Annotated in this window: 41 protein-coding genes; 31 read left to right on the top strand and 10 right to left on the bottom strand. The window is 70.3% G+C overall.

Annotated features, from left to right (window positions below; translation table 11 throughout):
• The first annotated feature begins 310 nt into the window (after positions 1 to 310).
• The 12 genes from ACGFYV_RS14155 (at position 311) to ACGFYV_RS14100 (ending at position 16,618) form a co-directional block, all read left to right on the top strand.
• Positions 311 to 1,768 carry a bifunctional folylpolyglutamate synthase/dihydrofolate synthase gene (locus tag ACGFYV_RS14155; RefSeq protein WP_393878644.1) on the top strand — a complete coding sequence of 486 codons (1,458 nt, stop codon included), beginning with the start codon at positions 311 to 313 and terminating at the stop codon, positions 1,766 to 1,768.
• Positions 1,769 to 1,777: 9 nt separating this feature from the next.
• Entirely contained in the window at positions 1,778 to 2,137 is a 360-nt protein-coding gene (locus tag ACGFYV_RS14150; RefSeq protein WP_393878629.1) for a DUF4233 domain-containing protein, read from the top strand.
• 62 nt (positions 2,138 to 2,199) lie between these two features.
• A complete protein-coding gene (ndk, locus tag ACGFYV_RS14145; RefSeq protein ID WP_393878628.1) occupies positions 2,200 to 2,613 on the top strand; it encodes a nucleoside-diphosphate kinase in 414 nt (137 codons plus the stop codon).
• 335 nt (positions 2,614 to 2,948) lie between these two features.
• Entirely contained in the window at positions 2,949 to 3,968 is a 1,020-nt protein-coding gene (locus ACGFYV_RS14140; protein WP_020940056.1) for a rod shape-determining protein, read from the top strand.
• Between the two features lie 170 nt (positions 3,969 to 4,138).
• Positions 4,139 to 5,080: a rod shape-determining protein MreC gene (mreC, locus tag ACGFYV_RS14135; RefSeq protein WP_393878627.1), complete on the top strand. Its 942-nt coding sequence runs from the start codon at positions 4,139 to 4,141 to the stop codon at positions 5,078 to 5,080.
• A gap of 13 nt (positions 5,081 to 5,093) precedes the next feature.
• Positions 5,094 to 5,774 carry a rod shape-determining protein MreD gene (gene mreD, locus ACGFYV_RS14130; RefSeq protein ID WP_393878626.1) on the top strand — a complete coding sequence of 227 codons (681 nt, stop codon included), beginning with the start codon at positions 5,094 to 5,096 and terminating at the stop codon, positions 5,772 to 5,774.
• A gap of 236 nt (positions 5,775 to 6,010) precedes the next feature.
• Entirely contained in the window at positions 6,011 to 8,269 is a 2,259-nt protein-coding gene (gene mrdA / locus ACGFYV_RS14125; protein WP_393878625.1) for a penicillin-binding protein 2, read from the top strand.
• Positions 8,266 to 9,462: a rod shape-determining protein RodA gene (gene rodA, locus ACGFYV_RS14120; RefSeq protein ID WP_393878624.1), complete on the top strand. Its 1,197-nt coding sequence runs from the start codon at positions 8,266 to 8,268 to the stop codon at positions 9,460 to 9,462. The genes mrdA and rodA overlap by 4 nt, the downstream gene beginning before the upstream one ends.
• 136 nt (positions 9,463 to 9,598) lie before the next feature.
• Positions 9,599 to 11,128, top strand: a complete 1,530-nt coding sequence (locus ACGFYV_RS14115) for a CHAD domain-containing protein (RefSeq protein ID WP_393878623.1) — start codon at positions 9,599 to 9,601, stop codon at positions 11,126 to 11,128.
• A 39-nt stretch (positions 11,129 to 11,167) separates the two neighbouring features.
• On the top strand, positions 11,168 to 13,129 hold the full coding sequence (locus tag ACGFYV_RS14110; protein WP_393878622.1) for a TIGR03960 family B12-binding radical SAM protein: 1,962 nt from the start codon (positions 11,168 to 11,170) through the stop codon (positions 13,127 to 13,129).
• Between the two features lie 194 nt (positions 13,130 to 13,323).
• Positions 13,324 to 15,393, top strand: a complete 2,070-nt coding sequence (locus ACGFYV_RS14105) for a restriction endonuclease (protein WP_393878621.1) — start codon at positions 13,324 to 13,326, stop codon at positions 15,391 to 15,393.
• A 121-nt stretch (positions 15,394 to 15,514) separates the two neighbouring features.
• Complete coding sequence (locus tag ACGFYV_RS14100) at positions 15,515 to 16,618, top strand: hypothetical protein (protein WP_393878620.1); 1,104 nt, start codon at positions 15,515 to 15,517, stop codon at positions 16,616 to 16,618.
• Between the two features lie 160 nt (positions 16,619 to 16,778).
• Here ACGFYV_RS14100 and ACGFYV_RS14095 read toward each other — a convergent pair whose 3' ends face one another.
• The 4 genes from ACGFYV_RS14095 to ACGFYV_RS14080 form a co-directional block, all read right to left on the bottom strand.
• Positions 16,779 to 18,026 carry a cytochrome P450 gene (locus ACGFYV_RS14095; protein WP_393878619.1) on the bottom strand — a complete coding sequence of 416 codons (1,248 nt, stop codon included), beginning with the start codon at positions 18,024 to 18,026 and terminating at the stop codon, positions 16,779 to 16,781.
• A gap of 35 nt (positions 18,027 to 18,061) precedes the next feature.
• Positions 18,062 to 19,108, bottom strand: a complete 1,047-nt coding sequence (locus ACGFYV_RS14090) for a methyltransferase (protein ID WP_393878618.1) — start codon at positions 19,106 to 19,108, stop codon at positions 18,062 to 18,064.
• Between the two features lie 45 nt (positions 19,109 to 19,153).
• The gene (locus ACGFYV_RS14085) at positions 19,154 to 20,602 is read right to left on the bottom strand and encodes an FAD-dependent oxidoreductase (protein WP_393878617.1); all 1,449 of its coding nucleotides are present in this window, start codon (positions 20,600 to 20,602) and stop codon (positions 19,154 to 19,156) included.
• 95 nt (positions 20,603 to 20,697) lie between these two features.
• Positions 20,698 to 22,194 (bottom strand): aromatic amino acid ammonia-lyase, encoded by a 1,497-nt coding sequence (locus ACGFYV_RS14080; RefSeq protein WP_393878643.1) that lies wholly within the window; start codon positions 22,192 to 22,194, stop codon positions 20,698 to 20,700.
• A 362-nt stretch (positions 22,195 to 22,556) separates the two neighbouring features.
• On the opposite strand from ACGFYV_RS14080, the gene ACGFYV_RS14075 reads away from it, so the two are divergent.
• The 4 genes from ACGFYV_RS14075 (at position 22,557) to ACGFYV_RS14060 (ending at position 26,391) form a co-directional block, all read left to right on the top strand.
• Positions 22,557 to 22,832 carry a hypothetical protein gene (locus ACGFYV_RS14075; protein ID WP_393878616.1) on the top strand — a complete coding sequence of 92 codons (276 nt, stop codon included), beginning with the start codon at positions 22,557 to 22,559 and terminating at the stop codon, positions 22,830 to 22,832.
• Positions 22,833 to 22,857: 25 nt separating this feature from the next.
• Positions 22,858 to 23,916 carry a hypothetical protein gene (locus ACGFYV_RS14070; RefSeq protein WP_393878615.1) on the top strand — a complete coding sequence of 353 codons (1,059 nt, stop codon included), beginning with the start codon at positions 22,858 to 22,860 and terminating at the stop codon, positions 23,914 to 23,916.
• Positions 23,913 to 25,493, top strand: coding sequence for a beta-ketoacyl synthase N-terminal-like domain-containing protein (locus ACGFYV_RS14065; protein ID WP_393878614.1), 1,581 nt, complete (start codon positions 23,913 to 23,915; stop codon positions 25,491 to 25,493). The genes ACGFYV_RS14070 and ACGFYV_RS14065 overlap by 4 nt, the downstream gene beginning before the upstream one ends.
• A 265-nt stretch (positions 25,494 to 25,758) precedes the next feature.
• A complete protein-coding gene (locus tag ACGFYV_RS14060; RefSeq protein ID WP_393878642.1) occupies positions 25,759 to 26,391 on the top strand; it encodes a hypothetical protein in 633 nt (210 codons plus the stop codon).
• Positions 26,392 to 26,427: 36 nt separating this feature from the next.
• Here the strand turns inward: ACGFYV_RS14060 and ACGFYV_RS14055 are convergent, their stop codons facing one another.
• On the bottom strand, positions 26,428 to 27,027 hold the full coding sequence (locus ACGFYV_RS14055) for a TetR/AcrR family transcriptional regulator (protein ID WP_393878613.1): 600 nt from the start codon (positions 27,025 to 27,027) through the stop codon (positions 26,428 to 26,430).
• Between the two features lie 223 nt (positions 27,028 to 27,250).
• On the opposite strand from ACGFYV_RS14055, the gene ACGFYV_RS14050 reads away from it, so the two are divergent.
• Entirely contained in the window at positions 27,251 to 27,796 is a 546-nt protein-coding gene (locus ACGFYV_RS14050) for an ATP-binding protein (RefSeq protein ID WP_393878612.1), read from the top strand.
• A gap of 39 nt (positions 27,797 to 27,835) precedes the next feature.
• Here ACGFYV_RS14050 and ACGFYV_RS14045 read toward each other — a convergent pair whose 3' ends face one another.
• The gene (locus ACGFYV_RS14045) at positions 27,836 to 28,513 is read right to left on the bottom strand and encodes a GAP family protein (protein ID WP_393878611.1); all 678 of its coding nucleotides are present in this window, start codon (positions 28,511 to 28,513) and stop codon (positions 27,836 to 27,838) included.
• 567 nt (positions 28,514 to 29,080) lie between these two features.
• On the opposite strand from ACGFYV_RS14045, the gene ACGFYV_RS14040 reads away from it, so the two are divergent.
• The 3 genes from ACGFYV_RS14040 (at position 29,081) to ACGFYV_RS14030 (ending at position 32,407) form a co-directional block, all read left to right on the top strand.
• Positions 29,081 to 29,707 carry a hypothetical protein gene (locus ACGFYV_RS14040; protein ID WP_393878610.1) on the top strand — a complete coding sequence of 209 codons (627 nt, stop codon included), beginning with the start codon at positions 29,081 to 29,083 and terminating at the stop codon, positions 29,705 to 29,707.
• A gap of 208 nt (positions 29,708 to 29,915) precedes the next feature.
• Positions 29,916 to 31,268, top strand: coding sequence for a Dyp-type peroxidase (locus ACGFYV_RS14035; protein ID WP_393878609.1), 1,353 nt, complete (start codon positions 29,916 to 29,918; stop codon positions 31,266 to 31,268).
• A 5-nt stretch (positions 31,269 to 31,273) separates the two neighbouring features.
• Positions 31,274 to 32,407, top strand: coding sequence for a catalase family protein (locus ACGFYV_RS14030; protein WP_393878608.1), 1,134 nt, complete (start codon positions 31,274 to 31,276; stop codon positions 32,405 to 32,407).
• A 37-nt stretch (positions 32,408 to 32,444) separates the two neighbouring features.
• Here the strand turns inward: ACGFYV_RS14030 and ACGFYV_RS14025 are convergent, their stop codons facing one another.
• Positions 32,445 to 35,594, bottom strand: a complete 3,150-nt coding sequence (locus tag ACGFYV_RS14025; RefSeq protein ID WP_393878607.1) for a phosphocholine-specific phospholipase C — start codon at positions 35,592 to 35,594, stop codon at positions 32,445 to 32,447.
• Between the two features lie 321 nt (positions 35,595 to 35,915).
• On the opposite strand from ACGFYV_RS14025, the gene ACGFYV_RS14020 reads away from it, so the two are divergent.
• The 3 genes from ACGFYV_RS14020 to ACGFYV_RS14010 all read left to right on the top strand — a co-directional run bounded on the left by ACGFYV_RS14020 (position 35,916) and on the right by ACGFYV_RS14010 (position 39,214).
• Complete coding sequence (locus tag ACGFYV_RS14020; protein WP_393878606.1) at positions 35,916 to 36,530, top strand: DUF1326 domain-containing protein; 615 nt, start codon at positions 35,916 to 35,918, stop codon at positions 36,528 to 36,530.
• The gene (locus ACGFYV_RS14015) at positions 36,527 to 37,297 is read left to right on the top strand and encodes a DUF2182 domain-containing protein (RefSeq protein ID WP_393878605.1); all 771 of its coding nucleotides are present in this window, start codon (positions 36,527 to 36,529) and stop codon (positions 37,295 to 37,297) included. Before ACGFYV_RS14020 ends, ACGFYV_RS14015 begins: the two co-directional genes overlap by 4 nt.
• A gap of 99 nt (positions 37,298 to 37,396) precedes the next feature.
• The gene (locus ACGFYV_RS14010) at positions 37,397 to 39,214 is read left to right on the top strand and encodes a glycoside hydrolase family 15 protein (protein WP_393878641.1); all 1,818 of its coding nucleotides are present in this window, start codon (positions 37,397 to 37,399) and stop codon (positions 39,212 to 39,214) included.
• A 150-nt stretch (positions 39,215 to 39,364) separates the two neighbouring features.
• On the opposite strand, the gene ACGFYV_RS14005 is transcribed toward ACGFYV_RS14010, so the two are convergent.
• A complete protein-coding gene (locus tag ACGFYV_RS14005; RefSeq protein ID WP_393878604.1) occupies positions 39,365 to 40,204 on the bottom strand; it encodes an SDR family oxidoreductase in 840 nt (279 codons plus the stop codon).
• Positions 40,205 to 40,691: 487 nt separating this feature from the next.
• Here ACGFYV_RS14005 and ACGFYV_RS14000 point away from each other — a divergent pair, with 487 nt between their 5' ends.
• The 4 genes from ACGFYV_RS14000 (at position 40,692) to ACGFYV_RS13985 (ending at position 46,343) form a co-directional block, all read left to right on the top strand.
• Entirely contained in the window at positions 40,692 to 40,937 is a 246-nt protein-coding gene (locus tag ACGFYV_RS14000) for a ferredoxin (protein ID WP_393878603.1), read from the top strand.
• Positions 40,934 to 42,325 (top strand): NAD(P)/FAD-dependent oxidoreductase, encoded by a 1,392-nt coding sequence (locus ACGFYV_RS13995; protein ID WP_393878602.1) that lies wholly within the window; start codon positions 40,934 to 40,936, stop codon positions 42,323 to 42,325. Before ACGFYV_RS14000 ends, ACGFYV_RS13995 begins: the two co-directional genes overlap by 4 nt.
• A gap of 33 nt (positions 42,326 to 42,358) precedes the next feature.
• Positions 42,359 to 43,579, top strand: coding sequence for a cytochrome P450 (locus ACGFYV_RS13990; protein WP_393878601.1), 1,221 nt, complete (start codon positions 42,359 to 42,361; stop codon positions 43,577 to 43,579).
• A 97-nt stretch (positions 43,580 to 43,676) separates the two neighbouring features.
• A complete protein-coding gene (locus ACGFYV_RS13985) occupies positions 43,677 to 46,343 on the top strand; it encodes an amino acid permease (protein WP_393878600.1) in 2,667 nt (888 codons plus the stop codon).
• 33 nt (positions 46,344 to 46,376) lie between these two features.
• Here the strand turns inward: ACGFYV_RS13985 and ACGFYV_RS13980 are convergent, their stop codons facing one another.
• Entirely contained in the window at positions 46,377 to 47,483 is a 1,107-nt protein-coding gene (locus ACGFYV_RS13980; protein ID WP_393878599.1) for a glycosyltransferase, read from the bottom strand.
• Positions 47,484 to 47,805: 322 nt separating this feature from the next.
• Between ACGFYV_RS13980 and ACGFYV_RS13975 the strand changes: the two genes are divergently transcribed.
• Positions 47,806 to 49,194, top strand: a complete 1,389-nt coding sequence (locus ACGFYV_RS13975) for a glycosyltransferase family 39 protein (protein ID WP_393878598.1) — start codon at positions 47,806 to 47,808, stop codon at positions 49,192 to 49,194.
• A 95-nt stretch (positions 49,195 to 49,289) separates the two neighbouring features.
• Here the strand turns inward: ACGFYV_RS13975 and ACGFYV_RS13970 are convergent, their stop codons facing one another.
• Complete coding sequence (locus ACGFYV_RS13970; protein ID WP_393878597.1) at positions 49,290 to 50,276, bottom strand: hypothetical protein; 987 nt, start codon at positions 50,274 to 50,276, stop codon at positions 49,290 to 49,292.
• Between the two features lie 374 nt (positions 50,277 to 50,650).
• On the opposite strand from ACGFYV_RS13970, the gene ACGFYV_RS13965 reads away from it, so the two are divergent.
• The 3 genes from ACGFYV_RS13965 to ACGFYV_RS13955 form a co-directional block, all read left to right on the top strand.
• A complete protein-coding gene (locus ACGFYV_RS13965; protein ID WP_393878596.1) occupies positions 50,651 to 51,742 on the top strand; it encodes a hypothetical protein in 1,092 nt (363 codons plus the stop codon).
• A 46-nt stretch (positions 51,743 to 51,788) separates the two neighbouring features.
• Positions 51,789 to 52,565, top strand: a complete 777-nt coding sequence (locus tag ACGFYV_RS13960; RefSeq protein WP_393878595.1) for a TIGR03936 family radical SAM-associated protein — start codon at positions 51,789 to 51,791, stop codon at positions 52,563 to 52,565.
• Between the two features lie 262 nt (positions 52,566 to 52,827).
• Positions 52,828 to 53,128, top strand: a 301-nt coding sequence (locus tag ACGFYV_RS13955) for a hypothetical protein (RefSeq protein ID WP_393878594.1), incomplete at its 3' end; no start/stop codon positions are given.

The following is a 53,128-nucleotide window of genomic DNA, read 5'->3' as shown; positions in this document are numbered from 1 at the left end:
CGCTCGGCTGGGAAACCCCAGCCGAGCGTCTGCATAAACTGCTCGCCGTCTGACACAACCGATCACGTGTTGCGACGATCCCTAGAATCCGCCACGAGGTTCCGGGGGCCTTCGGCTCCCCAGGGGCGCGGGGCCGTATCGATGTGCGGCTCCGCCGCGCGGGCGCGCAGAGCCACGACGGACCCGCAGTCGGCAACAGTGAGCGACCACCCCTAACCGGCCGAATGTCACCACCGCTCCGTAGACTGGCCCTGTGAGCGAAGCGCCCGGCACCAGTGACACCCCCGACCCCCTCGACTCCTTCGACGAGATGATCGAGCAGGAGACCGACCGCGACCCCGATCTCGCGGTGATCGAGGCCGGCAGCCGTACCCTGCGAACCCAGGGCGGGCAGCCCCACGCCGACGTACCGGCGCGGCCGGAGGACCCCGAGGTCGACCGGGCGCTGCGCGAGGTCGAGACGGAGCTGGCGACCCGCTGGGGCGAGACCAAGCTGGAGCCCTCCGTCACCCGGATCGCCGCCCTGATGGACATCCTGGGCGAGCCGCAGCGGACGTACCCCTCGATCCACATCACGGGCACGAACGGCAAGACCTCCACCGCCCGCATGGTCGAGGCCCTCCTCGGCGCCTTCGACCTGCGCACCGGCCGCTACACCAGCCCCCACGTCCAGTCGATCACCGAGCGGATCAGCCTGGACGGCGCCCCGATCCCCGCCGAGCGGTTCATCGAGACGTACCAGGACATCAAGCCGTACGTCGAGATGGTGGACGCGCGGCAGGAGTACCGGCTGTCCTTCTTCGAGGTGCTGACCGGCATGGCGTACGCGGCGTTCGCGGACGCCCCCGTCGACGTCGCCGTCGTCGAGGTCGGCATGGGCGGCAGCTGGGACGCGACGAACGTGATCGACGCCGACGTCGCCGTGGTCACCCCCATCTCGCTCGACCACACCGACCGCCTCGGTGAGACGCCCGCGGAGATCGCCGGCGAGAAGGCCGGCATCATCAAGCCGGACGCGACCGTGATCATGGCGCAGCAGCCGGTGGACGCGGCGCAGGTGCTGCTGAAGAGGGCCGTCGAGCAGAACGCCACCGTGGCCCGCGAGGGCCTGGAGTTCGGCGTCGTGGACCGGCAGGTCGCCGTCGGCGGCCAGCTCGTCACGCTGCGCGGCCTGGGCGGTGAGTACCAGGAGGTGTACCTGCCGCTGCACGGCGCCCACCAGGCGCACAACGCCGCCGTGGCGCTCGCCGCCGTCGAGGCGTTCTTCGGGGTCGGCGCGCAGCGCGCGGAGCCGCTGGACATCGACACGGTGCGCAAGGCCTTCGCGGCCGTCTCCTCCCCGGGCCGCCTGGAGGTCGTACGGCGCTCTCCCACGGTCGTGCTGGACGCCGCGCACAACCCGGCGGGCGCCGAGGTCACCGCCGAGGCCGTGCGGGAGGCGTTCGACTTCAGCCGGCTGATCGGTGTCGTCGGGGCGAGCGCCGACAAGAACGTACGGGGGCTGCTGGAGGCCTTCGAGCCGATCTTCGCCGAGGTCGTCGTCACCCAGAACTCCAGCCACCGCGCCATGGACGCGGACGAGCTGGCCGCGATCGCCGTCGAGGTGTTCGGCGAGGAGCGGGTCCAGGTCGAGCCGCGGCTGCCCGAGGCCCTCGACGCGGCGATCACGCTGGCCGAGGAGGAGGGCGAGTTCACGGGCGGCGGGGTGCTGGTCACCGGCTCGGTCATCACGGTGGGCGAGGCCCGCCTGCTTCTGGGAAAGGGCTGAGGGTTCGTCGTGCGTACGCTCTGTTCGTCGACGCTGATCGGCGAGTTCTTCATCGTCGGGTTCGCGGGCCTCGTGGCCATGAAGGACCCGGATCTGTCCACCTCGACGGTGTGGCTGGTCTGCGGCATCGCCATGGCCCTGTGCGTGCTGCTGTGCGGGGTGGTGACCCGGCCGGGCGGCGTCGCCCTCGGCTGGGCCCTGCAGCTCGCCCTGGTCGCCTCCGGTGTCTTCGTCCCGATGATGTACATCCTGGGCGTGGTGTTCGCGGCCCTGTGGTGGGCGTCGGTGCACTTCGGCAGAAAGGTCGACGAGGCCAAGGCGCGTTTCGCGGCACAGGCGGACCCGCCCCCCGCAGCTGACGCTGCGTGACAGCGGCACGGACACGCCCTGTAGCCTCGTCCTACCGCACACGTCAGTCGTAAGGAGCCCCCGTGACTCAGCGCACCCTCGTCCTGCTCAAGCCCGACGCGATCCGTCGTGGTCTGACCGGCGAGATCATCAGCCGTATCGAGCGCAAGGCCGGCTGGCAGATCACCGCGCTGGAGCTGCGCACCCTGGACCGGGGCACGCTGGAGCAGCACTACGCCGAGCACGTGGGCAGGCCGTTCTACGAGCCGCTGGTGGAGTTCATGGCCTCCGGCCCGGTCGTGGCCCTGATCGTCGAGGGCGAGCGGGTCATCGAGGGTGTGCGCGCGCTGGCCGGTCCGACCGACCCGATCGCGGCGGCCCCCGGCTCCATCCGCGGCGACTTCGGTGTGATCGTCCGCGAGAACCTGATCCACGCGTCCGACTCGGAGGAGTCGGCCGAACGCGAGGTGAAGATCTTCTTCCCGGGCCGTGGCTGACCGTGCCGCGCGGCGTGGCAGGACCGCGCCGGGCAGGGTTTCCGATAAATTTTCTGAGGGACCGTCAGATCTTTCGCAACCCTGACCTGGGACGGCCGTACGATTTCGGCCGTCCCTTGGCATATGCGTTGCCGATCGGGGGAACGCGTGCCTCCGATGGACCGTCTCCACAAGCGAGGCGACGCGCCATCTGCTGACAATGGCGAAGACCCTCGCGCAGTGTTCGTGCAGGCGCGTCTACGATGGAAGCCTTCACGTCACAGCACCCACCTCGCCTACCTGAAAAGCCCTCAAAAGCCAGTGGGAAGGCCAGACGAATCCTGATGGGGAACTCAATGTCGTTCATCGGCCGTGACATGGCTGTCGACCTCGGGACCGCCAACACGCTGGTGTACGTCAGGGGTCGCGGGATCGTACTCAACGAGCCGTCCGTGGTCGCGATCAACACCAACACCGGTGGGATCCTCGCGGTCGGTGCCGAAGCGAAGAAGATGATCGGCCGGACGCCGGGCAACATCGTGGCCGTGCGTCCGCTGAAGGACGGCGTGATCGCCGACTTCGAGATCACCGAGCGTATGCTCCGCTACTTCATCCTGAAGATCCACAAGCGGCGCTATCTCGCCCGTCCGCGTGTCGTCGTCTGTGTTCCCTCGGGCATCACCGGAGTCGAGCGCCGCGCGGTCATCGAGGCGTCCTCTCAGGCGGGAGCCCGCCAGGTGCACATCATCGAGGAGCCCATGGCCGCCGCCATCGGCTCCGGGCTGCCGGTCCACGAGGCCACCGGCAACATGGTGGTGGACATCGGCGGCGGTACCACGGAGGTCGCGGTCATCTCGCTCGGCGGCATCGTCACCGCCCAGTCCATCCGCGTCGCCGGCGACGAACTGGACAACGCGATCATCCAGTACATCAAGAAGGAGTACAGCCTTCTGCTGGGTGAGCGGACGGCCGAACAGATCAAGATCACGATCGGTTCGGCGTACGACCTCGACTCCGACGAGCACACCGAAGTCCGCGGACGCGACCTCGTCTCCGGACTGCCCAAGACCGTCGTCATCTCCGCCGCCGAGGTGCGCAAGGCGATCGAGGAGCCGGTCAACGCGATCGTCGACGCCGTCAAGACGACCCTCGACAAGTGTCCGCCGGAGCTGTCCGGCGACATCATGGACAGAGGAATCGTTCTGACCGGTGGCGGAGCCCTGCTGCGCGGGCTCGACGAGCGGCTGCGGCGCGAGACCGGAATGCCGATCCACATCGCCGAGGACCCGCTGGACAGCGTGGCGCTCGGATCCGGCAAGTGCGTCGAGGAGTTCGAGGCGCTGCAGCAGGTCCTGGACGCCCAGCCGCGCAGATGAGGCAACTCTTCGATTCCGCTCGATTCCGCCGTACGGGACGATCTCCCCTCGTACGGCGGATCGTTGATGAAGAGGCATAAGCTCCCGCACATGGACTTCTCGGGCCGGCGTCTCGCCCGTGCGCCCGGGGGTCCCCGAATTCCTATCGAGGAAGGGCACGGCCGCCGCACGTGAGGGACACGAAAGAGAGCCGGTTGCTCCTGGTCCTGCTGGTCGCCATCGCGTTCGCGCTGATCACGGTGGACATCCGCGGAGGCCGGAACTCTCCGGTCGACGGCGCCCGGCAGGCCGCGGCCGCGGTGTTCGGGCCCGTCGAGGACGGGCTGTCCTCCGCGGTGAACCCGGTCGGTGACGCCGTCTCCGCCGTCCGGGACTCCGGCAGCCGGCACGACCGGCTCGCCGTGCTGGAGAAGGAGAACGCGGCCCTCAAGGCGAAGCTCGGCAGCGACGACCGCAACCGCAGCCGCCTGACGCAGCTCGACAAGATGCTGAAGATCGCCGGCGAGGGCCAGTACGGCATCAAGGGAGCCCAGGTCATCGCCATAGGGGCGGCGCAGGGCTTCTCCTGGACCATCACCGTCGACGTCGGCGCGAACGACGGCATCAAGCGGGACATGACCGTACTGAACGGCGACGGCCTGGTCGGCCGGGTCACCACGGTCGGCCCGGACACCTCCACCGTGCTGCTGGCCAACGACCCCGACTTCACCGTCGGCACCCGCATGGAGGGCAGCGACGAACTGGGCTTCGCCTCCGGGCAGGGCGACCGCCCGCTGCGCGTCGAACTCCTCAACGGCAAGGCCGAGGTCAAGAAGGGCGACCGCCTGGTCACCTTCGGCTCCGAGGCGGACAGGCCGTTCGTGCCGGGCGTCCCGGTCGGCGTGGTCTCCCGGATCGACCCCTCCGGCGGCGGCCTGACCCGCACGCTCTACGTCACCCCGTACGTCGGCTACACCAAGCTCGACATCGTCGGAGTGGTCGTCCAGGGCCCGAAGAAGGACCCCCGCGACGAGGTCCTGCCCACCAAGCCCAAGCCGGTCCCGACCCCGACGGTGACCGTCACGGTCACCCCGTCCGCCGACGCGACCGCCAACGACCAGCAGCAGCAGTAGGAGCTGAATCCCCATGCGTGTCAACCGGATCCTGCTCTCCAGCGCCCTGGTCGTCGTCGCCCTGGTGATCCAGGTGAGCGTGCTCGCCCGCCTGCACCTGCCGGGCGCCGTCCCCGACCTGCTGCTGCTCACCGTCCTCGGCCTCGCCATGGTGTACGGCCATGTGGGCGGCGCCCTCGTCGGCTTCGGCGCCGGACTGCTCGCCGACCTCGCCCCGCCCGCCGACCACGCGGCCGGCCGCTACGCCCTGGTGCTGTCCGTCATCGGCTACGGCGCGGGTCTCATCAAGCCGGAGAACGGCCGGCTGAAGTCCGCGATCGGCCCCATGGCCGTCGTGGTCGCCGCCGCCCTCGGCTCCACCCTGCTGTACGCGGGCGTCGGCGCCCTGGTCGGCGACACCGCCGCCCGTCACGTCGGCCTGACCGGGCTGCTGTTCTCGGCCGCCCTGTACGACCTGCTCCTCGCGCCGTTCGTGGTGCCCGGCGTCATGTGGCTGGCGCGCCGCGCCGACAACGACCCGCTGACCGAGGCCGGCTCCGCCGCCGGCGGTGGCGGGAACATCTCCTCCGGCTGGCTGTCCTCCGGCACCGGCCTGCGCATCGGCAGCCAGCGCGGCGGTCTCGGCGGCCTGAAGGCCAAGGCCCGCACCCGCTCGGCGCGGGTCGGCCGCATCAAGGGGGTCAAGCGGCTGTGAACAGCGGCGAGTTCACCCGGACGTTCCCCGGGGCGTTCACCTGGACATCCGCCGGGGCGTGCACCCGGATGTTCCCTGAGGCATCCGCCGGGGCGTTCCACGGGGCATTCGCACGGACATTCACCCGGACATTCACTCGAACGGGGAAGCTTTCGCGGAACGCGGGCTCACAGGCCGGTCGTTCATCATTCGTACGCGCTCAGACGTCAGCGCACTGAGAGGGGGAGACAGCCGCAATGACCAACATTCCCGAGACCGGGCGCACCCCACGGGTCCAGATCCGACTCGTCGTGATCCAGATCCTCGTCCTCTCCCTCCTCGGCACGCTCGGCGGCCGCCTGTGGTACCTGCAGATCCGGGAGGGCGCCGAGTACCAGAAGGAGGCGTCCGGCAACCACGTCCAGCAGGTCGTCGAACCCGCCGTGCGCGGCGACATCCTGGACGCCCGGGGCATCCCCCTCGCCGACAACGAGACCCGCCTGGTCGTCTCCGCCTCCCGCACCGACCTGCTCAAGCAGAAGGACGACGGCAAGGGCGTACTGACCAAGCTGGCCGCAGTCCTCGGCATGACGCCCGACGAGGTCCAGCAGAAGGTCAGACTCTGCGACTCCAAGACCCCCCAGCCGTGCTGGAACGGCTCGCCGTACCAGCCGATCCCCATCACCGACGAGGCGACGCCCAAGCAGGCGCTGCAGATCCGTGAACGCGCCGAGGACTTCCCCGGCATCACCGCCGAGCCCGAGGCCGTGCGCCGCTACGCGGGCCCCGCGAAGACCAACACCGCCCAGGTCCTCGGCTACCTCTCGCCCGTCACCGACGACGAGATCCAGAAGGCCAAGGACACCGACTCGCCCTACCTGCGCTCCGACATGGTCGGCCGCTCGGGCCTGGAGCGGCAGTACGACAAGGAACTGCGCGGCAAGGCCGGCGTGACCCGCTACGAGGTCGACAACCTCGGCCGCGTCATCGGCAAGGCCAAGGCGGACCCCGCCGAGACCGGCTCCAACCTGGTCACCAGCATCGACTCCCGTGTCCAGCGCGTCGCCGAGTACGAACTGGACAAGGCGATGAAGGTCGCCCGCCAGCAGTTCGACAAGATCACCGGCGAGAACTACAAGGCCGACTCCGGCGCCGTCGTCGTGATGGAGGCCAGGACCGGCCGCGTCGTCGCCATGGCCTCGGCACCCACCTACGACCCGAACGTGTGGGTGGGCGGCATCTCCGCCAAGGACTACAAGGCCCTCACCGGCAAGAACTCCGACTACCCGCTCCTCAACCGCGCCACACAGGGCCAGGCGGCGCCCGGCTCGACCTTCAAGGTGGTCTCCACGGCCGCCGCGGTCCAGGCCGGCTACGTGTGGGACGGCGGCTACCCCTGCACCAGCTCGTACTCGGTCGGCGGCCAGGTCTTCAAGAACTTCGAGGGCGAGAGCTTCGGCCCGATCTCCCTCGGCCGCGCCCTGGAGGTCTCCTGCGACACCGTCTTCTACGGCCTCGCGGACCGGGAGTGGAAGAAGGACGGCGGCATCAACCCCAAGAAGGGCGAGCCCAGGGACTGGTTCTTCAAGACCGCCCACGAGTTCGGCCTCGGCAAGGAGACCGGCGTCGACCTGCCCAACGAGGTCACCGGCCGCGTCCCCGACCGCCAGTGGAAGCTCGACTACTGGAAGGCCAACAAGGACGCCTGGTGCAAGTACGGCAAGAAGGACGGCACCTACGTCCAGAAGATCTATTACGAGAACTGCCTCGAAGGCAACAAGATGCGCGAGGGTGACGAGATCAACTACTCCATCGGCCAGGGCGACACCCTCGTCACGCCGATCCAGGAGGCCGTGATCTACGGCGCCGTCGCCAACGGCGGCACTATGTACCGGCCGACCATCGGCAAGGCGATCGTCAGCCCCGACGGCAGGACCGTCACGCCCATCCCGCCGAAGAAGTCCGGCCGGCTGCCGGTCAGCCAGGCCACCCTCAAGGGCATGGACGACGCCTTCGCGGGCGTGATCACCCGCGGTACCGCCGCCTGGAAGTTCGGCGGCTGGCCGCAGAACAAGATCCCGCTGCACGCCAAGACCGGTACCGCCGAGGTCTACGGCAAGCAGACCACCTCGTGGCTCGCCACGTACTCCAAGGACTACACGGTGATCATGACGATCGCCCAGGCCGGTACGGGTTCCGGAGCCTCCGGTGAGGCCGTGCGCAACATCTACAGCGCCCTCTACGGCGTCCAGGGCGACGGCTCCGTCGACAACAAGAAGGCGCTGCTGCCCCAGCCGCAGCAGGCCCTGCCCAAGGTGCGCACGGACGGCACCATCACCGCCCCGAAGATCGTCGGCGACCCGGCCAAGGACGTCGAGGCCTCCCAGAAGGACAACGCCACCAACGGCGGCGACCAGCAGACCCCCGGGACCTCGCCGTCACCGACCACCAACAGCAACACCCGCAGGCGGCCGCACCGGGCGCGCCGCAGGGGGAGCCGGAGGACGCGTCCGTGACCGGCAACAGCTTCTCCGTCTCCGGGTACGGCCCCCAGCGGGCGGGCTGGACCAGGCTCTTCGCCCGTGACTCGCTGGCCCGCCGCCTCGACTGGCCGATGCTGCTCGCGGCCCTCGCACTGTCGATGATCGGCTCCCTGCTGGTCTACTCGGCGACCCGCAACCGCACCGAGATCAACCAGGGCGACCAGTACTACTTCCTGCTCCGGCACATCATGAACGCCGGCATCGGACTCGCCCTGATGATCGGCACGATCTGGCTCGGCCACCGCGCCCTGCGCAACGCCGTGCCGGTCCTCTACGGCCTCTCGCTCCTCGGGGTCCTGCTGGTCCTCACCCCGCTGGGGGCGACCATCAACGGCAGCCGCAACTGGATCGTGCTCGGCGGCGGCTTCTCGCTCCAGCCCGCCGAGTTCGTGAAGATCACGATCATCCTGGGCATGGCGATGATGCTGGCCGCCCGGGTCGACGCCGGGGACAAGCCGTACCCCGACCACCGCACCGTGCTGCAGGCACTCGGTCTGGCCACCGTGCCGATCCTGATCGTGATGCTCATGCCCGACCTCGGCACGGTCCTCGCCATGGTCGCCATCATCCTGGGCGTGCTGCTCGCCTCCGGCGCCTCCAACCGCTGGATCTTCGGCCTGCTCACCGCCGGCGTCCTCGGCTGCATCGCCATCTGGCAGCTGCACATCCTGGACGAGTACCAGATCAACCGCTTCGCGGCCTTCGCCAACCCGGACCTCGACCCCGCCGGCGTCGGCTACAACACCAACCAGGCCCGCATCGCCATCGGCTCCGGCGGCCTGACCGGGGCGGGCCTGTTCCACGGCTCGCAGACCACCGGCCAGTTCGTGCCCGAGCAGCAGACGGACTTCGTCTTCACGGTGGCGGGGGAGGAGCTGGGCTTCCTCGGGGCCGGCCTGATAATCCTCCTCCTGGGTGTCGTCCTGTGGCGCGCCTGCCGTATCGCCCGCGACTCGACGGAGCTGTACGGCACGATCGTGGCCGCCGGGATCGTGGCCTGGTTCGCGTTCCAGTCCTTCGAGAACATCGGCATGACCCTCGGCATCATGCCGGTCACCGGTCTGCCGCTGCCGTTCGTGTCGTACGGCGGCTCGTCGATGTTCGCGGTCTGGGTGGCGGTGGGACTGCTTCAGTCGATCAAGGTGCAGCGGCCGATGTCGGCCTGAGGGACGCGCCGGGCACGGCCGGGCGGTCAACCGGGGGCATGCCGGGGCGGTCAACCGGGGGTATGGCGGTAGTTTTCCTGCCATTCACCCTGGTTGGCCCCTGCCGTCCCGGCCGATCAGCAACTAGATTCGGTTCATGGCGGACGCGAAACGCGAGATCGAGCGCAAGTACGAATCCGACGAGAGCGGCCTGCCCGACCTGACCGGCGTCGGACCGGTGGCGGACGTCCTCGACAGGGGCCTGGTCGAACTGGACGCCACGTACTACGACACCGCCGACGAACGCCTGGCCGCGGCCTCCCTCACCCTGCGCCGCCGCACCGGAGGCGCCGACGCCGGCTGGCACCTCAAGTTCCCCGTCGCCCCCGGCGTCCGTGACGAGATCCAGGCACCTCTCTCGGACACCGTCCCCGACGAACTCGCCGCCCTGGTCCGCTCCCGCGTCCGCGACGCGGAACTGGTCCCCGTCGTCCGGCTCCGCTCCGCCCGCGACGTACGCCACCTGGTCGACGCCGACGGCACCCTGCTCGCCGAGGCCAGCGTCGACGCCGTGACCGCCGACCGGCTCAACCGGGCCGGCGGCACCGCCCAGTGGACCGAGATCGAGGTCGAACTCGCCGACGACGGCGACCCGGCCTTCCTCGACAAGGTCGACAAACGCCTGCGCAAGGCGGGCGTACGGCCGTCCAGCTCACCGTCCAAGCTCGCCCGCGCCCTGGAACGCACCGGCGGCCCGCGCCCCGCCTCCGCCCCGCGCGCCGAGCCCGTCACGGCCGGCGACCACGTCCTCGCCTACGTACGCGTCCAGCGCGACGCGATCCTCGCCTACGACCCGGGCGTCCGCCGCGACCTGCCCGACGCCGTCCACCAGATGCGGGTCGCCACCCGCCGCATGCGCAGCACCTTCCGCACCTTCGGCACGGTCCTCGACCCCGCCGTCACCACCCCCGTCGCCGCCGAGCTGAAGTGGCTGGCGGCAGAGCTCGGCGTGGGCCGCGACCAGGAAGTCCTGGCCGAGCGTCTGCTCGCCGTCCTCGACGACATCCCCACCGCCCTGGTCGACGGCCCCGTGCACCGGCACCTCACCACCTGGGCGAGCACCCGGCACGGCAGCGCCCGCGGCCACGTCGTCGCGATCCTCGACTCCGCCCGCTACCTGGCCCTGCTCGACACCCTCGACGCCCTGCTCGCCGACCCGCCCCTGAAGCCCAAGGCCACGAGAAAGCCCGGGAAGACGATCACCAAGGCCCTGCACAAGGACCTCGCGAAGGTCTCCCGCCTGGTCGCCGAAGCCCTGCACCAGCCTCCCGGCGACGAACGCGACACCGCCATCCACGAGGCCCGCAAGAAGGCCAAGCGCGCCCGCTACGCCGGCGAGGCGGCCGTCCCCGCCCTCGGCGCCTCCGCCCGCGCCTTCGCCAAGTCCATGAAGTCCCTGACCAGCCTGCTCGGCGAGCACCAGGACAGCGTCATGGCCCGCCGCACCCTGCGCGAACTGTCCGCCGCCGCCCACGCGGCCGGCGAGAGCACCTTCACGTACGGCCTGCTCTACGGCAGGGAGGAGGTGGCCGCGGCGGCGGTGGAAGGGGAGCTGCCGGGGCTGTGGCGGAAGATCGGTGCCACGGCGGCCGTCCGGGCGTACGGGGGCGTCGTCCGGTCGGGGTAGCCTAGATGGTCACCCCTGTCACTTACGAAGGTTCCCGCGATGTCTGTCGAGTCGGTCTTCCCGCAGCTCGAGGCCCTGCTCCCGCATGTGCAGAAGCCGATCCAGTACGTGGGCGGCGAGCTGAACTCCACCGTCAAGGAATGGGACAGCTGCGACGTCCGCTGGGCGCTCATGTACCCGGACGCGTACGAGGTGGGTCTGCCCAACCAGGGCGTCATGATCCTCTACGAGGTCCTCAACGAGCAGGACGGCGTCCTGGCCGAGCGCACCTACAGCGTCTGGCCGGACCTTGAGGCGCTCATGCGCGAGCACGCCGTCCCGCAGTTCACGGTCGACAGCCACCGCCCGGTGAAGGCCTTCGACGTGTTCGGCCTGAGCTTCTCCACGGAGCTCGGCTACACGAACATGCTCACGGCCCTGGACCTGGCCGGCATTCCGCTGGAGTCCAAGGACCGCACGATCGACGACCCGATCGTCCTCGCCGGCGGCCACGCGGCCTTCAACCCCGAGCCGATCGCCGACTTCATCGACGCGGCGATCATCGGCGACGGCGAGCAGGCCGTGCTCGACATGACGCGGATCATCCGTGAGTGGAAGGCGGAGGGCCGCCCCGGTGGCCGCGAGGAGGTCCTGTTCCGCCTCGCGAAGACGGGTTCGGTGTACATCCCGGCGTTCTACGACGTCGAGTACCTCCCCGACGGCCGTATCGCCCGTGTCGTGCCCAACAAGTCCGGCGTCCCGTGGCGTGTCTCCAAGCACACGGTCATGGACCTGGACGAGTGGCCCTACCCCAAGCAGCCCCTCGTGCCTCTCGCCGAGACGGTCCACGAGCGCATGTCGGTGGAGATCTTCCGCGGCTGCACCCGCGGCTGCCGCTTCTGCCAGGCGGGCATGATCACCCGCCCGGTCCGCGAGCGCTCCATCACGGGCATCGGCGACATGGTCGACAAGGGCCTCAAGGCGACCGGCTTCGAGGAAGTCGGCCTCCTGTCCCTCTCCTCCGCGGACCACTCCGAGATCGGCGACATCGCCAAGGGCCTGGCCGACCGCTACACGGACGACAAGATCGGCCTCTCGCTGCCCTCCACCCGCGTCGACGCCTTCAACGTCGACCTGGCGAACGAGCTGACCCGCAACGGCCGCCGCTCCGGCCTCACCTTCGCCCCCGAGGGCGGCTCGGAGCGCATGCGCAAGGTCATCAACAAGATGGTCTCCGAGGAAGACCTCATCCGTACCGTGGCCACCGCCTACGGCAACGGCTGGCGCCAGGTGAAGCTGTACTTCATGTGCGGCCTGCCGACGGAGACCGACGACGACGTCCTCCAGATCGCCGACATGGCGACACACGTCATCCAGAAGGGCCGCGAGGTCTCGGGCTCGGGCGACATCCGCTGCACGGTCTCCATCGGCGGCTTCGTCCCCAAGCCCCACACCCCCTTCCAGTGGGCGCCCCAGCTCTCCGCCGAGGAGACCGACGCCCGCCTGGAGAAGCTCCGCGACAAGATCCGCGGCGACAAGAAGTACGGCCGCTCGATCGGCTTCCGCTACCACGACGGCAAGCCCGGCATCGTCGAGGGCCTGCTCTCCCGCGGCGACCGCCGCATCGGCGCCGTCATCCGCGCCGTCTACGAGGACGGCGGCCGCTTCGACGGCTGGCGCGAGCACTTCTCCTACGACCGCTGGATGGCCTGCGCCGACAAGGCGCTCGCCTCCGTCGGCGTGGACGTCGACTGGTACACCACCCGCGAGCGCACCTACGAGGAAGTCCTCCCCTGGGACCACCTCGACTCCGGCCTCGACAAGGACTGGCTCTGGGAGGACTGGCAGGACGCCCTCGACGAGACCGAGGTCGAGGACTGCCGCTGGACCCCGTGCTTCGACTGCGGCGTCTGCCCGCAGATGGACACATCCATCCAGATCGGCCCGACCGGCAAGAAGCTGCTGCCGCTCACGGTCAAGAACGCTGGTCCGACGCCGGTTTCGAGTGGTCACACGCACTGAGGTGTGAGGCCTGCTGCGGACGTCGAGAGCCCCCTTCGTTCTGGAGGGGGCTCCGCCGTTTCCGGTTTCTGTCGCCCGTGGCAAGCGGATGTCCGGGACGGTGATTGCTGGATAAAGTCGGTTTGTCACAACTGGTTGCGGGGGCAACCAGAGTTTGGTCGGTGCTGCCGACGTCCTGGGGAGGGCCTGAGCGCATGAGTCGTCGCTCTGCTGGTTTCGTCAACACATGGGCCGAGGCGCAGCGCGCGCATCAGCGCCAGATCGAGGCCGAACAGAGGCGGCGTCGAGAGGAAGACCGGGCGGCGCGTGCCCACCAGCGACGAGCGGCCCAGGAGTACCGGGAGTACCGGCAGGCGGAGGCCAGGCGACGGACGGACGAGCTGGACGCGCAGGTCGCGACCTTACAGGGACTGCTGGCGGAAGGGTGCAGGGCGCCGGCTTTCAGGGCGGCGTCGTTGATGCGGGTGGAAGAGATCCCGTCGTTCGACCCGGGCCGGCTGGGGTGGCCCGTACGCATGCCGGATCAGAGTCAGTACCGGGCACAGGGTGGCTGGACGGCCGGTCGGCGTGCTCAGGCGGAGGCCGAGGCGCGGGCCCGTTTCGAGCACGACTGGCACCAGGCGCAGGCTGCCGAAGCACAGCGTCAGCAGCGACTGGCCGCCTTGCGGCGGGACCATGAGCACAGGGCTGAGGCGCTCAGAGCCGAGGTGCGACGGCACAACGCGAGCATCACCGAGGTGATGGCAGGTGTCAGGCGGGGTGACCCCGACCTTGTGGTCGAGTACTTCTCCGCCGCCCTCTACGCGTCGACCGCCTGGCCTGAAGGCTTTCCCCGGCAATTGGCGGCCGCCTTCGATCCGGCGGCCCGGCAGTTGGTGCTGAGCTGGGAGCTGCCGGGTTACGACGTCGCGCCGGAGGCCAAGGCGGTGAAGTACGTACCGGCCCAGGACCAGGACAAGGAGACGGCGCGCCCCGTGACGCAGCGCCGTGCGCTGTATCGAGAGGTGCTGGCGCAGAGCGTGCTGCTGGTTCTGCACCAGATCTTCGCTGCGGATGAGCACGGCATGGTGGATTCGGTGGTGTTGAACGGCTTCGTCGACGCACCCGACCCCGCGACCGGCAGGCAGTCCCGCATCTGTCTGGCCACCGTCATGGCCCAGCGAGCCGCCTTCACGGACCTGTACTTGGAACAGGTGGATGCGACCAGTTGCCTGACAGAGGCACTGCGTGGGCAGCTCACGACCCGTCCCGACCAGCTCACCTCGGTGCGACCGAGCCGACAGCCCGAGGAGGTCGGGAACCAGGTCGTCACCCATGGCGGCGGGGGTGAGGAGCCGGACCTGTACGACATGGATCCGATCGCGTTCGAGGCCCTCGTCGCCGACCTGTTCCGCGCCATGGGTATGCAGGCGGTGACGACGCAGCGTTCGAACGACGGTGGCGTGGACGTCGACGCGCTGGACCCGGCTCCCATCCGGGGCGGCAAGATCGTCGTCCAGGTGAAGCGCTACCGCAACACCGTGCCTCCCACCGCGGTACGCGACCTGTATGGCACGGTCCAGGACGCGGGCGCCAACAAGGGCGTCCTGGTGACGACATCGGGATTCGGCCCTGGTTCGCGCACCTTCGCCCGCGGCAAGCCGCTGGAGCTGATCTCGGGCGGCGAACTCGTGGACCTGCTGCACCGGCACGGGCTCCGCGGGCGTCTGGGAGAAGGCGGGCGACCGGCTCCCGCGCAGCCTGAGCCGGCTGCTCCGGCGACGTCGTCCGATGACTACAACGTGCTCGGCATGATGTGGTCCGGCAACGTCACGTTGGACGTCTGTGCACTGGTCTGCACCGGCGATCGGGTCATCGGCGAGGACCACTTCGTCTTCTTCAACAACCCGCAGACGCCCGACGGTTCGGTACGTGCGGTGGCGGCCTCGGCGCCGGACAAAGCGGCGATCAGAGTCGCCTTCGACGCGCTGCCGCAGGGCGCTGACCGGTTCGTCCTGGTCGCGGCCGTGGACCCCGAGGTCAATCCGGACGCGGATCTTTCCGGCTTCACCGATGCCTGTATCCGGTTGCTCGACCGCTCGATGAGCGAACTCGACCGGCTTGAGGTCTCTGACGGCCGCGCAGACGAGACGGCGCTGGTCCTCGGTTCCTTCCGCCGCAGGTCAAGTGGCGACTGGGACTTCGTGCTGGGCGGAAAGGGCTACAGGGGAGGCTTGGAGGAGCTCGTCCAGGATTACGGCATCGAGGTGGACCAGCCCGAGTGATGCCGTGAATCTTTGCTGCACCCGCGCGCATACGGACACTCGTGACCGGTCGGCCGGACCGGCGGGTAACGGATGAGGCACGACGGCTCCCGGCAGCAGCGGGATTCCTACTGTCTGTGGCATGGATGGAATCGATGTGGTCAACGGAGCGGTGGGCGCCGTGCTCGGCATGGTCTGTGCCGTACTGTTCCAGCAGCCGCTGCAGGACGTCTGGTACCGGCTGCGCAAGCGCTCCACGACCGCGATCCGTACCATGCGGCGGCAGGAGGAGTCGGGGCCCGTCTGGCAGACGTTCTCGCCTGGGCCCTTACGGACGTCCGCATTGATCGTCGAAGGTGACGGGACGTCTCCGGTGTCTCCTGAGGCCGTCAACATCCAGGTGCTCGACGATGAGGTGGTGCTGCCACCGGACATGGCCGGCTGGCGGGACGAGATCGCCGAAGAGAGCGAGCGACTGCGGGAGGAGGGGCGCACGCCGCTGTGGAACGGCCCGCGCTATGCCGTCGAGTCCTTCGACATCTCCCGTACCCCTCTTGACGAGACGCCCGAGATCCATCTGAGGCTGCGCCCCACCGACTACTACACGTTCCTCGCCGCTCAGCAACTGGACCGCAGGCTCTCCGACGGCTCCACGCCCCGGACCCGCTATCTCGATCCCGATGACCCGCTGGCGGCACCGTCCTTCCTCCAGTGCAGCTTCGCCGTCAACGTCGCTGTGGTCACCGCGGACGACATGCTCGTCGTGAGTCGGCGCAGCAACCGGGTACGCATGGCACCGGGTGTGTGGAACTCCTCCGTGAACGAGGGCCTTTCGAGGCACATCGACTCTTCGGGCAGGAGCGCACCGGATCTGCACGCGGTGGCCCGTCGCGGGATGCGGGAGGAGTTGTCCCTGGAGCCCCACGAATACTCCCTCGACCTCCTGGCCTTCGTCCTGGACGTGGACAAGCGCCACTGGAGCGGTCACTTCCACGCCAGGCTGAAGGACCTCTCGAGCGCGGGCCTCCAGGCGCGCGTGAGCCGGGGTGTCGCCGATCGCTGGGAGCACGACACCATCGACTACGTTCCCTTCCGGCCGGCGACGGTGGTCAAGTACATGCTGCGGGCCAATCGCATCAACCGCTGGGCACCTTTGGCGCCGTCCCTCTTCCACCTCTCCCTCGTGCACGCATACGGGCGTTCGCTCATCGAGCGGGTGGAGGCGCAGGTCGTGCGCCGTCTGTGAGAGGCCTGGCGGACTCGCCGGCAAGGGCACTCAGCCGGCCCGCCCACGTCGGGGCGGCCTCGTCCGGCCCTGCGGCAAGAGAGGCGCCCGGACGATTCCGTCCGGGCGTCTCGTCGTTCCTGGGGTCCTGCTTCTGTTGCTCTCCCGCGTGGAGGTGAGGTCAGGCGAGTACCTCGGCGGGCGAGGTGCTGGTCGTCTCGGCGGCCGTCGAGGTCGTCGGGGTCGCCGAGTGGGTCGCCAGTGGCAGCCGGTTGAAGCCGTACATGAACGGCGATATGCGGTGGGTCAGTTCGGTGCGGTCGACGCCGAGGTCCAGGCGGGGGTGGCGGTCCAGGAGGCTGGCGAGACCGATCTTGCACTCCAGCCGTGCCAGGGCCGAGCCGACGCAGTGGTTCGGCCCGTAGCCGAAGCCGAGGTGCGGGGCGTCCGTCCTGGTGATCCGCAGCGCGTCCGGCTCGTCGTAGACCCGCGGGTCGCGGTTGGCCGCGGCGAGCAGGAAGCCGACCGTGCCGCCTTCCGGGATGACCGTGCCGTGCAGTTCGATGGGTTCGAGGGCGTGCCGGAAGCCGGGGGACAGGATGACCGGGTTCGAGTAGCGCAGCACCTCGTCGACCGCCTGGTCCATGAGGGCCGGGTCCGCGCGCAGCAGGTCCAGCTGGTCGGGGTGGTCCAGCAGCGCGGCCACGGCGTTGGCGAAGAAGTTCGCGGTGGTGTCGGTGCCCGCGATGAACAGGTTCCCCGCGATGGCCGCGATTTCCTCGTCGTCCAGCCGGTCGTCGCCGTCGGACGCGTTGATCAGCAGGGTCAGCAGGTCGTCCGCCGGCTGCTTCCGCTTGACCTTGATCTGCTCGCCGATGTAGTCGAGGGTGTCTCTCAGCGCCTGCGTGGACGCCGCCCGGTCGGCGCCGGTCGCGGCGTCGGCCCAGCCCCGCATCAGCTCGTGGTCGGACTCCCGGATGCCCAGCACGGTGGCGATCGTGGTGCTGGCCAGCGGGTAGCCGTACTCCCCGACCATGTCCGTCGGCATGCGGTCCAGCAGCGCCGAGGCGATTTCGCTGATCATCGGAGTCCAGCCCGCGGTCATCCGCGGGGTGTGCGTGGCGCCGATCAGCTTCCGCTGGCGGACGTTGTCCCGCTGGTTCACCACGAACGCCTTTTCCCAGTTCGTGCCGACGCCCATGGCCAGCCCGGACCTGCGGAACCGCTCGCTCGCCACCTTCGCGTCGACGGTGAGCCGCCGGTCCGTGGCGAGGTTGCGGATGTCGTCGTAGCGGCTCACCAGCCAGAGGTCGATGTCGGCGAACGGCGGCGAGACCCGGGCCACCGGCTCGTGCTCGCGCATCTGCTTCAGTGTCGGGAACGGATCGCTGTAGTACTCCATCGAGAAGATCCGTGGCGCCGTGGTCATCTTTCCTCCGTACTGGACGGGCGAGTTGCTTACGTTCACTTCACGCCCACGTGGAGGCAGTGGTCCACGGGGAGTCCCTCGAATCGCTTCACCTGGTCGAACCCGGCCTCCGCCATCCAGTCCGCGTACGCCGTCGGCGGGTGGAAGTTGCCCCGCCCGGTCGCGACGGACAGGAAGTAGGCCGGGAACAGCACCGTGCCCAGCGGGCCGTCGCGGGTGTCGTTCTGCATGGCGTCGAAGAGCAGGAGGTTCCCGCCCTGCGGCAGGACCGCATGGACCTTGCGCAGGATCTCCACGTTGGTCTGCGCCGGCCAGAGCGGCATCACGTGGGTGAGGAACGCGCTGTCCGCCCCCGTCGGCAGGGGTTCGTTGAACACGTCGCAGGCGACGGTGCTGATCTGTTCCGTCAGGCCGTGGTCCGCGATGTTCTTCGCCGCCGCCTCGACCACGGGCGGGAGGTCGACGACGGTGATCTTCAGGTCCGGATAGTGCTTGGCGATCGTGATCGCGTTGCGGCCGATGCCGCCCGCCACGTCGAGCAGATGGCGGCAGCCGTCCAGCGCTCCGGTTTTGATCAGGCCCGCCATGGCGCTGTCGGAGATCGCGTGAATGTGGTCGTGCAGCTGCCGCTGCTTGCCCGGATCGCTCCGGAGCCGCTGGTAGAGGCTGTCGCCCTGGCCGGGGAAGTGGCGCAGGCCCGCGTTCGTGCTCGTCCTGAGCGACTCGACGAAGTCACCGATCCCAGGATTGACGATGTCGTGGATGAACGGCAGGTGCAACGCGTCCTTGCCCTGCACATAGCGCTCTTCGACCAGGGGATGGTTGCGGAGCCCGGAGTCGTCTCCCAGGACGAGCCTCAGTCCCCGCAGACCGGTGAGAAGGATGTCGAGCGGGTACTCGTCCAGGGCGACGGCGTCGGCCAGTTCGCGCGACGTGCTCCCGGGGTGGTCCGACAGGTGGGCGAAGACCCCCAACTCCTTGCCCGCGTGCAGCATCTCGGACGCGACAGCTCCGTACATGATGAGTGTCAGACCCTCGTCGGTCAGGTCCCAGGCCGAGGCCGTTTCTTCGTGCTTTCCCATTACGGGTTCCTCACTCTGCGACAAGTTCCGCGCCGGCCGTCGCGGTCAGACGACCGCGGTCGCTCCGGCGGGAGACAGACTCACGTGCACTTCATTGGCTTCGGCGTCGTACCGGCAGCGGGTCACCTGGTTGTCCAGCTCCGGGTCGGGCACGCGGAAGTCGGGGCGGTAGAAGAACCCGCGGGACTCGCGTCGGGCCAGGACCGCGCGTATGTAGGACTCGGCGACGATCAGCACGTCCACGGACTCGGTGTCCGTCGAGGCGTCCGCGAGGTGGCGTGCGCGTTCCCGCGCGCACCACTGGGCGAAGTCGTGGGCGCCCTCCGTGGTGAACCTGTTGTCCTGCACAGCCGCCAACCGGCGTCGGATCTCCGGCTGGAGAGCGGTGTCCGCGCTGGGCGCGGCCGGTCCGGCGTCGAAGTCCGCCGTGGGCTCGTCGCTCGCCCGCTTCGCCAGCGTCTCGGCGAGTTCGGCGCCTCGGACGATGAAGGACAGGAACGGTTTGCCGGTGAGCGAGTCGAGGGACATGCCGTACTCGGCCTCGCCGGTGGCATGGACGTTGGCCGGGCCGGTGCCCGACTCGGACGCGGGCGCCATGCCGCCCATGGAGAAGCCCCGTACGGGTCCGAGACGGCCTGTGCCGCTGACGAGTTCCGCCGTGTGCGGAACGTCGAGGTTGTCGATCCAGTAGCGGGTGTACACATCCAGGTCGATCGAGTCACCCGCGAACGCGGCCAGCGCCTGCATCAGCTCGGTCGCGGGCTCGCCCGACCGCAGCAGCCGCGCGCCTTCGAGGTCCGGCGGGTACAGCGGGCACCTGCGCTCGGGGTCGCCCAGCGCGACCCAGTTGAACAGCTCCAGGTTGGCCAGGGAGCCGCCGCGCCGCGCGAAGGTGCCCAGCAGGTGGCCGTTGTCGGAACCGAGCCCGTCGGCGAACAGTCCGGTGAAACCGCCGGACGCGAGAACGACGTCACCGGCGAGCACCTTGCCGGGTTGTCCGTCGTGCTCGTAGCGCACCCCGAGGCAGGTGTCGCCTTCCATGACGAGGTCCGTGACCCGTCCGCGCAACCGGGTGCCACCGAGTTCCGTGAACTCCGCCAGCACCCGGCCCACCACGTCGCCGCCCGCGCCCAGACGGATTCCCGGGGTCGGGCCGAGCGGGTAGACGAACTCGCCGATCGGCGCGTACTCCACGAGCCGGGAGAGCGCGTCGAACTCGTCCCGGGCGCGCTCGATCATCCTGGCGCGGTACCGGGGATCCTGGGTGGTGGAGATGTCCGAGAACACGGCCGGCGCGGTGCGGTCGGTGGAGTTGATGGTGTCCTGGTTGATCAGTCCGGCCGCCCCGAGGGACAGCGGCGGCTTCTGATCGTCGTCGGAGATCAGCACCGTGCGGACCGCTCGCTGCGCGAGCCGGTACGCCAGCCAGGCCCCGGCGATCCCGCCGCCGACGATGACCACCTGGCTTCGCGTCGAACGAGCTTCATTGCGCATCAGTAGCGCTCCTCAGAGATGTAACGGTCTTCAACAGCGGCTTGTCGTCGTCCGGCCGGCGCGCTCGTCCGCTCGGCGCGCTCGGTCAGCCGGGTTCATGGCGTGGGTGCCTGCTCGTCGGCGATCAGGTCGAGCAGGTCGGCGGCGCGGGCCACGTCGATGTGCAGCGGACGGTCCGGGTCGATGGCGGGCACCACCTGGACCAGCCGGTCGAGCACCGCGGCGCAGGCGGGCGAGGTCGGCAGGCGGCCGCCCACGTGGACCGACTGCCGCAGCGCCACGGCCAGCGCGCCGTGCAGCCAGCGCAGCGAACGGGACTGGTCGAGCGCGTTCAGCGCGGTCTGGGTGCCGAACGGGACCACGTCCTGGTTGTGCATGTTCGTCGGCAGGCTCTGCATCGACGCGGGGATCACGCTCCGGCGCATGTCGGCCACCGTCGCGGTGGCGGCGATCTGCACGCCCTGCACGCCGTGCTGCTCGCCGGGCACGGTCGCCAGCACCGGGGGCAGGCCGCCGTTGCGGTGCGGGTCGACCATGAGGTCGAGCTGGCGTTCGGCGAGGTTGCCCATCTGCACGGTCGTGGTGGTCAGCATGTCCGCGGCGAAGGCGACCGGCTGGCCGAAGAAGTTGCCGCCGTGCACCACTTCGCCGTGCTCGGGGAAGAACAGCGGGTTGTCGCTGACTCCGTTGAGGTCGGCGTCGACGACCGAGGTCACGTGCTCCACCGCCCCGGCGACGGCGCCGAGCAGCTGGGGCACGCAGCGGATGCTGTAGGGCTCCTGGAGCCCGCGGGTGCCACTGGGCGTCGACCCGGCGAGCAGCTCGCGCATCCGGCGGGCGACCGAGCCGGCGCCGGTGTGGCCGAAGGCGGTCAGCAGGTGCTCGGACAGGTACATCGGCGCGCAGCCCAGCACGTCGGCCATGAGCGCCGACAGCAGCTGCGCCACGACGAGCGAGCGGGTCACCGAGGCGACCGCGAGCCCGGCCGCCGCCGCGGTCAGCGAGGTCCCGTTGACCAGGCCGAGCGCGTCGCGCCCGTCCAGCTCCAACGGCGGGAGCCCGGCCGCGCGCAGCGCCTCGTCCGCCGGCGTGCGGACCCCGCCGACGTAGGCGAAACCGTTGCCGCGCAAAGCCTGTACCGCGTGCGCGAGCGGCACCAGGTCGCCGCTGGCGCCGACCGATCCCAGCCGGGGGACGGCGGGGGCGAAGTCGGTCCGCAGCATCGCGGCCAGCGCGTCGACCACCGCGACGGAGACCCCCGAGTGGCCCTGCGTCAACGACCACAGCCGGGTCAGCAGCGCGGCCCTGACCACCGCGGGGTCGAGGTCCGGACCGTGGCCGCTCGACAGGTGGTTGAGGGTGTTCTCGGCCTGGTCGGACAGTTCGGCGCGACCCGTGAACGAGACCAGCGGGCCGAATCCAGTTGTCATTCCGTAAATTGGACGTTCGCTTGCGAGAACGTCGTGAACGAATTTGTGGCAGGTTGCTATTCGGTCGTTCACGTCGTCGTCGAGCAACACCTCGATCGGCCGCGCGGCCCGTTCCAGAAAGGCGGGTTCCAGCCGTCCGGGAATGCGCAATGGCGGAGTCATGTGCACGTCGAACTGGCTCAGCATCGCTCACTCCTCGGTTGTGTCTCCAGGCCCGCCCGCCCGTCGCCGGCAGGGGCGTCAGGGCTCTCGTCGGTGGCCGTGGAACCGCAGAGTAGAGCCGCGTGGCCGAGAGTGTGCCCCTGGTGTGCCCCAAAGCTCGAACCGGTGTGCCCGAAGGTGCAAGCTCCCTCTTCGGAAAGGGTTTTGACGTGGGCGGCTGTTGTCACCTTCTTTCGGTGCGTCTACAGTTTCGTCCCGCTGGAATCGAAGGCCGGATCCGGGCGATTTAATGAATCTTTTTCCGCGCGGTCACGTGCAATTCATGTCGCGCCGGGCCCAATGAAATGAACGGCGGAAACGGGATGGAGATCGCACAGGACGCCGCGGTCGTGGAATCACGGGTCAGGGCGGCGGTGGCGTACGCGATGCGCGTGTCGCTCGACGACTGGCCCGCCGGCGAGCCGCTGCACAACGTGCCGGACGGGATCTACGACAGCCTCGCGCAGCTCGAGGCCATCGTCAGGCTGGAACGCGACCTCGACTCCGGCCCGCTGACCCTTGACCAGCAGGCCGGTGAGCTGATCACCATCACCGCGCTCACGGAGTGGGTCGTACGCAAGCTCGGCGAGCGCGGATGAGCGGCGCTGCGCCGGGGTCGATGACGTGAGCACCGTACTCGCGCCCGAGCAGGTGCTCCGCCACTACCTGCGCGCCCCCGACCCGACAGTGCCCAACGGACCGTGGCACGTGCGCTGGGACCTGCTCGCGCCGGAGGATCGCGTGGCCCTGCTGCGCGCCGAGGTGCCCGACACCGTGGTGGTGCGGACCTCCGGCGCCACCGGAACACCCGGCGAATGGTCGCGCTCGCGTGACCAGTTGCTGGCCGAGGCCGCCCTGCTGGCCGGGCTCTGGCACGACAGCCCGGTCGAACTGACGCTGGCGTTCGCCCCGCCGTCGCACCTCTACGGACTGCTCACGACCCTGGTGCTGCCCGCCGTGCTGGGGGTGCCGGTGCACTACCAGCCGGGACTGGACGCACTGTCGGCCGACGTCGCCGGCCGGGTGGTCGGGGTCACCGCCATCCCGTGGACGTTCCGCATCCTGGACCGCCACCGGGACCTGCTCTCCGCCGCGGCCGAGATCGCGATCGTGCACAGCACCGCGACCCTCCCGCCCGGCGCCGAGGCCATCGCCGAGGGTCTCGGTCCCGAACGGGTGAGTGTCACCGAGGTCTTCGGCTCCACCGAGAGCGGGGCCATCGCCCACCGCCGGGGCCGCGAGCAGCCGTGGACCCTGTTCGAGGACGTCAGCCTCGCCGACCACAGGACCGGGGAGGTTCCGCTCGTGGTGTCCGGGCCGCGGCTGGCCGCCGGACTGGCGACGTGGTGCACCGAGGATTTCGTGGAAGTCGTCGACGACCGGCACTTCCGGTTCCACGGCAGGCGAACCCGGCTGCGCAAGATCAACGGCGTGCGGGTCGACCTGGACGACGTCGAGCACCGGCTGCGCGCCGTCGTGCCGTGCGCGGACCTCGCCTGCGTCGCGGTGGACGACCCGGTGCGCGGTGAGAGCTTCACCGTCCTCGTCGTCCCGGCCGCCGCCGGGACGCCCACCCCGCCGAAGTCGGTCCGCGTGGCCCTCAAGACCTGGGGCCTCGCCCCGCACGACGTGCTGACCGTGCCCAGCATCAACCGGAGTGAGACAGGGAAACTGCGCCGATGACGCCCGACATTGCCATCACAAGGGTCGCACTCGCCACCGGGTTCGGCGCCGACGCCGAGGAGACCTGGCGCCAGGTCGTGGCAGGCGCCAGCGCGGTACGCAGCGCCGACGGCTTCGACGGCGCCTACGTGTCCCAGCTGGACGGCGCGGATGTGCTGATGACGCTGGTGAAGGAGGTCGCGCCGGAGGGCCTGCCGGCCGACACCGGTGTGGCGATCGGCACCAACGGCGCGCCCGAGGCCGCGTGGTTGAGCGGCAAGCCCTACGCCGTGCTGGACGACGTCGCCGACTCGCTCGGCGCGCGCGGGCCGAGGGTCGTCTTCGGCACCGGCTGCGTGGCGGGCACCAACGCGCTGTGCTACGCGATCGACGCGCTGCGCGCGGGGGTGGCGCGGACCATGGTCGTGATCGGTGTGGAGAGCCTCACCGTGACCACCATGGCCACCTTCCGCAGCTGGAAGGCGATCGACCCGGCCCCTTCGCGGCCCTACGGCGGCAGCGGCGGGGTCAACCTCGGCGAGGGCGCCGCCGTGCTGGTGCTGACGGCCGACCCGAAGGAGGAGGACGTCATCGCCTATGTCAACGGCTACGGCCTCACCTCTGACGCCTTCCACGTCACGTCTCCGCCGCGCGACGGCGAGGGACTGCACCGTGCGCTGCGGATCGCACTGCGGGACGCGGGAGTCGCACCCTCCGACGTCGACTACGTGAACGGGCACGGCACCGGCACCCCGGCCAACGACACGGCGGAACTGGCGGCGATGCGCGCGGTGTTCGGCCAGGACGCCCCGCCCATCAGCAGCTCCAAGCCTCAGGTCGGGCACACGCTCGGTGCGGCCGGTGCGGTCGAGGCCGCGCTCACCGCGCTGGCGATCCGCGACCAGGTGCTCCCGCCCACCGCCAATGTCGCCCCCGACGCGCCCGTCGGCGACTGGGACGTCGTGCCCAACCGGTCGCGGCCCGCGCGCATCGACGTGGCGGTCACGAACTCGCTCGCGTTCGGCGGCGCCAACGGCGTGGTCGTGCTCGGCCGCCACCCGCGCCGCGCGGCGGACACCGACCCCGAGCGGCCCGTGGAGGTGCGCGGCTTCGCCGAGGTGGCCGACCTCGACACCGCGCTGACCCTGATCCCACGGGCGTACGCGGGCCGGGCCGGCGAGCTGGGCGCGCTCGCCATGGCCGCGGGCAAAGCCGCCTGGACGGACGCGGGGTTCACCGCCGAGCACCGGCCGGACGCCGAACGGGTCGGTCTGGTCTTCGCCACCGCCGAGGGGCCGGTCGGGACGATCGAGGAACTGTTCGCGTTGCGGGAACGCGGCGAACTGGAACTCATCAGCCCGGTCACGGCGCCCAACATCGTCGCCAGCGTGACCGCCGGATACGTGTGCCAGCAGCTCGGCATCAAGGGACCGCTGTCCGCGATCACCTCCGGTGCGGACTCCGAGTCCATCGCCGAGGAGTACGCGCGCGGACTCGTGGCGCGGGGCCGGGCCGACGTCGTCCTGGTCGTCAGCGCGGACGAGCGCGGGGGCGGAGCTCGCGCCCGGGTGCTGGCGGCGGCGCCGCGAGCATCCTGACCGGCTCGGAGGCTGCTGCCTTTGCCGGTGGTCGGCAAGCAGGTGGTCGACAAGTGGGTGGTCGGCAAGCAGGTGGTCCACAAGTGAGTGGTCGGGCCCTGTGCGGAGCGGTGTGCACAGGGCTCTTCCCCTGTCCGGAGGCGGAGCGTGCGTCTTGGCCGCGAGGGTGAAGGGGCCGGGGCCGAGGTACGTCCCCGGTGGCGGGCGGCGAATCCGGACTTGATGATGGCGGGAGACCACGACCATCATCCCCTTGGACGGCAACATGCCCGTGAGACGACTCCCAGGCTCCGGAAGGGGCCGGCGCCGGATCCTGCTGGGAAGTGCCCTCGGCGGACTTGTCGTCGCCGGTGCGCTCACCGGTTGCGGCAACGGCTCGGGGCAGAACTCCCCGAGCGAGCCCAGCGCCTCCGGTATGCCGAACGCCTCGTCCTTCTCCGGGACGCCACCGTCGGCGATGGCGTCCTCGGCCTCCGCGGCCGTCAGTTCGGCCCGGGCTTCGGCATCCGCGGCGGCCTCCTCCGCCTCGGCGCGCGCGTCCGAGTTCGAGGCATCGGTGGACGCCGAGAGTCAGCGCAGGAGCGCGGCGGCCGAAAAGGAACTGAAGAACGTCAAGGGCCGGGGCAACGCACTCTCCGAGGTCGCCATGACGGGCATGCCGAGGGCGCAGACCGGCGGAGTGCTCGCCGTCATGGTCACCATCACGAACAAGACCCGCAGTGAGGCCTCCTATGCCGTGCAGGTCGACTTCAAGAACGCGGCGGGCAAGGTGGTCGAGACGCGGTTCGTCGGCGCGGAGCGTCTCCAGGCAGGGAAAAAGGAACAGCCGATCGCCTTCAGCCATCAGCCGCCGGAGCCGAAGCTGACGCCTGTTCTGGCCAAGGCGCAGCGTTACTGACAGGCGCGGCCTGTAGTCCCGGTGGCGTACGGCGTGTCACGCCGTGATGTGCCATCCGGGTTCCAGGCTGTCGAGGAGGGCGCGGAAGGCCTGGTGCGCCCGGTCCCAGTGGCCGTCCGCCAGCGGGGCGATCAGCAGGCCCAACGTGGCATCGGCCAGGAGGGTGGCCTGTGTCCGCGCCCGGTCCTCCGTCATGCCGAGATCACGGAGGACCGTGGTGAGCAGCTGCGTCCACTCGGTGACGATGTCCCGCATGAGGGGGCCGTAGCGGCCCGGGTCGAGCACGCCGACACTCATGATCTCCAGGTAGAGGGGCAGCGCGGCGCGTACGTCGGGCTCGCTGAACTGTCGCCACACCTCCTCAAGGAAGCGGCGCAGGCCCGCTGGGGTCATGGGCGGGCCCAGGGCGTCCAGCAGCTCGCGGGTGCGCAGGAGAGGGCGGCGCTCGTAGATGTCGAGGGCCTCGGCGATCATGCGCTCCTTGGTGCCGAAGTAGTACAGGAGCATGCGGTCGCTGGTGTCCAGGGCCTTGGCCAGGGGGCGCAGTGACAGGTCCGCGAGGCCGTTGCGCAGGACGTACTCACGAACCCGTTCGAGGAGGTCGCGTCGCTTGGCGGGATCGGGTGGGCGGGGCATGGGGGTTCCTGGGGGTGTGAGGGCGGAGGCGTGCGCCGGCTGTCCGTCCGTCTACGTGCGCCGCCATTCCGTCCGTTTAATGGTTGTTTGGGGGCTATTTACTGTAGCAGTGATTACGTCCATATTTGAGATGTAGCGACTGCTACATGTACGGGGTTCGGCGGACGCCTGGCCCATGCACCGGCGGACCGTCCGTTCGCCGGCCCTGAAGGGACTGATCCCCATGGCCACCCACGCCATCGGTAGCCCCACCGTCTCTCGCCGCGGAGGGCGGTCGCGGTCCTTCCGTGCCGACGAGCCCTCGTGGTTCACCAGGCAGTGGGCTCTGTGGTCCCGCGTGCTCGCGCCGCTGCGCCCGCTGGACTCGCCGCGCGGCCGTGCCGGCGCCTGGGACGCCTCCTGGCCCCTGCCGCGGGAACTGACCTCTGTGCGCCGAGCCCGGCGGCTGGTGACCGCGCAGCTGCGCGACTGGGCCGTGGGCGACCTGAGCGACACCGCCGAGCTCCTGGTCGGCGAAGTGGTCACCAACGCCCTGCGTCACACGCGCGGCCCGCTCAGGCTCAACCTGCGGCTGAGCGACTCCCGCCTGCTGTGCGAGGTCGAGGACACCGAGCCCGCCTGCCCCGCGCGAGGCGTCGTCGACACGGACGCGGAGGGTGGCCGGGGCATCGAGCTGCTCGACCTGCTCGCGGACGCCTGGGGCAGCGACCGGACGGCCACCGGCAAGACCATCTGGTTCGAGCTGCGGGCCACGGACCGGTGGGTCTGAGACCCGTGACACCGCGGATCTGTGGGTCTGAGACCGGTGTCAGGAGGCCAGGACGGAGATCCCGTCCCCGAGCAGCTTCAGGCCGAGGACGAAGAACAGGGCCGCCATCACGGCGACGTTGTGCTGAGCCGCCCAGTCCTTCCAGTTGCCGAGCGTGGTCTTCGCCCGCTCCCCGCCGAGCAGGTAGACCCCCAGCGGGGCCAGGAGGCCGAGGGTGGCGATCACGACGAAGATCGCCAGGGACGCGATCTGCTGCCCGACAGGGAGTCCGGCCGAGCCGATCGCCGCGCCCGCGGCGATGGTCAGCGGGGCGTTCTTGGCGTTGAGCGCGGCAAGGGCCGCACCCAGCCCGAACACCTTGACCGGGGTGAGGCGGTCGATCGCGCCCATCCATTTCGGCAGTCGCGCCTGCGAGGGGTCCCTGGGGCGCCGATGCCACTGCCGGGCGCCGAAGACGACGAGGAACACGCCCAGAGCGAGCTTGAGGGCTCCCACCCAGGTGGCCGGGTGATGGTGGGCGGAGGCGTGCGCCGGGGACGCGATCGCCAGCATCACGGCGCCCAATGCCGAGAGCCCCAGGAGCCAGCCGGCGGTGAAGAGGATCCCGTTGAGACGTCCCCGTGGTGTGGCGAGGATGAGGATGACGGCGATGATCGGGAGGGGGCTGATCGCGACGCCGGCCGCGAAACCCAGCACGTCGCCGAGAACTTTGCCCATGACTGCCTCCAGGTGGGGTCAGGGTGGCGATCGCGTTGAGCAGGTTCTGTGGACGCCGGGCCGGGGCGGTTCGGCGGCCTCCTGGAGCCTGGCCGAGTGTCAGGCAGCCGCCGGGTCTCAGGCAGCCGCCGAGTGTCGCGCCGCACCGACCGGCCACGGTCTGCTCCGCAGGTCTGCGTCCATTTTCCTGCGCCGTCACGGATCTGTCCTCGGGAACCGAAGGTGACCCGAGGCGCGGTGGTCCCGGCCCGGCGGCCGACCGCCGGCACGCCACGGACACGGTCCGCAGCCGGAACGCGAGGCGGCACGGGCGGAACGCGAGGCGGCACGGCCGGAATGCGAGGCGGCACGGGCGGAACGCGAGGCGGCACGGGCGGAACGCGAGGCGGCACGGGCGGAACGCGAGGCGGCACGGGCGGAACGCGAGGCGGCACGGCCGGAACGCGAGGCGGCACGGCCGGAATGCGAGGCGGCACGGCCGGAGTCAGGATGGGTGGTGAGGGCCTGGGACCTCGTACGGGGGTGTTCGGCAGCCCTCGAACCGATCCGCGGCAGGAGAACCCGATCATGACTCCGACACCCGACGCGACCCAGCCTGCCCACCCCGCCCAGCCGGCCCAGCCATCCCCATCAGCCCATCCTGAGCACCCGGGCAGGACGGACGGGGTCTGCAACGAGTTCACCGTCTTCACCAAGATCAAGCCGGGCGAGGCCGAAGCGCTGCGAGAGGATCTCGCCATGCTCGCCGACGCGGCGGGCGACGAGAGGGTTCATGCGGCGGTGCGCCAGATCGGCACGCTGCACGACGCACGGCACGTCATCTTCGACAACGACACCCGGTTCATGTTCGCCAGCGTCTTCGACGGCTCCTGGGACACCTACATCGACGACTTCGCCAAGACGGTGGTCGGGGAACGCTTCGACAAGGTCTTCTCGCACAGCGAGGGATTCCCCGGTGTCCGCGATCCCGGGGCGAAGGACTGGTTCCTCGCCCACCAGGAGGCCGCCGGGGTCTTCGTCAGCGCCTATCCCGATCTGACCGTTCAGCAGATCTTCAAGGACCAGCAAGTGGACGAGGCCTTCCAGGACGTGCTGGACACCCCCGAGTTCCGGGCGGCGCTGGAGAACCCGGCCAACGCGGAGCTGGTGGCCACGCCCGCTTTCCAGAAGCTGCTGGAAGTCGCCGCGAGCTAGGCGGCGCACAAGCCGGGCAACTCGCAGGCCGGGCAACTCGCAGGCCGGGCAACTCGCAGGCCGGGCAACTCGCAGGCCGGGCAACTCGCGGGCCGGGCCACTCACAAGCCCGGCAACGCACAACCCCGGCAACTCTCAAGCCGGGCCACTCGCAAGCCGGGCCACTCGCAAGCCGGCCAACTCGCAAGCCCGGCAGCCTGGGAGGACCATGAACACGACGCCAAGCAGCAGCGCGGGCACCGTACGCGTCGAGATCGACGACGTCCAGAGCGGGGCACTGCGTCCGCGGCCCGTGCCCTACCAGGGGAAGTACGTCTTCCTGCGCGTCGACGACCCGCGCGCCGGGCGTGCCGTGCTCCGGCGGCTGCTCCCGCTGACCGCGGCCGGTCTGCCCGAGGTGGATCCGGGCCGGGACGCCTGGGTGGCCGTGGCGCTCACCTATCAGGGGCTGAAGGCCCTGGGAGTGCCGCAGGACTCGCTGGACAGCTTTCCGCGGGCGTTCCGTGAGGGCATGGCCGCTCGGGCGGAGCTGATCGGCGACGTGGGGGAGAGCGCGCCGGCCCACTGGGAGGCGCCGTTCGGAACCGGCGACGTCCACATCGCGCTGAGCGCCCTGTCCTCCGATGCGGCCCAGCTGGAACGGGAGTTGGAGCAGGCCCGTGTCGCCGTCCAGGACACGCCCGGTGTCCAGGTGATCTGGCAGCAGGACGTGCACCAGCACCCGACCGGGCGGACCACCTTCGGATTCCGCGACGGCATCAGCCATCCGAACATCGAGGGCGTCGGGCTGCCCGGCTCCAACCCGCAGGAACCCCCCATCAAGGCAGGCGAGTTCATCCTCGGCTACCCCGACGAGACCGGTAACCTGCCGCCCATGCCCAGCCCCGACGCGCTGGGGCGCAACGGAACCTACGTCGCCGTCCGCAAGATCCGCACCGATGTGGCGGCCTGGCGCCGGTACCTGCGCGCGAACTCCGCCGGCGCCGAGGAGGAGGCCCTCCTGGCGGCGAAGATGGTCGGCCGCTGGCCCAGCGGAGCACCACTGGAGCTGTCGCCGGAACACGACGACCCGGAACTGGCGGCCGATCCGCACCGCGTCAACAACTTCCTGTACCGGGAGAACGACGACCGGGGTTTCCGGTGCCCCGCGGGTGCGCACATCCGGCGCACCAACCCCCGCGACTCCACCATCATCGGTGACGCGCGGATGCACCGTCTCATCCGCCGCGGCACCACCTACGGCCCGCCGCTTCCCGAGGGTGTGCTCGAGGACGACGGCGCGGACCGCGGACTGGTCGGTGTCTTCATCGGAGCCCACCTTGAGCGGCAGTTCGAGTTCATCAAAGCCGAGTGGGTCAACGACGGGAACTTCATCGGCTACCCCGGCGAAAAGGACCCGGTGGCCGGACACCACGGCGGAGACGGCACGGTCACCATTCCGGAGAAACCGGTCCGGCGCCGCCTGCGGAACCTGCCCAGCTTCGTGGTCACCCGGGGCGGCGAGTACTGCTTCCTGCCGGGACTGCGCGCCCTGCGCTGGCTCGCCGAACTGGAGGACTGAGAGCCATGGCAGCACAGTTCGTCCGCTACACACCGGACATCGAGGGCAGTGAACCGGACTTCGACCGCAATCTGCGGACGGTGATCGAGAAGACCGAGAGCTACATCACCGAGTCGGTCGAGGCGGGCGGCACGGGGCGGGCCCTCAGGGATGCCCACGCCAAGGGATACGGACTGGTCCGCGGGCGGGTGGAGATCCTGGACGGGATTCCCCCCGAGTACGCCCAGGGCATCTACGCCACCGCCGGAACCCACGACGCGCTCATCCGGTTCTCCAACGGCTCGCCCCACGCCGGATCCGACGCACGACTGGGCGCCGCCATCGGACTGGCGCTGAAGATGTTCGACGTCCCCGGGCCGACCCTGCTGGAGGACGAGCCCGACACCGGCACCTTCGACTACGCCAACATCAACGGACCCGTGTTCTTCTGCAACACCGTCGAGCACTACCTGTTCATCCAGGAACTGTTCCTGAACGCGCCGGCCTACTTCGCCGAAGGGCGGACCGGAATGCACCGTTTCTTCGCCGACTTCGTGACCGGAAAGGGAACCCTGGACCAGGGCGACTGGGCATGGGACGAGTTCCTGGCCTTCCTGCGCCTTTCCGCGATCTCCCCGGTCAACGTGCTCCTGTCGAGCTACTGGACGATGGGCGCGGTCAGGCACGGGGACCACATCGCCAAGGTGCGCATCACCCCCGACCCGCACTCCGCCGCCGCGGTCGTCCGGCGCACCCTCGATCCGGCGTCCGCGCCGGAGGTCTTCCGCCCGGCGCTGGAAGCCGAGTTGCGGGAGCGGCCCTACACCTTCCACATCCAGGTTCAGCTCTGCACCGATCTGGCGCGGATGCCGGTCGAGGACACCACGGTCGAATGGCCCGAGCGGCTCTCACCCCCCGTCACGGTAGCCGTGCTGCACCTGCCGCAACAGGACATCTCCGGCCCGGAGAACCTGGAGAAGATGGACGCGCTGTCCTTCACACCATGGCGCGTCACCGCCGAACACGCGCCCCTGGGCACCATCATGCGGGCCCGCAAAGAGGTCTACCGGCACGCCTCCGTCCTGCGCCACAAGCTCAACCAGCAGCCGCGCACCGAACCGCGCAGCGCCGATGAGGTGCTCGGCCCGAAGGGGCCTTGAGACACCGGCACCGGCGCGGGCGCGGATCGGGACACGGCTAGACGAGGGGCTTGTCGTCCATGCGGACGTGGTCGACGGCCCAGTACCAGTTGTTGCCGGCGTCGTACACGCGGAACTTCAGCGTCACCGTCCGCGCGCCCGCCGGCGGGGTCAGTTCCTTGGTGACGTGGGTGTTCTCGACGTCGTGGCCGGCGTTGTCGTTGCCGGTGGCGTCGGAGCTGTAGGACAGCAGGCGCACTTCCTCGCCGGTGTCGAACACCGCGGTCAGGGACGCCTTCTGCGGGGCCTCCTGCCGGTAGTGGGAGTCGAAGGAGACGTACAGCTTCTGTGTGCCGGACGGGACGGTGACGGCGGGGGAGACGAGCGTCGAGTCGAACTTCCCCTTACTGGACGGTGATCCGGTGTCGTCCCAGTCGTCCGGGTCGGCGACCGCGACGACCCCGAGCGCGCGCGAGAAGTTCCCGCGGTCCTGCCCGGCGGGCGACCAGGCGCGCTTGGTGTGGAACGTCCAGCCCTGCAGGCGGACCGTGCCCTGCGGCATGCCGGGGGCGTTGACGACCGACCAGCCCTTCGGGGCCTGGGCCGTCCAGCCGATGACACCGGAGACCGGGGTGAGGGCGTCCGCGAGCGACTCGAAGTCCTCGTCGAGGAGATGGCCCGTCATGTTCGGTGCGGTACGGGCGCTCAGTTCGCCGTCGGCCAGCACGAACCGCCGGCCGCAAACGGCGGTGGCGGTGACCAGGAGGCGGTGGGCGTCGGTCGCCGACAGGCCGGCGGGCACGTCGACCTGCCACTCGGCGGTCGCGGAGGCGCCGGCCGTCAGGCTCGTGGGCGCGGCCGTGATCTCCGTGACCTTCCAGCCCGCGGGCAGCAGGGGCGACACGGCCAGCGACGTCACGTCCGTCGCGTCCGCGGTGAACCGGGCGCGCAGCCGGGCCGGCCTGCCGGGCACGAGGATCGCCTCGTCGATCGTGCTCGACGCGGCGCCCAGCGTGACCGTGACGGTGAGCGCGTCGGGCAGCCCCATCGCCGGGTCGGTGACGCCCGGCCCGCGGCTCGGCACCCGGCCCGCGAACCGGCGCCGGAAACCGGGCTCGCCGTACACCGCGACACCGAGGTCGTACCAGCCCTCCTGCCCCACCGGCACGTCGACGGTGCGTTCGGCGCCGCCCGGCACGCGTATCTCGCGCACCCCGCCGCCGTAGGCGAGGTCGCCGACGGCGAACGTGCGCGTCGTACGGGAGCGGTTGCCGACGTGCACCTGCGCGCTGCGGCCGTCGTCGGCGAGCTCGAAGGAGGCGTCGTACGATCCCGCCGCGTCGCCGCGCAGGTGCCACAGGGTGCCGTTCGGGCCGTGCACGCGCAGGTCGTGGCCGTCGTCGACGGGCCAGACGTCGGACAGCCTGGTGCGCGCGGCCAGCGTGTAGTGGCGGGGCGCCGTGCCCGGCTCCGGGTAGACGGCGAACACGGCGCCCTGGGTGCCCCGGTTGGCGAGGTCCAGCGTCAGGCTGCCGTCCCGGACCCGGGCCTTGAGGTGCAGGTGGTACGGGGTCGGGCGGGCGGTGCGGGTGCCGCGCTGCTGGCGCGGCGGGGCCTGCGGCCTGGGCACGGTGGGGGCGGGCAGCTTGCCGGTGTCGATGACCTTCTGCCGGTTGCCGCTGGTGTCGGGGAGCGTGGGCCAGTCCGGTTCCTTGCCGGAGAAGTCGAAGATCTCCGTCAGGTCGCCGGTGACCTCACGGCGCCAGGGGCTGATGTTCGGCTCGTGCACGCCGAACCGCTGCTCCAGGAACTGGATCACGGACGTGTGGTCGTACACGGTCGAGGCGACGGCGCCGCCGCGCGTCCACGGCGAGACGACGATCATCGGCACGCGCATGCCGAGCCCGAGCGGGAACGGGCCGGCGGTCCGGCTCTCGCCGTCGGGCAGGGTGTCGCTCCAGCTCAGCGTCCCGTCGGCGGCCTTGACCCGGTACTGGCCCTGCTGGTTGACGGGCCGGTAGAAGGACGAGGTGCCCTTCTGGACGCGGACGACGACCTCGCCGTCGGGCGAGACGTTCGACTTGCCGCGTCCCTCGGCCAGCGGCGGCACGGGCGGGAGCAGGTGGTCGTAGAAGCCGCCGTGCTCGTCGTAGTTGAGGATGAAGGCGGTCTTCTCGAAGACCTCCGGGTGGTCGGCGAGTGCCGCCAGCAGGCGCGCGCTCAGGTCCTCGCCGTCCGGCGGCGCGTAGCTGGCGTGCTCGGACAGGGCGGCCGGCGCCACGATCCACGACACCTGCGGCAGCGCGTCGCCGCGTACGTCCTCGGCGAACGCGGCGACCAGCGCGTCACCCATCGCCCAGGGGTTCTTGGCCTGCGCCGGGTCGCCGACCCGCTTCATGCCGCGCTCGTACAGCGGCTCGCCCGGCCTGGCCGCCCGGAACGTCGTGAACCAGGCGAGCGCGTTGTCGTCGAAGTTCTCCTGCGCCTGGTACGTCTTCCAGGAGATCCCGGCGGCTTCGAGGCGCTCGGCGTACGTCGTCCACTCGAAGCCGGGCTCCTGGTTGTCGACGACGGCGACGTCGCGCACGGTGCCGCCGCTGGTGCCCGACATCAGGTGCTCGCGGTTGGGGTTGGTGCTGGTCTCGACCGAGCAGTAGTAGTGGTCGCAGACGGTGAAGACGGACGCGAGCGCGTTGTAGAACGGCATGTCGGCGGGCTCGTAGTAGCCCTGGCCGAGCCAGCCGCTGCCGCGCCGGGTCACGTAGCCGTCGGCGATGCCGTCGTTGCGGGCGTTCATCGAGTCGCCGAACCCGAAGGCGGCGGCGCCCTGTTGGTAGGCGTTGGTGTGCGCGGCGTTCATGGCGAACGGCGCGAGCCAGCCCTCCGGGCGCGACGGGTCGGGCTGGTGCGTGACGGGCAGACCGTTCGCGCCGCGCACGGCGGCGCGGTCCCCGAAGCCGCGGATGCCCTGCATCGTGCCGAAGTAGTGGTCGAACGAGCGGTTCTCCTGCATCAGGATCACGACGTGCTGGATGTCCTCCAGCTTGCCGGGGCGCGCGGGCGCGGCGAGCGCGGTGCGCAGGCTCAGCGGCAGCGAGGCCAGCACCCCCGCGGCCACGGCGCCGCCGAGCAGCGTACGGCGGGACACGGCGGTCTGGGCGGTGGTCTGCGGGGTGGTCCGGGCGGGTCTGTGGGGTTCGGGGTTCACGGGGGTGCCTCCAACGACGGTGCGGTTCCGAGCTCTTGGTCCAGACCCGTTATGGATACGAGACTGAAGTGGCCGGTGTCGGAGAGGCGAGTGAAGTTCCCATGACGTCGATCCGTAGGGCACCGCCAGTGGCCGCGACGCGCGACGGCGACGCGGTGACGGAGGGTGACGGACGGTGGCGAAAGAAACCGGGTGCGCGGGCGGCGCCACTCTGCGGGACAGGGGCTGTCAGGAATAGCCTGGAACAAGCGACTTCGGGGCGAGGTGGAACATCCTCGGACATTCGGAACGTCGAGGGGGGACGCGAGACAGGGAGGAAGAATGCCCTGGAACCTGAGCGGAACGTACCTGGAGAGCTGCAACTGTGACGTGGTGTGCCCCTGCACCACCTCGGGCCTCACCGCACCGGCCGATCACGAGCGCTGCCAGGTGACCTTCGCGTTCCACGTGGACAGCGGGTCCGTGAACGGCGTGGACGTCTCCGACCGCAGTGTCGCCGTCTTCATCGACGCACCCCAGGTGATGGCCGAGGGCGGTTGGCAGGTCGCGCTCTACGTCGACGCCTCGGCAGACGACAACCAGGCGGAGGCGCTGGGCGACGTCTTCTCCGGCCAGGCCGGCGGGCCGATGGCGGCGCTCACTCCGCTCATCGGCGAGGTCCTCGGCGTGGAGCGGGTCCCCATCGACTACCGCGACGACGGCCGCCACCACGCCGTGCGGGTGGGCGACGCCATCGACATCGAGATCGACGACCAGATCGCCCCGCAGTTCGGCGAGGACGGTCCGGTGATGGGCCTGACCGGCATGTTCCACCCGGTGAGCAGCACGCTGACGATCGCCCGGTCCACCCGGGCGACGGGTTCCGGGGTGTACGGCCGGTCCTGGGACTTCACCGGCAGCAACGGACACTCGGCGCCCTTCACGTGGTCCGCATGACCGACGGGCCGCTCACCGGCCGCCGCGGGGTGCTCCTGCCCGCCGGGCTCCTGCTGGTCGTGGCAGCCGCCGCCTGGAGCTGGGTGGTGACACGCTGGGGCGGCATGCCGGTGACGACCGGCACCATGGGCCTGGGACTGCCCGCCTTCCTGGTCGCGTGGACGCTGATGATGGCCGCGATGATGCTGCCCTCCACGGCGCCCGTCGCCGCGCTGTACGCACGCACCATCACCGTGCACCGGCCGGGGCGCATGGCCGTCTTCACCGTCGCCTACCTGCTCGTCTGGGTCGCGGCCGGGCTGCCGGCGTACGCGCTGGCCGGGGGCCTGGGCCGGGCGGCGGCCCTCCCCGCCTGGGCGGGGAGCACGGTGGCCGCGGCCGTGTTCGCGATCAGCGGCGTCTACCAGCTCACGCCCCTCAAGGACCGCTGTCTGGCGAAGTGCCGCTCGCCGGTCGGGCTGATGCTCCGCTACGCCTCGTACCCGCGAGCCTCGCGCGACGTGCGTGCGGGAGCCCATCACGGTGCCTTCTGTCTGGGCTGCTGCTGGTCGCTCATGCTGCTGCTGGCGGCGTTCGGTCTGATGAACCTGTGGGCCATGGTGGCACTGGCCGCCGTGATCGCCGTCGAGAAGCTCGCTCCGGCCGGCCACCTGGTGGCCCGTGCCGTGGGTGTCACCTCGATCGCCCTGGCCGTCGCCGTCTTCTGGGTCCCGGCGCTGGCTCCGGGCCTCACCGGTGGCGGTATGGGCGGCATGAGCGGTATGTGAGGAATGCGGGAACACAGGAATGCCGGGCATCCGGGAGTGCAGGGAGTGCCGTGCATCCGGGAGTGCAGGAATGCCGGGCATCCGGGAAGCGAGATGATCATGGACCGTTACCCGCCCATCGCCGATCACGGACTGGTCGGCGACCTGCAGACCGCCGCTCTGATCTCGTCCGAGGGGGTCGTCGACTGGTTCGCGGCGCCCCGGTTCGACTCGCCCAGCGTCTTCGCCGCCCTGCTCGACCACGACCGCGGCGGCTACTTCCTGTTCGCGCCGGAAGACCGGAACACCACCTGCAAGCAGCTCTACTATCCCGACACCGCGGTCCTGGTCACGCGCTTCATGTCACCGGACGGGGTCGGCGAGGTCTTCGACTGCATGCCGGTGGATCGCACCGGCACCCCCACGGACCGGCATGTGCTGATGCGCGGCGTGCGGGCGGTGCGCGGAACGGTGCGCTTCGCTCTGGAGTGCCGTCCGCGCTTCGACTACGGCCGCGCCACCCACCGTCTCGACATGCGGGACGGCACCGCCACGTTCCGGGCGCCGGACACCACCGCACATCTGCAGAGCACCTTTCCCCTGCGGCAGGACGGCGCGGATGTGCGGGGCGAGGTCACCTTGCGCTCCGGTGAGGTGGCCGCGGCGGCGTTCACCGTCGGCGGACCCGAGGGTGACACCCCGCCGCCGATCACCACGGGCAGCGCGCTGGAACGCTTCTGGGACATCGTGGAGTTCTGGCAGCGCTGGGTGCGCTCCTCCCGGTACCGCGGCCGGTGGCCGGGTGTGGTGCACCGCTCGGCCATCACGCTCAAACTCCTCACCTACGCGCCCACCGGCGCTCCCGTCGCCGCAGCCACCATGGGCCTGCCCGAGCAGATCGGGGGCGAGCGCAACTGGGACTACCGCTACACCTGGGTCCGGGACGGCTCCCTGTCCGTGCGCGCCCTGCTCGACCTCGGGTTCGCCGAGGAGGCGGCGCAGTTCACGCACTGGCTGAGCGACCGACTCCAGGCCCGTGAGGGTGTCGACGGCGAGCCGCTGCAGATCATGTATCGCGTCGACGGGGACCCGGAGCTGCGGGAAGAGGTCCTCCCGCACTTCGAGGGCTATCGGGGTTCGCATCCGGTGCGGGCGGGGAACGCGGCGGCCGATCAGCTTCAGCTGGACATCTACGGGGAAGCGCTCTACGGCCTGTCGGAGGGGCGCGATGTCGCCCAGGCGGGCAGCTACCACGGCTGGAAGAACGTCGCGCGGACGCTGGACCGGCTGGCCGATTCCTGGGACCGTCCGGACGAGGGCGTCTGGGAGACCCGTGGCGGGCGCCAGGACTTCACCTTCAGCCGGGTGATGGAGTGGGTGGCCTTCGACCGGGGGCTGCGCCTGGCGAGAGAGCACAGCCGTCCCGCCGACGCTCCTCGCTGGACCGCGGCGCGCGACGCGATCCTCGAGCAGGTGATGGAGCGGGGCTGGAACGACAAGGAGCAGGCCCTCGTCCAGCACTACGGGAGCGACGTCCTCGACGCCTCGCTGCTGCTGATTCCGCGCGTCGGGTTCCTCGCGCCCAGAACGGAGAGCTGGCTGTCGACCCTGGACGCGATGGAACGCACGCTGGTGTCGGACAGCCTCGTCTACCGCTACGACCCCGCGGCCTCCCCGGACGGCCTGCGGGGCTCGGAGGGCACGTTCAGTCTCTGCACCTTCCTCTACGTGGACGCCCTCGCCCGCGCCGGGCGGATCCGTCCGGCGCGCTACGCCTTCGAGAAGATGCAGACCTATGCCAACCACGTGGGCCTGTTCGCCGAGGAGATCGGCCCCAGCGGCGAGCAGCTGGGCAACTTCCCGCAGGCTTTCACGCATCTGTCGCTGATCATGGCCGCCACCACCCTGGACGACGCCCTCGACCGGCAGCGCGACTGAGCATCCGCCACTGGGCATCCGCGTCTGGGCATCCGCCACTGGGCATCCGCGTCTGGGCATCCGCGTCTGGGCATCCGCCACTGGGCATCCGCGTCTGGGCATCCGCGTCTGGGCATCCGTGACTGAGCGACACGGTTCAGCGACCGGTGTTCAGCCGCCGGTGGCGAAACCGGGGAAGAGCGTCATGCCGCCGTCCACGTACAGCGTGCTGCCCACCACGTAGTCCATGAGGTCCGAGGCGAGCCCGACGGCCGCGTAGGCGATGTCCTCCGGATCACCGACGCGCCCGTAGGGAATCAGCCGCAACAGATCCTTCTCGGCGTCGTCGGTGTCCCAGGCGCTGCGGTTGATGGGTGTCCTGATGGCTCCCGGGGCGATCGCGTTCACCCGGATGCGGTGGGGCGCGAGTTCCTGGGCGAGCGTCTCCATCATCATCTGCACACCGCCTTTCGAGGCCGCGTAGTTGACGTGACCGGCCCAGGGGATGACCTGGTGGACCGAACTCATGCAGATGATCTTCCCGGCCGCGCGCGACACCTCGGGGACGACCCCCCTCCTCAGGAACTCCTTCGTCACCTCCCGCGCGCACAGGAACTGGCCGGTGAGGTTGACGTCCAGCACCTTCTGCCACTGGGCCGTCGTCATCTCGGTGCACGGCGCGTCACGCTGCAGCCCGGCGTTGGCCACGAGGATGTCGATGGTCCCGAACTCCTGGACCATCCGCTCGACCATCGCGACGACCTGGTCCTCCCGGGACACATCGGCCTCGTACGCCGCCGCGCGCACACCGAAGCCGGAGATCTCCTCGACCACCTGCTCGGCCTCCTCGCGCCCGGCGACGTAGTTCACGACCACGTCGGCTCCGGCGCGTCCCAGGCCGATGGCCGTCGCCTTGCCGATGCCCGAGTTCGCCCCGGTGACGAGCGCCTTCTGCCCTTTCAGCAGATGTGCGGGAATGACCTGCTGCGGGGCTCCCTGAGTCACGCTCACGCCGATTCTCCTCCTCGACTCGAACGGCCGGCCTCACGAACCTCGTGCGGGCCCGGACTCCTGTCGCCACCGAATCATCCGGACGCCTGGGCCACACCTCGGGCGCGAGCGGATTGCGCCGATCGATCGAGGGCGCCCGGTCCTGGTGGCGACGCGGGCCCGGTGGCCACCGGCACCTCGGCAGGGCCTCCCGGTCCGAGGTGCCGGTGACATACGACCGGGATAGGCTTCTGCGTAGGAACGTCAGGATCTCCACTCGGTTTCGCAGCCCCCGGTCGCGTCGTACGCGACGAGCAGTTCGTGCAGTTCACGCAGTTCGTGCTGCGGAGACCCGAGAGGCGCGGTGCATCCCCTCGCGGTTCGCAGAGGTGGGCGACGGCTGGATCCTTCCCCTCCGGCCTGTTCCGCCGGCCAGTGCCGCGCGTCGCGTGCCGCAGGAGCGCGCCGGCTTCGGGATCCGCACCTCGCACTCCCCGCGGAGGTCGGGATGAGAGTTGTCGTTGATCTTTCCCGGTGCGAAGGCTATGCGCAGTGCGCCTTTCTGGCTCCGGACGCCTTCCGGATGCACGGTGAGGAAGCGCTGATGTACGACCCGAACCCCGACGACGTCCGGCGCGACCAGGTGCTGCGCGCCGCGGCGGCCTGCCCGGTCCAGGCGATCCTGGTCGACCGCCTGGAGGGGCGGGAGGGACAGGTGGTGCGGGACGCACCGGTGGAGGCGTCGCCGGCATGACCAGCGCCGAGAATCTGCAGGCGTTCAAGCGCGACGGCCGCATCGTGGTCGTCGGGGCGTCCCTGGCGGGACTGCGGGCCGCGGAGGCGTTGCGCGGCGAGGGCTTCACCGGATCGCTGACCATGATCGGCGACGAATCGTGCGAGCCCTACGACCGGCCTCCCCTGTCCAAGCAGGTACTGACCGGATGGGTGCCGGCCGGGGACACCGGACTGCCGCGACGGCGTGACATCGATGCGCGGTGGCTGCTGGGCGTGCCCGCCACCGGGCTCGACCTTGCGGCCGATCTCGTACGCCTCGCCGACGGCCGCGAGATTCCCTTCGACCGGGTGCTGATCTCCACCGGGGTCCGGGCCCGGCCCTGGTTCGTCGAGAGCGAGGCCGCCCTGGACGGGGTGTTCGTCGTGCGCACGCGCGAACACGCCGAGGGACTGCAGCGAGCCCTCGCCGCCGGGCCCTCCCGCGTCCTGGTCATCGGCGCCGGATTCACCGGCTCCGAGATCGCCTCCATCTGCCGTGAACGGGACATCCCGGTGACCGTCGCCGAACTCGCGCCGTCCCCGTTGGTCGGGGCGCTCGGCGCCATGGTCGGTGAGGTAGCGGCGGACATGCAGCGCGCTCATGGCGTCGACCTGCGCTGCGGTGTCAAGGTCACCCGGCTGGAGGGCGATGCGCAGGGGCGGCTTCGCCGTGCTCACTTCGACGACGGCAGCACGATCGACGCCGACGTGGCCGTGGTCGCACTCGGGGGCATCCGCAACACCGAGTGGCTACGGGACTCGGGCCTGGCGGCGGGCGTCTGGGGAATCGCGTGCGACACGGGCTGCCGGGCCCTCGACCTCAACGGCCTGGTCACCGACGACGTCTTCGCCGCCGGAGACGTGGCACGCTGCCCGAACCCGATCTACGAGTACCGGCTCATCTCGCTGGAGCACTGGGCCAACGCCGTGGAGCAGGCCGAGGTCGCGGCGCACAACATGGTCAGCCCGCAGGCGGACCGCTGGCCCCACCTGTCCATCCCGCTGTTCTGGTCGATCCAGTTCGGGGTCAACATCAAGTCCGTCGGCGTGCCGACCTTCGCCGACGAAGTGGTCGTCACCCAGGGCTCGGTGGCCGACCGCCGCTTCGTCGCCGCGTACGGCTACCGGGGCCGCGTCACCGCGGCGGTCAGTTTCAACAACGCGAAGTGGCTGGACCACTACCGGCGGCTGATCGAGACGGCCGCCCCCTTCCCGCCGCCGTGCCCCACACCCGACCAGCCCGCCGACATGAAACCGGTGCCCGTCGACTTCCCCGGCCCCACCCTGCTCGCCCAGGGCGCCACCGTGGTCGTCACCGGACACGACCCCGGTGAGCGGCGGGTCACGGCCGTGCACCAGCATCGCTAGGAAGGGAAGCGGGATGACCAGGAGGGAAGCGGGATGACCACGACCGAGACGCCCGACACGCTCCGCCGGATCCTCGACTACTCCTCCCGGGCCGATCCGTACCCGCTGTACGCCGAACTGCGCAGGACACCGGTGGCCCGGCAGGAGGACGGCAGCTATGTCGTCAGCACCTACCGCGAGATCACCGACCTGCTGCACAACCCGCAGCTGAGTTCGGACACCCGCAATCTCTCGAACCCGACGGCGGGAGCCGAGGACCAGGCGACGCCGCCGTTCATCAACCTCGACCCGCCCGAGCACGACCGGCTGCGGCGCATGGCGATGCGCCACTTCGGCCCGCCGCACACCCCGGGACTCGTGACCGGCATGGAACCCGATCTGGCCCGCACGGTCAGCGGCCTGATCGACGGCTTCGCGGGCAAGGCGCAGATCGACATCGTCGACGACTTCGCCTACCCGTTCCCCGTCACGGTGATCTGCCATCTGCTCGGCGTGCCGCGCGAGGACGAACCGCGTTTCCACCTGTGGGTGAACGACATCATCAACGCGATCGACTACGACCCCGAGACCGACCCGAAGGAGAAACTGGACAAGGGCGTACAGGCTCGCAAGGACCTGCGCCAGTACCTCGGCGCTCTGGTGGAGCAACGCCACGGCAGGCCGGGCGACGACCTGCTGTCACGGCTGGCCAACGACGACGGGCCCGACGGGCGGATGACCGACGACGAGATCGTCTCCACCGCCAACCTGCTGCTGATCGCCGGCCACGAGACCACCGTCAACCTCATCACCAACGGCATGCTGACACTGCTGCGCCACCCGCAGGTGCTGCGGCGGCTGCGCGAGGAACCGGGTCTGGTCGTGCCGCTGGTCGAGGAACTGCTGCGGTACGAACCCCCCGTGCACATCGTTCCCTGGCGGGCGGCGTACAGCGAGATCACCGTCGGCGACACCGTCATCCCCAAGGGCTCGCGGATCATGCTGATGCTGGCCTCGGGCAGCCGCGACCCGGACCGCTTCCACGACCCGGACCGCTTCGACCCCGACCGGCGTGACAACCAGCACCTCGGCTTCGGCAGCGGCATCCACCTGTGCTTCGGCGGACCGCTGGCGCGCCGGGAGACCCAGATCGGGCTGGGCGAACTGGCACGCCGCCTCGACCGGCCGAGGCTCGTCGCCGACCCGCCGCCGTACCGGCCGAGCCCCGTGCTCCGCGGTCCGGTCCATCTGCGCGTCGAGCGGAGCGCCGGTTGAGGACCCGCCTTCCGTGCCGGGCGTGTGGTCGCGGGCGGCGGACCGGTCCCGGTCGCGCGCTGTTGCGAAGGGCGGCGGCCCGGCGTTGGAATCAAGTGTGAGGCTCTTCGGCGGTGGAGTGTCGGCGGGTCGTCCCGCGCCGGGTACGGGCCCCGGCCGCAAGGGGCTCAAGAAGGACGCCCTGGGCCTGTTCTCCTCGGTCGTCATGGGCCTCGCCTCCACCGGCCCGGCGTACAGCCTCGCCGCCACGCTGGGCATCATCGTGGCCCGGGTCGGACTGCAGGCGCCGATCGTCATCATCCTGGCGTTCGTCCCGATGCTCCTGGTGGCCTACGCCTTCCGGGAGCTCAACGCGAGCAACGCCGACTGCGGGACCACCTTCACCTGGGCCACCCGCGCCTTCGGACCGCGCACCGGCTGGATGGGCGGCTGGGGACTGGTCGTCGCCGACGTCATCGTCATGGCGAGCCTCGCCGAGATCGCCGCCACCTACGGCTACCGACTGGTGGGACAGGTCGCACTGGCGCAGGACCGGCTGTGGACGACCGTGCTGGGCGTCGTCTGGATCGCCGTGGTCACCGCGATCTCCTACGTCGGCATCGCGTTCTCGACGGCCGTCCAGCGCTGGCTGCTGTGCCTGGAAGTGGCGATGCTGCTCGTGCTCGCCGTCGCCGCGCTCGTCAGGGTCTACACCGACCCTCCCGCGGCGGCGATCCATGTCTCCGCCTCCTGGTTCAACCCCTTCGAGGTGCCCTCGATGAGCGCCCTGACCTCGGGTGTCCTCGCGGGCGTCTTCATCTACTGGGGCTGGGACACCGCGTTCTCCGTCAACGAGGAGACCGTCGACAGCACGCGCATCCCCGGACGCGCCGCGGTCCTGTCCACGGTGCTGCTCCTGGCCATGTACGCGCTGGTGTCCACCGCGGCGCAGTCGTTCGCGGGGGTCGGCACCACGGGCGTGGGGCTCGCCAACGTGGACAACGCGGACAACGTGTTCGCCGGGCTGGGCGCGGCCGTGTTCGGCGGCGACGGCACGGGGATCCTCCTGGCCCGGCTGCTGATCCTGATGGTGCTGACCTCCGCGCTCGCCTCCGCCCAGACCACGATCCTGCCCCTGGCGCGGACCGTCTTCTCGATGGCGGTCCACAAGGCCGTCCCCGCCCGGTTCGCCCGGATCCACCGCAGGTTTCTCACCCCGACCTGGGCGACCCTCGGCATGGGCGTGGCCGCGATCGCCCTGCTGCTCCTGCTGACGGCCTTCAGCATGAACATCCTGGTCGACTCGGTCGACTCGGTCGGTCTCGCGATCGCGTTCCAGTACGGACTGACCGGCTTCGCCTGCGTCTGGTACCACCGCAAGGTCCTCACCCGCAGCCCGAAAGACCTGATCTGCAAGGGCGTGCTGCCGGGACTCGGCGGGCTGATCATGGTCGCGCTGTTCCTCTACGCCGCCTTCGTCGTCTACGCGAACCCCCACTACGGCGCCACCTCCGTCGACCTGCCGCTGGTCGGAAGGACCGGCGGGGTCACCGTCCTCGGCCTGGGCGCCCTGCTGATCGGCCTCGTACTGATGCCGGTGGTCACCCGCGGCCACAGCGTGGCCCTCAAACTCCAGCGCAGCCTGCTGCCGCGCAGCCTGCCCACGCATGCCGCCGTCGACTCGGCCAGCCGCTATCTGCCCGCCGACAGCGGCTCCGGGGTGGGCGGCGACTGGTACGACGTCATCCCCCTCTCCGGCAGCCGGGTCGGCCTCGTCGTCGGGGACGTACTCGGTCACGGTATGCGCGCCGCGGCCACCATGGGACGCCTGAGCACGGGCGTGCGCGTCCTGGCCCGGCTGGACCTCACCCCGGACGAACTGCTCTTCCGCCTGGACGACCTGGTCGAGCAGACCATGCAGGAGGGAGCGACCGACCGCGGCGCGACCGTCCATGGCCCGGGGCACCGCGGTGCGGGGCACGTGCGGCTGCACGCCGACGCGGCCCTGGGCGTGACCTGCCTGTACGCGGTGTACGACCCCGTCACCGGATGGTGCAGCATGGCGCGGGCCGGAGAGCCGGTGCTGGCGCTCGTCGCCCCCCACACGCATGCCGTCGAATACCCGGAACTGCCGGCCGGACCGCCACTGGGATTCGGCGGCGTGCCCTACGAGTGCATGGATGTGAAACTCGCGCCGGGCACACTCGTCGCCCTGCTCACCGGCGGCCTCCTCCAGGCGGCCGACGGCCGTGACGCCGGGCTCGCGAAGCTGTCCGAGGTCCTCGCCCGCGACGACGGCTCCCTGGACGAGCTGTGCGACCACGCGGTGGCCACCCTGCTGCCCGGACCGGTGGACGTGGACGCGACGCTGCTCCTCGTCCGCACCCACATGCTCGACCGCAACCTGTTCGCCGAGTGGGCGCTGCTCGCCGACCCGGCGGCGGTCGGCACCATCCGCACCGCCGCCAGCAAGCAGCTCGGCGAGTGGGGGCTGGAGGACCTGGCGTTCACCACCGAACTCATCGTCAGCGAACTGGTCACCAACGCCATCCGCTACGTCGGCGGCCCGATCCAGGTCCGCCTGATCCGCGACCGGACCCTGATCTGCGAGGTCTCCGACACCGGCCACACCACACCCAACCTGCGGCACGCCGCGAGCGACGACGAGGGCGGCCGGGGCCTGTTCATCATCGCCCAGATGACCCACCACTGGGGCACGCGCTACACGTCGACCGGCAAGACCATCTGGGCCGAGCAGGATCTCCCGCAGGCGGACGACCAGTAGCCCCGCGGGACCGCGGCGGCCGGCGGCGCGGGGTCAGGCACTGGCGAGTTTCCGTGCCGTCGCTCCCGTGGTCAGGCGCATCTTGGAGCGTGCGAAGTCCCTGTTCTCGATGACGCGCCCGCGATGTTCCTCGGGCAGCTTGCCGTCGTCGAGGAGTCTCTCGGCGCACTCCAGCGACTCCTTGTACGCACCCACCCAGTATGCCGAGACCGCCAGCTCGTCCAGCACACGCCAGTCGTACCAGCCCTTCTCCACGAACAGGATGTCGTCCGGCTGCGGGATCTCCACCGCGCGCCGCGCGAACATGTAGGCGAGGGGCCAGCGCTGCCCGTTCATCCGGCAGATGCGTGCCAGCTCACCGAGGGCCTCGACCCGGGTGGGCCGGTACTCGTGCGCCTCCAGGAAACGCGACATGACCTCGGGCATCCGGCGCTTGAGCTGCAGCGCCAGCCGGGCGGCGTAGAGCTTGGAGCAGAACACCTCCTGGGCGAAGCCGCCCATGGTCGCCCGCCGGTCGTACGAGGCGAGCGCCTTCGCGGGCTCGCCGGCGTCGCGCCAGCTCTGGGCGAGGTAGAAGACGTAACGCGCGTTGTCAGGCTCCTTGACGAGCCCGTCCTTGAGGATCGCGGCGTCGCGGAGATACTTCTGCCGCTGACCGTCCTTGAGACGTCCGCCGCCGCCCACGGTGACGATGCGCCCGCCTTCGAAGGGCACCCGGTCGAACCGGGTGTCGCACTCCAGGTACTCGTGCAGCACACCGACGTACCGCCAGGGGAGACGGGTCGACACCAGCGCAGGGCGCCAGTGGACGAGAGAGCCGTGGCGCAGCTGGACGTCGTAGGCGTCGTGGGTCAGGTCCGGCTTCGTGAAGCCGGCGTCCGTCTCGAACACGTCGTCGGCGTCGATGAAGAAGAGGTAGTCGGCCCGGTCCCGGGCCAGGTCGATCGCCTCGCTGCGGCTCAGGTCGAAGCCCTTCCAGGGGCTCTCGTACAGGGTCCCTGGCAGGTCGGCGAGCGCCTCGCGGATGACGTCCTGGGTGCCGTCGGTCGAGCCCGTGTCGAGGATCACCCAGGTGTCGATCAGGGGGCGAACGGTGTCGAGGCAGCGGCGGATCACATGCGCCTCGTTCTTGACGATCATATTGAGGCAGACCGTTTTCATGACTTTTTCTTTTCTGTAATGAAAAGGATCGGGCAGTGACTCTAGTGAGTCCGGAAACTCCATGCAAGGACCGCAGCGAAATTCTTGACACTCGTACAGGTGGCGCCTCGACCCGCCTTCCGTGTCGACTGCCCGCGCCTGTGTATAAGGGAGCAGTTCCTGCTGCCGGCCATGGGAGATTTTCATGGTAATTACCGCGCCGCTGCCGTCACCACGCGAAGAAACCCGGACCGCCGACGCGAACGGATCGCCGTATCGTCGGACGGGGTTGTGGTTGTGGCCGTTCGTCCTCACTCTGGCTGTGACCTGCTACGAGTTGACCTTCCCGGTGCTGGGCCGGGACGAGCTGGTCACCTGGGGCATGGTGAATCGCAGCACCGGCCAGATCCTCGCCACTCTCCAGAATGTCGACGCCGTGCACGGCACGTATTATCTGCTGATGCACCTGTGGGTGGGGGTCTTCGGGGATTCCGTATTTTCCCTGCGATTTCCCACCGCGGTCGCCGCGTCCGGAGCCGCATCCGTGGTGAGTCTCATCGGCCGCCGCCTCTTCGGATACCGGGCCGGAATTCTCGCCGGCATTCTCTTCGCGCTGGTGCCGGCGGTGAGCCGGTACGGGCAGGAGGCCCGAAGCTACGCGCTGGTGATTTTCGCCGTCTCCTTGGCGACGCTCCTGCTGCTCCGAGTGCTGGACAACGACCGCAGTCCCTGGCGATGGGCCGCCTACGCGCTCGCGCTGGCCTTTGTCGGACTGCTCCACCTGATCGCGCTGTCCGTCGTCCTCGCCCACCTGTGCCTGATCGCGGGCCATGTGCGGCAGAACCTGGACCGCTCCCCGTGGTGGAAGTCCGCCCTCGCCCTGACAGCCGTCGCCGCGTGCGTCACCCCGGTTCTCCTGCTCGGCCGGTCCCAGGCGAAACGCCAGCTGTACTGGGTCGCGGAGCCCGGCATCTGGGATATTCCGCCCCTCGTGACCCAGGTCTTCGCCTCGGCCCTGTGTGCTGGAGCCTTGATCTCCCTTGCCTTCGCGGCCCGTTCGTCGCGCAAGGGCCCCCTGCTCCTGTGCGGCACCTGGGCCCTGCTGCCCCCCGTGCTCGTCTGGCTCGCCTCTCACGGCGAGGTCTCCTACTGGCGGAACGTCTACATCCTGTTCACCCTGCCGGCCTGGGTGCTCCTCGCCGGCGCCGGCCTCGCCGCGGTCTCCCGTTCCAGGAAGGCCGACGCGATCTTCCTCGTGACGCTGGCCGTCCTCGCGCTGCCCGACCAGGGACGTGTGCGGGAGCCGCTCGCGCACGACGTGGGATTCGCACCTGTCGATTACGCGGCGGCGGCCGACGTGATCAAGCAGGGCTACCGGCCCGGAGACGCCGCTGTCTACGACCGCTTCCGTACCTGGAAGCTCGACAGCGGAGTCCAGTACTACCTGCCCCGCGACCTGAAGCTGCGTGATGTCTTCCTGGCCAGGACGCCGGCCGCGATCAACGACCTCTACGCGGTCGAATGCTCCCCCGCTGCCCGGTGCCTCAAGGGCGAGCAGCGCATCTGGCTGCTGACCCAGGGCAACGAGTTCCCCTTGAGCGCCATCGACCCGGGCGAGTCGATGGCATTGCAGAGCCGGTACACGTTGTCCAAGAGTGCGTCGGTGACGGGAATGACGGTGAGCCTGCTCGTACGCAAGGAAAAGAAGTAGCCCGATCCGAAATTCCACTAGGGGCGTCCGGCGGTCTGTTACGACCCGTCGGACGCCCCTTTGTGTGTCATCGACCCGCGTGCGTCAGGTACCGGTTACGCTCCGGGGACCCTGCCGCCGTTCGATGCGCCGGCCTCCGGCTGACGGTTGACCTCGACCCACGGCTGGTCGCAGACCAGGTGCGCCGGGCCGCCGTCGTTGTTGTCCTCGGTGCAGGGTGTCTCCCAGACCTGTCCAGTGGTGGTCACGACATCGACGTCGATGCCCGCACTCTGGCTGTGCTCGGAGATCGAGACCCCGCACGGGAAGCCTACATTTCTCCCGCCGTCGTCCGGGTTGGTCCTCCCATCGGGGTAACCGGTGTTGCCGCTGAGGTCTGTCCACAGGAAGTCGGGCGTGGGGTTGCTCCCCCGGTTGTCCCGGATGCCCGCATACGTGATCCCGTCGGGGGTCAGCGCGCCCCGGAGTTCGAAGTTCGACGAGTCGAGCGTGGCGTCGATGTCGGAGCAAACCGACGGCCCGGTGGCGCCCGTTGCGCCTGTGGCTCCGGTGTCGCCCGTGGCGCCAGTACCTCCCGTTGCTCCGGTGTCGCCGGTCGCTCCGGTGGCCCCGGTGCCTCCCGTTGCGCCGGTCGCTCCGGTGTCGCCCGTGGCGCCAGTACCTCCCGTGGCTCCGGTGCCGCCGGTCGCTCCGGTGCCGCCGGTCGCTCCGGTGTCGCCGGTGGCGCCCGTGTCGCCGGTGGCGCCCGTGTCGCCGGTGGGTCCGGTGGGTCCGGTGGGACCGGTGGGACCGGTGGCGCCCTTACAACCCTTGTGACCGTCGTCTCCGCCGTACCCGTACTTGCCCATAAGGGACTTGAGGGCTGAGTGGATGGATTTGTCGTCGTTCTTGCAGTTGTCGTCACCGCCGCCGTAGCCGCTGCTCCCGCTCGATGGCGCGGTCACGGACTGGGCGGCCGCGGTGGCAGGGCCCGCCAGGCCGACTGCGACGACCAGCGTCATCGACGCCACCATGCCGGCCTTCTTGAACCTGGCTCGCGCCAGCGGCCCGAGTCGCGATGACGTCCTGTACTCAGGACTCATCAACGTGCTCCTTGCTCGTCCGGTTCGGGTGATGTCCCGAATCCCAGAGCGAGGTTGGACCGTGCACCACGGGTCGGTGGGTGTGTCCCGGCGGAACGCGCCGCATTTGTCCATGGAATGGACTAAAGATTGGATTAATCAGTCGAGCCGAATGGGGGTAATCAAGTCGGAGTAACTGACGGAAATTTGGCGGGCTTCGGTACGGCGCGAAAAGTAATTCGCCGTTTGATTTTAAGGTAAAGTAAATTCCGCCCCATCGAATTGGTGTGGTGGCGGCATCTCCTTGCGGGGAAACGTTATTTCGGTGCATGACGTGCCCGAATCGCAATGTATGGGTGTGCATCCATGTGTGCGTGACGTGCGTCTGAGCCGGTATGGACCTCCAGAAGCCCACACCCCCGCCGCAGTACCCCGAAGGGTGCCTCGCCGTCGCCGTCCGCATCCCGGTGCGGATCGTCGTCCTCGTGCTGGTGGTGCCGGTGCGGATGGCGTGGGACGCACTGGTCGTCGTCGGGCGGTTCCTGTACGGCAGCGTGCTGCGGCCGGTGGGGCGCGCGCTGGCGTGGCTCGGGTGGGCGGTGTTCGTGTGGCCGTTGCGGGCCCTGTGGCGCTGGGTCCTCGTGCCCGTCGCGGGGGCTCTCGGGTGGCTCGGGTACGTCCTCCTCGTCGTGCCGCTGCGGTGGCTGTACACGTATGTACTGACCCCGATCGGCCGCGCTCTCGCCCGGATCGCGCGCGGGATCGGGGCCGGTCTGGAACGGCTGTACGCGCGCGTGCTCGCACCGGTCGGCCGGGGGATCGCCTGGCTGTTCAAGGGAGTCGGCTTCCTGCTCGCCGCCGCCGGCGCGGGCGTGTACGCCGCCGTGGCCTGGCTGGCGCGGTACCTGCTCGTCGTCCCCGCGCGATGGCTGTACGACCGGGTCCTCGCCCCCGTCGGGCGGGCCCTGGCCCGGGTCGTGGGCGCCGTCGTCACCGCGATCGGCGTCGTCCTGTACTGGACCGCCCGCGTCCTCCTCGTCCTGCCCGCCCTCGCCCTGTGGCGCTGGGTCCTCGTGCCCCTCGGACGGGCGCTCGCCGTCGTCGCCCGGGAGGTCGGGGACGCTCTCGGGCACGCCTGGCGGATCGCCGGCCGCCTCTCGCGCGCCGTCGGACGGGCCCTCGCGACCCTCTTCCGGTGGATCTTCGTGGAGCCGCTGCGCTGGATGTACCGCACGGTCCTCACCCCCGTCGGACACGTCCTGCGGGACGTCGTCCTGCGCCCCGCGGCGCAGGCGGCGCGCGCCGCGGGCCGGGTCGTCCGGCAGACGCTGGCCGCCGCCCGCGCGACCGTGCGGCAGACCCGCGCCGACATCCGCAGGATGCTCTTCGGCGAGCCCCGGCAGCCGGTCGCGGCGGACCATCGGGAACCCTCGGGGCGCGAGACACGTACTCTTGGTAGCAGTACGACCGCTCTCACGAAGGACTAGGACACTGGGCAAGCGACAGCCCGAAGGCCCGCCGCCCGCACCCGCGGTGCAGCGCATCCGACTGCGCTACACCAAGCGCGGCCGCCTCCGGTTCACCAGCCACCGAGACTTCCAGCGCGCCTTCGAGCGTGCGCTGCGCCGCGCCGAGGTGCCCATGGCCTACTCGGCCGGATTCACGCCGCACCCGAAGGTGTCGTACGCCAATGCCGCACCCACCGGCACGGGCAGTGAGGCGGAGTACCTGGAGATCGCGCTGACCGCGCCGCGTGACCCCGAGACCCTGCGCGTCCTGCTCGACGAGTCGCTGCCCACCGGGCTCGACGTCGTCGACGCGGTCGAGGCACGGACCTCGGGACTCGCCGACCGGCTCACGGCCTCCGTCTGGGAGCTGCGGCTGGACGGGGTCGACCCGGTCGACGCCGCGCGCGCGGTGAAGGCCTTCATCGAGGCCGACACCGTCGAGGTCCAGCGCACGACCAAGAACGGCGTCCGCACCTTCGACGCCCGCTCGGCCGTCGTCCGGTTGGAGATGCCCGGTTCCCCTGCTGATAGGCCGACCGACCAGCCCTGTGCGATACTGCGGCTGGTTGTTCGGCACGTGACGCCTGCCGTACGACCCGACGACGTCCTGTCCGGTCTCCGCGCCGTGGCCGACCTGGCGCCGCCGGTCCCCGCAGCGGTGACCAGGCTGGCGCAGGGGCTGTTCGATGAAGAGACCGGCACGGTGACCGACCCGCTCGCGCCCGACCGCGAGGCTGCCGAGGCCCAGATGGCCGCACCGGCCGCCGCCGCGACGGCGCCGACGCCGGAAGGCTCCGCGTAAGGACGGACGTCGTAGCGCAGCCCTCGTACTCGGGAGCCACCTGGGTCGGGCAGCGCACCGACCAGAAGACTTTCGCCAGGCCGTACCGACAAGGCGTACGGAACCGGCGAGACAGGACACAGAGTGCTCCCGTGCGGCGCCCGCGCCCCGGACGGCGGCCACCGCGCATCGCGCGGGCCGCGGACGTCAACGGCGGACGGCCCTTCGAGGCCGACGCCGGACCAGGTGCGGCGCCCGGGGGCCTGACGGGAGAAACGCCCGCATGCTCGAGCCGACCGAACCCAACGAGGGTTCCGAACTCAACACACCCAGCGACACCCTGCCGCCGCGCAGGCGTCGCCGTGCCGCTTCCCGCCCGGCGGGCCCGCCCGTCGGCGCCGAGGCGTCCGCCGAGTCCACCGCGCCGGCCATACCGGCCGCCGCAGTGGACGAGAGCGCCGTGGCCGCGGAGGCCGACAAGAAGGCCCAGGCCGAGGCCGTGACGGCACCCGCCGCCGAGGAGCCCGCGCCCGCCGGCCGCACCCGCCGCCGGGCCACCCGCCGCGTCTCCGCGCCGACCGGGG

Origin of the sequence: Streptomyces sp. NPDC048297 (assembly GCF_043201585.1) — a bacterium.
Taxonomy (GTDB): domain Bacteria; phylum Actinomycetota; class Actinomycetes; order Streptomycetales; family Streptomycetaceae; genus Streptomyces.
This window is presented reverse-complemented; position numbering and strand designations above follow the sequence as displayed.

Bases quoted from the DNA above. Each gene is read 5' to 3' on its own strand.
- ACGFYV_RS14155 (WP_393878644.1), top strand. From the start codon at position 311: ATGATCGAGCAGGAGACCGACCGCGACCCCGATCTCGCGGTGATCGAG.
- ACGFYV_RS14140 (WP_020940056.1), top strand. From the start codon at position 2,949: ATGTCGTTCATCGGCCGTGACATGGCTGTCGACCTCGGGACCGCCAAC.
- mreD (WP_393878626.1), top strand. From the start codon at position 5,094: ATGCGTGTCAACCGGATCCTGCTCTCCAGCGCCCTGGTCGTCGTCGCC.
- mrdA (WP_393878625.1), top strand. From the start codon at position 6,011: ATGACCAACATTCCCGAGACCGGGCGCACCCCACGGGTCCAGATCCGA.
- ACGFYV_RS14115 (WP_393878623.1), top strand. From the start codon at position 9,599: ATGGCGGACGCGAAACGCGAGATCGAGCGCAAGTACGAATCCGACGAG.
- ACGFYV_RS14110 (WP_393878622.1), top strand. From the start codon at position 11,168: ATGTCTGTCGAGTCGGTCTTCCCGCAGCTCGAGGCCCTGCTCCCGCAT.
- ACGFYV_RS14105 (WP_393878621.1), top strand. From the start codon at position 13,324: ATGAGTCGTCGCTCTGCTGGTTTCGTCAACACATGGGCCGAGGCGCAG.
- ACGFYV_RS14100 (WP_393878620.1), top strand. From the start codon at position 15,515: ATGGATGGAATCGATGTGGTCAACGGAGCGGTGGGCGCCGTGCTCGGC.
- ACGFYV_RS14095 (WP_393878619.1), bottom strand. From the start codon at position 18,026: ATGACCACGGCGCCACGGATCTTCTCGATGGAGTACTACAGCGATCCG.
- ACGFYV_RS14090 (WP_393878618.1), bottom strand. From the start codon at position 19,108: ATGGGAAAGCACGAAGAAACGGCCTCGGCCTGGGACCTGACCGACGAG.
- ACGFYV_RS14085 (WP_393878617.1), bottom strand. From the start codon at position 20,602: ATGCGCAATGAAGCTCGTTCGACGCGAAGCCAGGTGGTCATCGTCGGC.
- ACGFYV_RS14080 (WP_393878643.1), bottom strand. From the start codon at position 22,194: ATGACTCCGCCATTGCGCATTCCCGGACGGCTGGAACCCGCCTTTCTG.
- ACGFYV_RS14075 (WP_393878616.1), top strand. From the start codon at position 22,557: ATGGAGATCGCACAGGACGCCGCGGTCGTGGAATCACGGGTCAGGGCG.
- ACGFYV_RS14065 (WP_393878614.1), top strand. From the start codon at position 23,913: ATGACGCCCGACATTGCCATCACAAGGGTCGCACTCGCCACCGGGTTC.
- ACGFYV_RS14060 (WP_393878642.1), top strand. From the start codon at position 25,759: ATGCCCGTGAGACGACTCCCAGGCTCCGGAAGGGGCCGGCGCCGGATC.
- ACGFYV_RS14055 (WP_393878613.1), bottom strand. From the start codon at position 27,027: ATGCCCCGCCCACCCGATCCCGCCAAGCGACGCGACCTCCTCGAACGG.
- ACGFYV_RS14050 (WP_393878612.1), top strand. From the start codon at position 27,251: ATGGCCACCCACGCCATCGGTAGCCCCACCGTCTCTCGCCGCGGAGGG.
- ACGFYV_RS14045 (WP_393878611.1), bottom strand. From the start codon at position 28,513: ATGGGCAAAGTTCTCGGCGACGTGCTGGGTTTCGCGGCCGGCGTCGCG.
- ACGFYV_RS14040 (WP_393878610.1), top strand. From the start codon at position 29,081: ATGACTCCGACACCCGACGCGACCCAGCCTGCCCACCCCGCCCAGCCG.
- ACGFYV_RS14035 (WP_393878609.1), top strand. From the start codon at position 29,916: ATGAACACGACGCCAAGCAGCAGCGCGGGCACCGTACGCGTCGAGATC.
- ACGFYV_RS14030 (WP_393878608.1), top strand. From the start codon at position 31,274: ATGGCAGCACAGTTCGTCCGCTACACACCGGACATCGAGGGCAGTGAA.
- ACGFYV_RS14020 (WP_393878606.1), top strand. From the start codon at position 35,916: ATGCCCTGGAACCTGAGCGGAACGTACCTGGAGAGCTGCAACTGTGAC.
- ACGFYV_RS14015 (WP_393878605.1), top strand. From the start codon at position 36,527: ATGACCGACGGGCCGCTCACCGGCCGCCGCGGGGTGCTCCTGCCCGCC.
- ACGFYV_RS14010 (WP_393878641.1), top strand. From the start codon at position 37,397: ATGGACCGTTACCCGCCCATCGCCGATCACGGACTGGTCGGCGACCTG.
- ACGFYV_RS14000 (WP_393878603.1), top strand. From the start codon at position 40,692: ATGAGAGTTGTCGTTGATCTTTCCCGGTGCGAAGGCTATGCGCAGTGC.
- ACGFYV_RS13995 (WP_393878602.1), top strand. From the start codon at position 40,934: ATGACCAGCGCCGAGAATCTGCAGGCGTTCAAGCGCGACGGCCGCATC.
- ACGFYV_RS13990 (WP_393878601.1), top strand. From the start codon at position 42,359: ATGACCACGACCGAGACGCCCGACACGCTCCGCCGGATCCTCGACTAC.
- ACGFYV_RS13980 (WP_393878599.1), bottom strand. From the start codon at position 47,483: ATGATCGTCAAGAACGAGGCGCATGTGATCCGCCGCTGCCTCGACACC.
- ACGFYV_RS13970 (WP_393878597.1), bottom strand. From the start codon at position 50,276: ATGAGTCCTGAGTACAGGACGTCATCGCGACTCGGGCCGCTGGCGCGA.
- ACGFYV_RS13965 (WP_393878596.1), top strand. From the start codon at position 50,651: ATGGACCTCCAGAAGCCCACACCCCCGCCGCAGTACCCCGAAGGGTGC.